Origin of the sequence: Nocardia sp. NPDC056611 (assembly GCF_042792755.1) — a bacterium.
In the GTDB taxonomy this organism is placed as follows: Bacteria; Actinomycetota; Actinomycetes; order Mycobacteriales; family Mycobacteriaceae; genus Nocardia.
This window is the reverse complement of record NZ_JBHTVV010000002.1, coordinates 1-55,310: the sequence shown is the minus strand read 5'-3', so window position 1 is coordinate 55,310 and position 55,310 is coordinate 1. Positions and strand designations below refer to the sequence as shown.

Genomic DNA, 55,310 nt, shown 5'->3' with positions numbered 1-55,310 from the left:
ATGTGTGAAACCGCGCGGCATGTGCCTAAGCTCGGTTACGTGCCCGGAAAACGAGACATCGCCACCCGCCGCGAGCTGGCCGATCCGTCCGCACCTTCCGCACCCCACGGGACCACCCTCACCGCCGCGAGCGGGGCGTCCAGCGTCGCACCGGTGCTGTCGTCGGTGGCCCAGGACTATCTGAAAGTGATCTGGACCGCGCAGGAGTGGTCGCAGGAGAAGGTGTCGACGAAGCTGCTGGCCGAGAAGATCGGCGTGTCGGCGTCGACGGTGTCCGAGGCGGTCCGCAAGCTGGCCGATCAGGGTCTGGTCGAGCACGCCCGGTACGGGGCCATCACCTTGACCGAGGACGGGCGGCGGGCCGCCATCGCCATGGTGCGGCGGCACCGGCTGATCGAGACGTTCCTGGTCAACGAGCTCGGCTACGGATGGGACGAGGTGCACGACGAGGCCGAGGTGCTCGAGCACGCGGTGTCGGAGACCTTGATGGAGCGAATCGACGCCAAACTCGGGCATCCCGACCGGGATCCGCACGGCGACCCGATCCCGTCGGTGGACGGGGCGGTGCCGACTCCCCCGGCCCGGCAGCTCAGCGATTTCGGGGCGGGTGAATCCGGGCGGGTGGCACGGATTTCCGATTCCGATCCGGCGATGCTGCGGTACTTCGATTCGCTGGGCATCGCGTTGGATACGCCGATCGCGGTGGTGGAGCGGCGCGACTTCGCGGGGACCATCGCGGTGCGGGTGCAGGAGCGGACCATCGATCTGGGCAGCATCGCCGCCGAAGCCATCTGGCTGAGCGAAGCCCACTGACGCTTCGGATCGAGGGTCAGTACTCGCCCTTGATGACGAAGAAGGACCCTCGAATGGTGCCCGCCAGCTTCGACTTCTGCCGGGCGAATTTGAACGAGTCCAGCTCCTCGGGGATTTCCATGCCGTCGGAGAGTTTGAATCCGACGGCGCGCTTGCCGGAGTCCTCGAGGGTGTACATCACGTTGATCGACAGGCCGCTCTCGTAGAAGACATAGGCCATGCGAATGCCCTCGACCTCGAATTCCGTTGCCTCGAGCGGCTTCGACTCGATGACGATCCGGCGTTCGTCGGCGAGGATCTTGCTCACCCAGGCAATGGTCTTCTTCGCCCTGCTCGCGGGCTCGACCGTGAAGACGTGGTCGTATTTGTTCTTGAAGTAGCGGGCTTCGTTGGCCCGCAGGCCCGCCAGGGCGGGTGCGACCGGGGACGACTCCAGGCCGACGGTCGAGACCGTGGTGAAATCCACCGCATAGGACATGCCGAATCTCCTGAACGTGTCGGTCGTTTCGTGCCGGACCCTGCTCTCGAATTCTGCGCAATCCTAACTTCTTCGGACGGCTGTCCCGGTTAACCCGCGCCCGAGAGGTCCGATAAGTACTCTTTGCCGCGGCATCACCCAGATGCCGGTGCAGCACAGCCATATCCGAAGGACCCGCATGAAGCGCGCATTCGTCACCGGCGCGGCCGCCGCCGCCCTCACCCTCGGCACCGTGGCCTCGGCCGCCGCCGCTCCCCTCACCCTCGAGCCCGCCGCTCCCGCCCCGGTCGCGGACAGCGGCAGCGGAGGCGGAGGCAGCGTCGGCGTCCTGGAGTACGCCTACCAGCACGGCGGCATCCCCGAACTGGCGAGCAATCTGCTCAGCTACGCCCTGCTCTCCCCCTCCGCGGTGGCGTGCGGGCTGTCGGTGGACTGCACCCACATCACCCTCTGACCAGCGCCCGGCACCGGCTCACACCAGCCGGTGCCCGCCGTCCACGTGCGCCACGGTCCCGGTGACGAACGCGCTCTTCAGCAGCGAAACCACCGCCACCGCAATATCTTCCGGCTGGCCCAGCCGCCGCGCGGGCAACTTCTCCGCCATCGCCCGCCACCGCTCCTCCTTGTCCGGCCACGGCATCGCCTCCCAGATCCCGGTCATCACCCACCCCGGCGACACCGCGTTCACCCGCACCGGCGCCAACTCCACCGCGAGCGCCCGCACCAACCCCTCCAATGCCGCGTTCACCGCCGCCACCATCGCCCCACCCGCCGCCGGCCGATACGCCGCGATCCCGGAAACGACGGTGAGCGACCCGTTCTCGCCGAGCCGCGCGTGCTTGGCCAAGAGCATCGACCCGATCAGTTTCGTCTCGATGAACCCGCGCCCTTTCTCGAAATCGAAAGTGGCGATCGGCCCATACGTCCCCGCCACATCCGCCGCGGTACTGATCACATGGTCGACGGTCCCCACCGTCTCGAACACCCGCGAAACCTGCCGCTCATCAGAGACATCCGCCGCGACGGCACTGACCTTCCCGTCCCCCAACTCCCGCACGGCGTCGGCCAGCCGTTCTTCCGACCGCCCGACGATCACCACCTCGTACCCCTCCGAAAGCAGCGAATCGGCTATGGCGAACCCCATTCCCGATCCACCCCCCACCACAACCGCACGCCCGGCTCGCTGCCCAATCCCGTTATCCGTCATGCCATTCAGCCAACCGCCGCGAATGACCCCGGTCCACGACGCAGCACCGAACCCGCGTTAGCCCCGCACTAACACCCGAGGCCACCAGGTCTCGCAGGTCCGAGCACATCACGAAAGGTGACCCGAGGCTCCCCGGCAATCCCGATCCGCCGGGCCGCCGGAATGAGCCGCTCGGCAGCGAACCGCCGAAACGCCTCCTCCGACTCCCACACCTCGGCAGCCCGAATCCCGCTCTCCGTGGCCACGACCCACCCGAACAATCCCCCATCCGGCATCGGCCCACCGGCAGGCGCCCCCACCACCCCCATCACACATTCGTACTGTTCGAGAGTCACCCCATCGAACTCGATCTCCACCCCGACCACCACGTTCGATCCCCCCTTTCACCGCTCAGAAGCCTATTGGGCCAGACCACTCCCACCGGGGCACGCCCCGAAAGTCGGGGCGCTACAAGCCGCTTCGGACCTGGGCGAACAGCCGCGCATCCGAGAAGTACGGAGCGGAAAGCCGAAAGGCCCGCGCCGACTCGGAAGTCGGCGCGGGCGGAGGGGTCGGTCATGCGACGTGAAGGGCCTCGGTGATCTTGCGGGTCATTTCGGTGACGGCGGGGTGGGGGGTGGGGGTGGTTGCGGCGGCGGCTTCGAGGGCGGTCAGGACGGTGGTGCGGAAGTTGTCGGCTTCGGCGGGGTCCTGGTGGGTGAGGAGGGTGGTGGCGGTGGCGAGGGCGGGGAGGACCTGGTCGGCGAGCTGGGCGACGGTCTTGCCGGGGAGGTGGATGTCCTTGGACTTGGCGTTCAGCAGGTGGCCGACGGGGCCGGTGGCGGACAGCAGGGCGAGGGAGCCGGCGCTGGCGGCCTTGCTGGGCTTGGCGGAGGCGGCGGCCAGCACGGAGACGGCGCCGTAGGCGGCCGAGCGGATGGTGGCCTGGTCCTGGGCGGTGAGGGTGAGGGTGGCGGACATGGTGGGCTCCTTCGAAAGTTGTTGTGGTGGCTCCCGATCCGGTCTGGTTCGGGGCCGCATCTTGCTCGATGGGAGTACCTTGTCCGGCGTCGCTGACAGCGCACTGATGGCGGGCTGACGCGGTCGCTGACACGCATGTCGGTCGGTTCCGAAATTTGTCGGCGGTGGGTGTCGAGAATGGGCGGGTGGCTCCGTCCCAGGGGTGACAGACACATTCGACCGAGCTGGTCGGAGCGAACCTAGGGAGACATCATGGCCAAGTATCTGCTGCTCAAGCACTATCGGGGCGCACCGGCGGCGGTCAATGACGTGCCGATGGACCAGTGGACGCCGGAGGAGGTGACCGCGCATGTGCAATACATGCGGGACTTCGCGGATCGGCTGGAGCGGAGCGGGGAGTTCGTGGACGGGCAGGCGCTGGCGCAGACCGGGACATGGGTGCGGTACGACGGGGAGGGGCGGCCGCCGGTGACGGACGGGCCGTTCGCGGAGACGAAGGATCTGATCGCCGGATGGATGGTGATCGACGTCGACTCCTACGAGCGGGCGATCGAGTTGGCCGGGGAGCTGTCGGCGGCGCCGGGGGCGGGCGGGAAGCCGATTCACGAGTGGCTCGAGCTGCGGCCGTTCCTGAGCGAGTCGGCGGCGGCGACCGAGTGAACGAGGCGCTGCTGCGTGAGCTGGTCCCCGCGGTGATCGGCGTGCTCGTGCGCCGCGGGGCCGAGTTCGCGGCCGCCGAGGACGCGGTGCAGGAGGCGCTGATCCGGGCGTTGGAGACGTGGGAGGCCGATCCGCCGCGGGATCCGACCGGGTGGCTGGTCGCGGTCGCGTGGCGGAAGTTCCTGGATGCCGCGCGGGCCGAGACCTCGCGGCGGGGACGGGAACTCGCCGTGGAGGAGGAGCCCGCGACGGGGCCGGTATCCGCGACCGATGACTCGCTGTGGTTGTACTTCCTGTGCGCGCATCCCTCACTGTCGCCAGGATCGGCCGTGGCGTTGACGCTGCGGGCGGTCGGCGGGTTGACGACTCGGCAGATCGCGGCGGCCTATCTGGTGCCGGAAGCGACCATGGCGCAACGGATCAGCCGGGCGAAGCGGCGGATCACGGGGCAGCCGCTGGATCGGCCCGGCGATCTGGGGACGGTGTTGCGGGTGCTGTATCTGGTGTTCAACGAGGGTTACAGCGGGGATGTCGACCTGGCGGCCGAGGCCATCCGGCTCACGCGCCAGCTGGTCGCCGCGACCGAGGAGCCCGAGGTGTCGGGGCTGCTCGCGTTGATGCTGCTGCATCACGCGCGCCGCGCGTCCCGCACCGGGGCGGACGGCCGGCTGGTGCCGCTGGCGCAGCAGGACCGATCCCATTGGGACACAGTCCTGATCGCCGAGGGCGTGGCGATACTGCAAGCCGCGCTCGCCCGCGACCGGCTGGGCGAGTACCAGGCCCAGGCCGCCATCGCCGCGCTGCACGCGGATGCCCCGAGCACCGCCGAGACGGATTGGGTGCAGATCGTCGAGTGGTACGACGAACTGCTCCAGCTCACCGACACTCCCGTGGTGCGGCTGAATCGCGCGGTGGCGGTCGGTGAGGCGGACGGGCCGCGAGCCGGGCTGGCGGAGTTGGCCGACCTGGACCCGAATCTGCCGCGCCACACCGCGGCCCGCGCCTACCTCCACGAACGGGCCGGGGACCTCGAGCAGGCCGCGGACCTCTATGCGGAGGCATCCCGCGTGGCCACCACCGTGCCCGAGCGTGACCACCTCACCCGGGAGGCCGCCCGGGTACGGCAGGCGCTCCGGTCCTGAGGCCGCGATCAGGACCGGGTGACCGCACCGAGCTGTGGCACGAGTTGTGTTGCGACAGTGGAGACATGCTGGACGAAGGCGGCCCGGTCGGTGCCGAGACTGCCTTCGGTCCACTCCACGTACAGGGAGATGATCGCCCCGAACAGCCCGGAGAACCGCATCCGGATCGCCGGGTCGTCGGGCGATCCGGCGACGAGGTCGCCGAGCGCGGCGGTGGTGATGGCCGGAATGGTGTCGCGGACGTACCGGCGCAGGCGGGCGTCGGCGACGGGTTCCATCAGCAGGATTCGGCAGATGCGCGGGTCGGACTCCAGCAGCCGGGCGGCCGCGTCGAACAGCCCGGCCAGATCGCGGGCCCCCATGGCGGGCCGGATGGCCTCCTCGAGTTGCCCGAGCGCCGCCAGGTACACCGCGTGCAGCAGGTCGTCGATGTCGGCGAAGCTCTCGTAGAAGAACTTCTGGCTCAATCCCGCCTGACGGCACACGGCCCGCATGCCCAGTGCGGCAACGCCTTCCGTTCCGACGATCGCGGTCCCGGCCTCGATGAGCCGGACGCGCCGGTCCGCCACCCGGTCGTCGGTGCTGCGCCCGCCATAGCTCCTTGACACACCGAGACGATATCAGGAAGCATCTGCTTCAGAAAGCAGTTGCTTCCCGATGGAGTCGCGATGTTCACCGACCACCAGTTCCAGCAGGCCCTCGCACAATCCCGCCTGGCCCAACCGATCCCGAAGATCCTGAGCAACCGAGCCGCCTCGGTCGAAGTCCTCGACGAGCAGGCCCTGACCGCCATGACCACCGCATGGTTCGACGAATACGAGCAGAAGATCGCGTTCTACGCCGACCACGGCCTGGACATCGCCTGGACCCTGGACTGGGCCAAGAAGTACTGGTGGAGCTGGCAAGCCCGCGACATGAGCTACAACCACGAGCTCTACACCCCCGACCTCCGCTACAAGGACGTCACCACCCTGGGCGCCACCATCGTCGGCCTCGACGAGTTCGTCGCCTACAACTTCGCCTTCTTCGACGCCATCCCCGACTGGCGCTACGACCCCATCCCGGGCCAGTCCTTCGTCGACATCACGCCCGGCGGCGAGGTGCGAATAGTGGTGCGCTACTACGGCAGCGGCCACCTCCGCGGCCCCTTGAAACTGCACCCGTACGGCGACGACGCCGTCTCCATCCCCGGTAACGGCGCCTTCGTCCAGTGCACCGCCGTGGACCGCTACCACTTCAACACCGACCGCCTCATGTACGAGGGCGAAACCCTCTACGACCTGGTCGACGCCGTACAGACGGCCGGATTGCTGCCAGGCCCGCGGACCGGCTCCTTCAAATGGATGATGCGCGGCGCGGCCCTCGCGACGCGGGCGGCAACGGCTTTCGGCCGCACCGCTCGCTGACTCTCGGCTCGACGCGTTCCCAGCGGCGGGGATTTCGAGATTGCGCACGGTGACCAGCACGATCGCGGCACCAGGTCTCCTCGGCGTGGCACAACCCACACCCGATCCCCCGCCTCGATCCTCTATAAATGTAGAGGGCACCCGATACCGATCGGGCGGGCGAAGGAGTTGAGCCGAATGTCGTTGCAACCACTGGTCACTCATGTGTCCGATACCGCGCGGTGGGTGGCCGCGCACCGCGCGATCGAATCCGCCCGGCCGGACGCGTTGTTCCGCGACCCGCTGGCCGACCGCCTGGCCGGTCCGCGCGGCCGCGAGATCGCGGCGGCCGCCGGGCAGTCGATGGCGGACGACTGGTTCCTGGTCACCCGCACCCGGCTGATCGACGACCAGATCGCCGAGGCGGTCGCGGCCGGTTGCGATCTCGTGCTGAATCTCGGCGCGGGACTGGACGCCCGGCCGTATCGAATGGATCTACCGGCCGAGCTGCGGTGGATCGAAGCCGATCTGCCCGGCCTGATCGCCGAGAAGAACGCGGTGCTCGCCGCGGAGACACCGCGGTGCCGGCTGACCAGGACCGCCCTGGATGTCACCGATTCCGTCGCTGTCACAACGTATCTCGACTCGGCGCTGACCGATGTACGCCAGGCGCTGGTGATCTCCGAAGGATTGGTGATGTACCTGCGCGAGACCGACGTGACCGCGTTGTCCGCGGCGCTGACCCGGCCCGAGATCGCCGGATGGTGTCTCGATGTCAGTTCGGCCGGTGTCGCGCACCTGATGACCGACCGCAACGAGGGCCTGCTGCGGCGAGCACCGTGGACCTTCCTGCCCGCCGAGGGTGTCGCCTACTTCGAACACCTCGGCTGGGACGCCACCTACCTCGAATCGATTGTCGTCGCCGCCGCTCGCTTCGATCGGCTCGCGCTCCCGGGCTCCCCCGAGGAACTCGAAGCCCAGCAGCCGGACCCGCGGGCGCCCGGCGACCAGCCCTACAGCGGTGTCGTCCGTCTGACCCCCACTCGATCCGGGGCCCGCGCGCGCTAGCGGCGGAACGCCCGCACGGGCGTGAATTCGGCTTCGCGGTCGCCGACTTCGTTGCGGCACCACTGTTCTCGGCGGTGGCGCGGTGGGCGGTCGGCGACCACGAATATGCCGGGCGACTGGCTCGCCGCCGAAATCCGGTCGTCCGGCACCGCTGCGGCACAGTGGATTACGTGTCGCTCAGGCCCTTGTTCAGCAGGTGCAGGGCGGCGTCGACAGTGGCTGTGATGAGGGCGTCGTCGAGCGGTCCGGTGGCCGGGAGCATGGCGTGCAGCAGCAGCGGCCCGGTCAGGATGTCGGAGACGAGGGCGGGGTGGGTGCAGGGTGGGATTTCGCCGCGGTCGACGGCGCGTTGGAACATCGCCTCGGTCGAGCGGCGGCGCGGCGCCATGAAGCCCTCGTGGAACAGTGCGCTCCACCGGGGGTCGCTGCCGAGATCGCCGAGCAGTCCGGCGATACCCGCCGCGACGACCGGGGTCTGGAAGAACTCGACCTGTCGGCGTTGCAGCTCGATCAGGTCGTCGCGCAGGTTGCCGGTGTCGGGCGCGGGGTCGGTGCCGAAGTGCGCGGCGATGGCGCTGGTGAGCAGTGCGACGCGTCCCGGGAAGCGGCGGTACAGCGCGGTGCGGGTGGTACCGGCGAGGGTGGCGACCCGGTCGACGGTCACCGCGTTGTAGCCGTCTGACAGCAGTAACTGTTCGACGGCGGCGGTGATGGCGGCATCCAGGGCCGTGTTTCGAGGGCGGCCCATGGCGGCGGACTTCTTCTTCTCAGACATACGCTACGAAGTGTAGCGAATGACCCTTGCCGTACATACGCTACAAGTTGTAGCGTATGTCCCATGGGCGAAATCTGGATCATCGGCGCGACCGGCCGCGCCGGACGCAGCATCAGTGCCGAGTTAACCGCCGGCGGCCACCAGATCGTGCTGGTCGGCCGCAATGCGGAACGGCTGGCCGCGGCCGCCGCCGCGGCCGAAACGCCGGGCGGGCCACCGCCGCGGACACTGGTCACCGACGATCCGGCGGGCCGCATCACCGCGGACAAGCCGGATGTCGTCGTCAACACGGTCGGGCCATTCGGTGCGACGACCGTCCCGACCGCGCGAGCCTGTGTGGAGGCGGGCTGTCATTACGTGGATCTGGCCAACGAATTCGAGCCCGTGCGTTCGTTGCTGGAGCTGGATTCGGCGGCCCGAGCCGCGGGGTCGACGCTGGTGACCGGTGCGGGATTCGGCGTCCTGGCCAATGAGGCGCTGGTATGCGAGCTGTGCGCGGGACGCCCGGCCCCGACCCGGGTCCGGGTCGCGGCGATGCCTGTCGTCGACGGCCTGGGACCGGCGGTCCTGGCCAGCGTCGTGGACGCCGCGGCGACCGGCGGGCTGATCTACCGCGGCGGCCGCCTCGAGCGGACGCGGCTCGGGGCGCACCTGCAACAGATCCCGTTGCCCGACGGGACGACGCGTCCCACGGTGGCGGTACCGACCGGCGAGTTGGAAGCCGCGCTCCGCGCCTCCGGCGCCGGTGACGTGATCGCGACCTCCAGCGAGGTGCCCACCGGCCGCGCGACCCGAGCCGTGCTGCCGGTCGTGGGCGCGATCCTGCGGGTCGATGCGGTGCGGCGCAGCGTGATCCGGCTCATCGACCGCTGGAAACTGACCCCGCCGAGCGCGCAGGGCGATACGTCGTGGGCGTACGCGTACGCGCAATGGGAAGGCGGGGAGACCCGCCAGGCGTGGTTGCGGACCGGTGAGGGTTACGCGTTCACCAGCCGCGTGGCGGCCCGGGTCGCGGCCCGGCTGGCCGACGGCGACGGCCGCCCCGGCGCGTTCACTCCCGGCGCCTTGTTCGGCGCCGATCTCGCCCGATCCGCGGGCGGCACCATCACTTTCGACTCGACAGCCAAGGACCTGTGATGACCAGCTTCACCCGAGAGCACGTGCGTATCCCGGCCGGCGCGGACACCGAACTGGACTGCTGGCTCTACCTACCGTCGACACCGGGACCGCACCCGGCGGTGGTGATGGCCCACGGCATCGGCGGAGTCAAAGCCGCCGGACTCGCGCCGTTCGCGGAAGTCTTCGCCGACAACGGCTTCGCCGTCCTCGTGTTCGACTACCGGCACTGGGGTCGGTCCGGCGGCACACCGCGCGAACTCCTGTCGATCCGCCGACAGCGGGAGGACTACCGCACCGCGCTGTCCTGGGCGCGCCGCCACAAGTCGATCGACAACGACCGATTGTTCATCTGGGGAACGTCTTTCGCCGGCATGCACATCCTCGATGTCGCCGCCAACGATCCCGGATTGGCGGGCGCCATCGCGCAATGCCCCCTCGTCGACGGCCCGGCCGGGATGGCGAAGGTCCCCCCGGCTCGCGCGCTGCGGCTCACCGCCACCGCGGTGGCCGACCTGTTCGCGGGCATCGCGGGCAAGCCGCCGAGGTACTTGCCGGTCAGCGTCGGACCCGGCAGCCACGGCGTGATCGCCACCAATGACGCGCTCGATGGGCTGGATCGGCTCACCCCGGCGGACGGCGAGCCGTGGCCCAATCGGATCACCGCGCGTTCGTTGCTCGACATCGCCGTGCACCGTCCGGTCCTGGCGGCCGGTCGAATCCGCTGCCCCCTGCTGATGGTCGTCGCCGAAACCGACTCGATGGCTCCGACCGGACCGGCCACCCGGGCCGCCGCCCGAGCTCCCCGGGGCGAGCTCTACCGCAGCCGCGGCGGGCACTACGACGTGTACGCGGGCGGTCTCGACCACACCGACGTGCTGCGCGTCGAAGTGGAATTCCTCAACAGACACGCCGGCGACCGCGAGCGAGCGGGCCACGCCACTGAAGCGTGAGCGGCTCGACTTCCGGTGGTGGCAGCGGGTAGCTCCGCACGCGTCATCTCCGCATCCGACAACGCCCTGACCTCGGTCGCCGACCACCGGAACGACACCTGGGCCAGATGCGCACCCGCCGGCAACGCACGGCCGGCCCCGACGGCACGGTCAGCCACATCGACACCGGCCGAGCGTGATCCGACTGTCCATGCCGGCGCAGCCCCGCGGCCGACTTCGCGCAACGCCCGGCGACGACCGCGAACGTCGTTAGGATCGCGGTATGGGGAGTCATAGTGTCGCCACCGCTGTCGCGGCGAGCCGTTCCTTTCCCGGTACCTTCCCGCCCGTCGTCGTCGCAGACCGCTACTACATCGACGGCGGGGTGTGGTCGCCCACCAACGCCGACCTCGCCGCGGACTCGGACGTCCTTCTCCTGATAGAACCGTTGGCACACCGTTTTCCACCGCAACTGGTTCAGGCCGAACTCGCGGCCACTGTGGCAGGCACCGTGGTCCGTTTCAGCCCCGACGCGGCCACACTCGACATCATCGATGGGTTCGACACCACTCCGGACGTCGTCACCAGCTGGCCGGCGGCGTTCCAGGCGGGCATCCGTCAGGCGGACGACCTGGCAAAGCAGTTGCTCGACGCGGGCTGGTCGCCACCGAAGCCCTGACGCGCGACCGGGCACGATGATCGGCGGCGGGCGAGGGGTGGCGGAGCCGGCGGGGATGTCCGAATAGCCGATCCCAGCGGCCGGGCCGGTAACCTGCCAGGCATGAGTGCAGGCCTGTTCGGACTCCTCGATGACGTGGCCGTGCTGGCCCGGCTCGCGGCTGCTTCCCTCGACGACATCGGCGCGGCCACCGGGCGGGCGACCGCCAAGGCCGCCGGTGTGGTCATCGACGACACCGCCGTGACACCGCAGTACGTGCAGGGCATCACGGCCGACCGCGAACTTCCGATGATCAAGCGGATCGCCATCGGATCGCTGCGCAACAAGCTGGTCTTCATTCTTCCGGCGGCTCTCATCCTCAGCCAGTTCGCGCCGTGGCTGCTCACGCCGATCCTGATGGTCGGCGCCGCCTACCTGTGCTTCGAAGGCGCCGAGAAGGTGCTGGGCCGGTTCCTGCACCACGACAGCCACGGCCCCGAATCCGAGGGCGTCGCCGATGAGAAGGCGATGACCGCGGGCGCCATCCGCACCGACTTCATCCTGTCCGCCGAGATCATGGTGATCGCCCTCAACGAGGTTGCCCACCAGTCGTTCTTCCCGCGGCTGATCATTCTGGCCATCGTCGCGGTGGTCATCACCGCCGCGGTGTACGGCGTCGTCGGCGTCATCGTGAAGATGGACGATGTCGGGCTGGCACTGGCCCAGCGCTCCTCGACGTCCGTGCAGGTCGTCGGCCGCGGACTGGTGACGGGAATGCCAAAACTGCTGGCGGCGCTGTCGATCATCGGCACGGTCGCGATGCTCTGGGTCGGCGGGCACATTCTGCTCAGCGGCACCGACACGCTCGGCTGGCACACACCGTACGCGTGGGTGCACCACGCCGAGGAGGCTGTCCGCGATGCCATCCCCGGCGTCGGCGGACTGATGGCGTGGCTGACGAACACGGCCGCGTCGGCGGTCATCGGATTCGTCGTCGGCACCATCGTGGTGCTGGTCGTTCAGGCGCTGCCCGTCACGAAGAAGCACTGATTCGGGAGGACCTTGACGAGTCTTCGAGGACCGGTCGGCGGTAGTCTCCAGGTATAGCCGTTTTCGCCAGAATCTTTGCGGCCGGATCGGGAAAGCAATCACCGGATCAGCACTCGCCGAGAAGGGGTTCGTTATGAAAGCCAGCGTAGGTGACCAGTTTCTGGTTCACGGCCGGACTGTCGGACAACCCGACCATACGGCCGAGGTTATCGAGGTAATGGGAGAGGAAGCCTCTCCGTTGTACCGCGTCCGATACGACGACGGGCACGAGACGATCATGAGTCCCGGACCCGACACCACCGTCCGGCACGTCGGCACCGGAGACTGAACCGAAGGAATGACGCCGACCTGGTCGAGCACCGAAGGAGCGTGTGATGGACCCGATGGCATTCCTCGAAGGCGGACCGGCCGACCTTCCCACTCGAATCGTTCCGCTCCCGTCACCGGGTGAAGAGGTGAAGATCCAGCACCGCGGTGGTTACGAGCATTTCGAGAACTCACCCGGACATATCGAGACTCCCGAAGGCCGGCTGCCCGTATACCTGTGGTGCCGGAGAACCGAGATCGCGGAGTAACGGAAAACTCCGCGACCATCGGTTCCACGAGGTATTTCCTATCGGCGGCAGTGGCTTTCACGCCCATTTGCGGGGTGATCCCGATCTGCGGGCCTTGATGCCCTCGGCCGCTTCGACATTCACCTCGCTTGGGGCAGAACAACTGTCGAGAAAAAGAGGAACCCATCGGTAGCGATGCGGTCAGCGTCGCGCCTGTTCGACGACACTGACGCACATGCGGGCGCAGGACGCGGCGAGTTGGTCGGCGGTCAGGTCCGTGGGGTGGTCGAGCCAGGTCTCGATGAGCTGGTTGACGCCGCCGGTGATGAACAGGGCTGCGCGGCGTAGCGCTTCGGGGTCGTAGTCGCCGGGCAGGGCGTCGGGGACATTCTGAACGACGAGGTCGGTGATGGTGGCCAGGACTTCGCGGCGGCGTTGAGCCAGGACCGGCACGGCATGGAAATCACTGGCGATGATGCGGTGGATGCGCCGGTCGTCGGCGATGGCTTGCAGGAACGCACCCAACGCCGCGCGGAGCTTGTCCTCGGCGGTCCCGTCGGCGGTCAGACCGGATCGCACCAGAACGGACAGCAATTCCTCGCGCAGCTGGTCGGCGACGGCGGCGAGGAGTTCGTCGCGGTTGGCGAAGTGCTCGTAGAAGTAGCGGTCGATCAGCCCGGCCTGCTTGCACACCCCGCGCACGGTCACCGCGGACAGTCCGGACTCGCCCCAGACTTCTCGCGCCGCGGCGAGCAGCCGGGTACGGCGTTCGGTGCGACGGTCCTCGGCGCTGATGCCGCCGTAGCTGCGAGCGGTTGCTGATCTGGCCATTGACAGCACTCTAACCCCTCCCTACATTGGCAGACATACGTCATCAGATGACAGTTGTCATCAGATTAGCGATTCAAAGGAGAATCCGCGATGACCGCCAGCCTCACCGCGTATCGCGCCACCACCGCCCCCCTGCTCGACGAGCACGACTACACGATCGAGCAGATCGACGGCCGGCTGCCCCGCGAGCTGACCGGCACCCTGTACCGCATCGGACCGGGCAAGTTCCAGGTCGGTAAATCCCTGCTGCACAACGTGTTCGACGGCGACGGCATGATCTCGCAGTTCGTGCTCGACGGTTCGTCGGTGCGTTTCCGCAACCGCTACGTACGCACCCGCCACTTCGAGCACGGGCAGACCAGCGACCGGGTGCGCTACCGCGGTGTCGGTGATCAGATCCCCGGCGGCCCGCTCGCCAATATCGGACGACTCCCCGCGAACGTGGCCAACACCAATATCGTCCACTACGCCGGTGGGCTACTGGCCCTGTGGGAGATGGGCAACCCGCACCGCATCGACCCCGACTCCCTGGAAACCTTGGGCCCCACCGACTTCGGCGGTCGACTCGGATTCCTCGGCGCGTTCTCCGCGCACCCGAAGTGGGATCCGGTCACCGGCGACATGTACAACTTCGGACTCGACCTGCTACCCACGCCCCGCTTGCGCACCTACCGCATCGACCGCGCGGGACGGTGCCACCGGCTGGCGACGGTCCCCCTGTGGGATCTGCCCTGGAATCACGACTTCGCGCTCACCGGGTCCTCCATGGTGTTCGTGCTCGACCCCGTGCTCCCGAACATCCCCAAGATCGCACTGGCCACCGATTCGTTCATCGATTCCCTGGAATTCAAGCCCGCCAAGGCCACTCGATTCCTACTCGTGCCCAAACACGGGGGCCGTCCACGCATCGTCGAGCACGAAGCCCTGCTGCACGTGCACCTGACCAACGCCTACGACGACGGGGACGACGTCGTCATCGAACTGGTGCGTCTGGATACCGAGTGGGAGCGCTTCCGCGCCATGACGGGCATGGTCAATCTCGACACCCCCGACGCCCCGCAATTCCCGGACTCACGGCTCATGCAGTATCGGATCACCAAGTCCGGCGCCATCATCGAACGCGAACTCTCGAACCGCGCGGGTGAATTCCCGCAGTACGACTGGCGCCGCTCCACCCGCGCACACCGCTACACCTACCTCGCCGGTGCGGGTGGCCCCGCCGGACTGTTCAACGCCATCACCAAAATCGACCACCACACCGGCGCCACCACGATGTGCGAGCTCGGTGACAGCTCGGTCGGCGAACCCCTGTTCGTCCCCCGCGCCCCCGATTCCGCGGAAGACGACGGATGGCTTCTCGCGCTCAACCACGACCTCACCGAAAACCGCTCCCAACTCCTCGTTCTCGACGCCCGCGACCCCGAACAAGGCCCCCTGGCCACCGCCTGGCTCAACCACCACATCCCGTGGGGATTCCACGGCACCTTCACCCACCGCCTCGCCCAACCGGACGCACCCGTCCACCCCTGAGCACTCCCCCGCACACGCACTCATCCGGCCGGATACCGCGGCGAGAGAACGCCGGGTCGATTCGGCCGGGGATGTAGTCCGTGTGGAGTTCACCGTCGAACAGCTTCCAGAGGAAAGCGTTCATGGTTGCGGCGGCAGGGGCGTGGCGGGACAGGATGCCGGCCACCACGGGCGGGACGTCGGACGGGATATGACCTGCGGCGCAGTGGATTACGTATTCGTTGCGGGCTACCGGGCCGCCGATGGCGGGCATGGGGATTCCGCAGACTTCGGTCACCAGCCAGTTGACCAGGCGCATGGCGACGTAGGCGGCGTCGTGGGTGGTGTGGCGTTCGACGAAGTCGCGTTCGTCGGGCGACAGGTCGAAGTGCGGTGAGGTGGCCAGGCCGAAGTCGGTGAGATAGAGCCGCTCGCCGTCGGTGCGAATGTTGCCCCAGTGGGCATCCATGTGCAGCAGCTGGTGATCTCGCAGGAAGGTCACGATCTCGGCGAGCCGGCGCTCGATCGTCGCGGCCTTGTCGACCGGGTTGTCGCGCAACATGTTCGCCGCCGCGTGAGGGATGTATTCGGAGAACAGGAGCAGCGAGGACGGGGCGGCGGCCAGCGCTTCCAGGCGGGTCCGAACCGCTCGCGACCCGCCTTGGGCGGCGACGGCCTTGTCGATATCGGCGTGCTCGGCCGCGATCGGCGGGCGGCCCGGCAGCACCCTCCAGTGGTAGAGCATGGGGAATGACTCGGTCTCGCCGGCCAGGATCGCGTTGGTGACGACGTTGTTCGCGGCGAGCTCACGCCACGTGTTGACGCTCGGCCCGCCGATTCCGTAGTGGCAGTGCAGCGGGAGGTCGAAGAGGTTCGCGGTGGAGGCCGTGTGGGCCAGCTCCCGCTCGGACAGCGGGATGCGTTTGACGAACACCGGTACGCCGTCGACGTCGAGGACCGCGGCGCTGCCGCCCACCCCCACGCTGACGGACCGGGCGTTGTCCAGGAGCTTGGTGAGCTCGTTGTCGCTGTGGTTTCCCAGCTGATCCGAGAGTCGTTGGTGCCGCTCTATTCTGGGGGCCGTCACCGGACAAGTCTGCCACCGGTCGTGGCGGGGCCGGTGAATCGCACACAGAATGGGAGGGGTGGTCGGATCCGAGTGGAAGGAATATCTGTGGTCGGCTCGGCGGCTCCGGTGCGCTTCGACACGATCGTTCCCGGTCGCGCGTTGGGGGCGCTGACCGCTCTCGTGCTGGTCCTTGCCGCGGCGCTCGTTCTGGCTCCTCCTCCACTGGCCGACACGGGGAACCGCGGCTTCGCTGATCAGGACACGCTGCGGCAGGCTTTGCGTGATGGCTTTGTGGCGTACTGGAATTCCGGTGGTTCGACTCGGCCGCCGGCGTTGACCAGCGTCATCGACTACTGGTTCCGCTTTCATGTGGTCAAGGGCGTGATCGCGGTGCTATTGCTCGTCACGCTCGTCGCTCTGGCGGCGTTGCTGTGGAAGGCGTATCTGCGTGCCGGCGGACTCGGCGCAGGGCAGCAGTCCGCGCTGGCGACCGCGGGTGCGGTGGTCAGCATGTTCGCTTTCGGGGCGCTTCTGGTGGCGATCGCGAACATCCAAGGGGCGGTGGCGCCGTTCTCCTCCTTGCTGCCGATGCTGCCGTCCGGCGCGAACGACCCCCAGCTGACCACCGCCTGCGACCAGATCCGGCAGCAGCTGACCGAATCCACCGGCGCCACACCAACCGTGGACGACATGGTCCGCGATTTCGCGCGTTACCACATCACCATGGCCGTCATCGCCGCGATTCTCGCGATCACCGCCGTCGGCCTCAGCGCGGTGTCGTGGAGCAGGTTCGTGCGGTCCGCGGACACCCGGAGCAGGCGTCTTTTGTGCGCGTCCGGGATCGTCACCGCCTTGCTGTCGCCGGCCTCGCTCGTCCTGCTGGCAGCGAACACTTCGGCGGCGATGAACTCCACGACTGCGCTGTCCGCCTTCTTCGACGGCAGCTGGTGAGCAATGCGGAGCGCTCTCAGGCTCCCGGGAATCCGGGCGGTAGCGGCTGGTAGTCGGCCTTGAAAGCCGGGCCGGGTGGCAGGCCGCGCAGGATGGCGCTGGTCCAGGCGGTGGCGGGGATCCAGCCGATGACCGCGTTGACGATGTGCTCGGGCGCCGGGACGGTGTAGAAACGCAGATCCGCGCCGCGATTCCAGTAGGAGTCGACCGTGGGCAGGATGATGCTGGGCGGGATGAGCTCGTCCCACATGCCGTGCCACCACAGCAACGGCGTATCGGGAACGTGGCGGCCGATGCTGTTCTCCGCCAGCACTTCCGCGAATTCGGGCACATCCTCGAGCTTGGTGGCGGGGTCTTTCAGATACTCGGTGACCGGGCGATAGGCGCCGGTGAGCGCGAGCGTGGCGTAGCAGCGATGCTGGACATCGGCGAGGATCTGACGGCCCTCGGGGGTCAGCAGTTCATCGATGCGCGGCGCAAGCTCAGGGTAGGCGCGTGACCACATGGCGAGGCCGATCCACGCGCCGAAGCTCACCGCCCCGGTGAGGCCGGGCTCGGGGTTGGTCGCGTAGCTCAGCAGGGACATCAGGTTCGTCGGCGCGGCACCGAAAGCTGAACCGAGCAGTCGCACATCGGGGGCATAACTCTGCCGGAGTTCAGCGGCGTGGATCGTGGCCGACCCGCCGCCGGAGTAGCCGTAGAGCGCGATCCCGGAATCGGCGAGACCGAGTCCGGTGTCGTTCTTCATCGCACGCAGGCTGTCCAAGACCATATTGCCCTCGGCATCGGTGATCCAGGTGACAGCCTTGCCGTCATAGTCCGGGATGTTGATCGCCATCCCCTGTTCGAGCCAGTACTGCAGCAGCAGAGACTCTTTCATCATCCCGACCTGCAGGGTGTGCGACGGGTTGCACGAGGAATCGGTGGAATCGATCGCCTCCTGGAACGACGCCACCGGCCGCGGGCTACCGATCCACGGGATACCCGGCACGAGCACCGTTGTGGCGGTGACGATCGGATTGTCATGGTCATCGTTGGTCCGGAACAGCAATTGCTTCGTGTACACCGGGAACGGGATTCCGAGCAGCCGAGTCTGCACCTCCCGACTCCGCACGATCTGCCCGGGCGCGTAGTCGGCGAGGTCCGAAGGCTCGTCGTACCACGGATCCTGGTCCGGCACCGGAATCGGCAGCCGCCCATACAGATCCGGCTCCGCCGGCAACCGCGGCAGCTGGTTCTGATCCGGCGGGAACGATGGCGGAAACTCCGGCTCGGCCCGCGCCGCCCCCGCAGTCATCACGAGGCACACCGACAACGCCGAGAACATCGTTCGACGAATTCCAGTCCTACGCATCCAGACCTCCTGAGCAAACCACACGACGAAACTGTCTGGGACAGCCTCTCGTACTGTAAGCAGCCCACCGATCACGATCAACGGTGAATCTTCCAGCCCGCCCCTGGTCGAACTGTGCACTGTGCCCCGCCAGCCGAACAGCGCCCCCGCGGCCACCTCGTTCATCGAAACGGCCTCGAGCCCTTCGGCATCGGCGCGAGCGACCCGGCGGCGGCGATGCCCGCGACGGCGAGTCCCGGCTTGGGTCCGCAAGTGGGCTGCGGTTGTTCACCCCAGAACAGGAGCATGCAGGTCACAGGACTTGTCGTCGCCGCGGCGAGCCACGACAGGGGTTCCTCCAGACGTCCTGTGTTGACATCTCTCAGAACTGTTTATACCTTAAACACAAATGTTTATGTCATACACAGTTTAAGGAGTCATCATGCGGATCCCGGGCTCGAAGTACGCTCAGCGACTGCGCATCACCACCGAGAACGGCATCGACGAAGCCGGGTTCGTGCGTATCGGCGGGATCGAGCAGTGGATCTCGATCCGCGGCGAGGACCGCGGCAATCCGGTGCTGCTCGAAATCCACGGCGGCCCGGGTGCTTCCAATCTCATCTACACCGGGCGCACCCGCGAGTGGGAGCGCCACTTCACTGTGGTGCGCTGGGACATGCGCGGCGCTGGAAAGACTTTCGGCCGGACCGGGCCCACCGGGCAGGGCGAGATGAGTCTGCGGCGACTGGAACTGGACACCCTCGAGGTCACCGCGCACGTGCGCTCTCGGCTCGGTGTCGACCGGGTTGTTCTGATGGGCTGTTCGTTCGGTTCGTTCATCGCGCTACGCGTCGCCCGCGAAAACCCGGAGTTGTTCTCCGCCTATGTCGGCACCGATCAGAACATCAGTGACGGCGGCCGCGACCACACCGCCTACCGAGGACTGCTGCGGCGCCTGGACGGATCCGGCAAGAACAAGGACTTCGCCGCCGTCACCGCCATGGGCGCAGACCGTTCGGCGTGGACGACCGAGCAGTGGTCGCACTACAACAAACACACCGTCGGCTCGGACCCCCTCACCTTCGACACCGTCAAGAAGGTCGTCATGGGTTCGCTGCTGACCTCACCGCTGCACTCCCTCGGCGAGGTCCGCACCTACATGAAGGCCATGAGCTTCTCCGAATGCCTTGCCCCGCAATCGGTCACGATCGACGAATGGGCCGAGGGCACCGACTTCTCGATCCCGTTCTTCCTCTTCCAAGGCGAACACGACGTCATCACCCCGGCGCAATCGGCCAAGCGGTTCTTCGACGACGTCAGCGCCCCGATCAAGGAATTCGCCCTCATCGAGAACGCGAGCCACTTCGCGGCCTTCCGCCGGCCCGACCGCTTCCTCGACCTCCTGCTCACTCACGTCCGACCCGCCCTCGACCTCGAGCCGAGCAACACCCGAAACCAATAGACCGACCCGCGTCGGCCAATAGACACACTCCGCACGACAATGACGAACGAGGATTGAGAATGTCTTTCGAGAACTTCCGCACCGCGGTCCGAGGCGGTGTGATCCTGCCCGGCGACCCCGATTTCGATCGAGTGGCGCAGCCATGGAACACCGCGGTCGCGCAGTCCGTGGCCGCCGTTGTCGAGGTGGCCGACGCGCTGGATGTGGCGACGGTGCTCGAGTACGCCAGGCAGACGGGTCGCGCGGTGGTGACCCAGCCGACCGGGCACGGCGCGACCGGCGATATCGACGGCGCGATCCTGGTCCGCACCACCCGCTTCAACACCATCGACATCGACGCCGCGCAGCGCGTGGCGCGGGTCGGTAGCGGCGTGCAGTGGGGACAGGTGCAGACCGCGGCGGCCGCGCACGGGCTCACCGGGCTGGCCGGAAGCAACCCGGTCGTGGGTGTGACCGGATACACCCTCGGCGGCGGATTCGGCTGGTTCGCAAGGAAATACGGGTGGGCGGCGGGCGGGTGATGTGGTCGGCCGACCGCACCCGCGAGGCCTTCGACCTATTCGCCGATCTCACCGCCGGCGCACCCGCCGAGCTGTCGGTGTGGCTGTAGCGCTACCAGATTCCCGGCGCGGCACCGACCGTCGCCGTCGACTTCGCCTACCTCGGCGATCCTGTCGAGGGACAGCGCCTGACCCGTCGGCTCGACACGATTGACGGCATCATCGCCGACACCCGCGGCGAACTCGGCCCGGCCGAGATCGGCAAGATCACCGCCGAACCCACCGATCCGAGCCCGTCGCTCTCGCGAGGCGAACTGCTCACCGAACTCGGCGACGCGGTGGTGAAGACCCTCATCGACGCACCCGTCGCACCGCTGCTCAACATGCAGATCCGCGGACTGGGCGGCGCGCTCGGGCCGAGCGTCACCGGCGCCAAGCCCTACACGTTCCTCGCTCCCGGGGAGTCCGCCGCCGCGGCCTTCGATACGAACGCCCTGGCGCGGTTGCGGGAAATCAAACGAAACCGGGATCCGCACAACGTCATTCGCGCCAACTTCCCGGTCCTCGGCTGACCTTGCCGAGACCTCACCGCTGTCGCCGCTGACGAGCCTGGCCAGTGTGCGACCTCGGAAGATCACCGGGCAGCTGATTCCGAGCCGCTCGCCATCCGCGACGACTGCGTCTTCTGGCCCTGACCTTTCCTTCCCGCGCCACCACGCACCTCCCCGCCACGAGGCGCCGAAACCACTTCTTGCGCTTGCCGGTACGGAAACCCCAAGTGGATCGTCTAATATCCGACACGCCATCTCCGGCTTGCACATGCGAGGGAACGTGAAGACCGACTCGAAACGCGCTACTCCGGCCGACCACGACCTGGACCCCGGATTCTTCGACAGCGACGCCCAGCAGTCCGCGGATTGGCTCGCGTGGAGCGACCAGGCCGCGATCGATGACCGGCTCGAGTCGTTGTTCGGCGAGACGTTGCCGAGACTGGAAGCGGTACGGGGCAGCGATGGGCGTCCGTCCCTGGACGACCGGTTCAGCGTCGCTGCGTTCGACTGGGTCGTTTCACTGATCGACGTCGCCGTGCAGGACGAGGATGGGCATTACGCGGCCGAAAACAGTGATCTCGCGGAGCAATTCATCACCTATGTCGGCGAGTGGATGGTGCGGCGGATCGAGGGGGTTTGGTTCAACTCGCCGGGAAACGGGGTGCCGATCCTCGACGGGTTCGGCCCGGCGATCGGCTACAGGTGGTCGCAAGAATCCGCGAACGATCTTCTGGTGCCGCTGTTCATGATGGCCGTCGAAGCCGACGATGCGCCGTACGCGTACTTCGTGGACCTGTTGTACGGGCGCGCACTGGAGTTCACCGAGGAGCGGGACCGGCCGGACCTGAAAGCGGAGCTCCTCGCCTGACGGTGGGCGGATGAATCCGAGGAACTGGATGGTGCACGCGGTCCGGTCGCGCTGACCGAACCCGCCAGCGCGGGTCGGACACCCGTCGAGACGGCCAACCACTCTCCCGCCCCAGAGTCACCGTTGCGGGCGATCACCAAGGCGGGAGGTACGTCTCCGACGTCAGTGCCGCAATGACACCAGCTTCCGCACCCACGAACGCTTCGGATCCTCATCCGACTGCTCATCCGTCGCTGCGGGTTCGGCCGATGTGTTGGGACACCGGGACCCCGCCGCCGGGGCATCCGCGTCCAGCGGCGCCCGCCGTACGAAGGCCGGCCGCAGCCGGGGGTCCGGCGGATCGTAGTACCGGTGGAAGGTCGGGGTCAGACTCGCCGACAGGGGCGGGTTGATCCAGCTCCAATCGGCCGGGCAGGCTCGGCCCGCATCCGCTTCGCGCTCGACGTGGTCGATGAACTGCTTGGCGACCGTATGGTGGTCGACCAGATGGACGCGAGACTGCTTGTAGCTGTGCAGGATCGCACGACTGAGCTCGACCAGCGCGCGGTCACGCCACAGTGTCCGCTCGCTCGAGCAGTCCATTCCCGCATGCTCGGCGATCCTCGGGAGCATGTCGTAGCGGTCGGAATCGCCGAGGTTGCGGCCGATCTCCGAGGAAACGTACCAGCCGTTGAACGGCGAACACGGATAGCTGATGCCGCCGATCTCCAGGTCCATGTTCGACACCGCGGGCACCGCATGCCATTTCAAGCGGAGGTCGCCGAACCAGGCGTGGTCGGGATGAGTCAGCGGAACCTCGAGGATGAGATCCGCGGGCACCGGGAACAAGTGCACTTGCCCATCGGGCGACTGGATGAGCAGCGGGAGCACATCGAAGCGGCCCTGGCTGCGAGGCCGCCATCCTCTGGCCATAGCGAGATCGGTGAGTTCGACATTCGCGGGATCACCGAGCAGGCCGCCGGGAACTCGATAGCCCGCATACCGGATGAGCTGGGCGTTGAGAATTCGGAATGCCCGTCCTTCGGGATCGGCGGGCGGCCCGATGGTGATGAAGCAGCGGACCGCGCCGCCATTGGTGGCTCGGCGCAGATGCTGCCAGCAGGCCTGCGCGATGTCGGCCGCGGTGCGTGCGCTACGCGCATCGAGGACTTCCAGTGCGCGCCAATGCTTTCGACCGACGCAACGATCGTGGTTGCGCCAAGCCAGCCGGGCGCCGACGCCGAGTTCGTCCACAGAGTGCCGGTAGGTGCCGGTACTCCGGAACTCGCGCAATGCGGTCTTCACCCGGTCGGAGGGCAGGTGCGCCAGTTCAGGGTGAGCGAAGAACTCCGCACACTCACGCAGCCGCTCACCATCCACGCCGGTAGCGGGTGGTGTGTCAGCGTGCCCGACCGCCGCCTCCTCGTGCTGCCGGCCGGTCGCGGGTGTGCTGCTCCGCCGTGATCCAGATACTGCGGTGGAGATCGTCATGAAGTTGTCGCCTTCGTGCTCGATTCAATCTCGCCTGATATCCAGCCTCGGCCCCTTTCTGACTTCCTTTCCCGCCGCTGAATATCGCACACTTCGCCCGTGAGTTGCCGCGGTTTGCCGCGTTGGGGGTCACCCGAGATGCCGCCGAGTACCACCCGGGCGGCGGGAAGAGATTCCCATCGTGCGGGGTTGACCACGCCCATGACCGTCACCGCGATATCCACCCTGCAAGCTCGACCCGGTAAGGAAGATCTGGTGCGGGCGCAGGCGCTGTCGCTGATCGAGCCGTCGCTGGCCGAACCCGGGTGCTCGAGTTACCAGCCCTATCAGCACCCGACCCGACCCGGGAGCTGGGTCGTGATCGAAACCTGGGACAGCCGTGCGGCTTTCGAGGCACATCTGAACAGCCCGCACCTGCGGCAAGCCTTCGCGACGGGGGCCGAGTTGTTGACCGGACCGCCCCGAGAACAGGTCTTCGAGGTGCCCGACCCGCTCTGATGTCGTGTGATGGCCGGCTTGTCGTCGGAGCGAGGCCGATCTACGCGAGGCAGATCAAGAACTCTCTGACGTTGACGGCGGGCGGGAGGATCCACGGTAGGCACGGTAGGGCGGAGAAGCCGGCCATGGCTTCGGTCCGTTGCTCCGTTCCGGGGGCAGGCGCCGGGTCGGCTGTGGCCGCGCCCGCACCGGCGGTGATGATGCACGCAATCGCCAGGGCTGTTGCCAGCGCACTCGATTTCTCGGTCATGACAACCTCGCTGTCGTAGTACCGGCCGACCTCGCCCAGCGCACTCGATTGCGCTCGGACCACTGGACAGGTCGACCCGGCGGGACCGGAATGCTTCACCATCAATTAACTCGCCAACCAGGGATGTTCCGCAACCGGACCTGCTCGGACACCGGGATTTGGCCAACCCGGGATCGACTGCGCCCACGGGCCTCACCAACACTCCGTGGTAGCGCCGCCTGAACACGACGTGCCCAAACCCAACGAAAACTAGAACATATGTTCGAAGGTGGGATACCCTGCTTCCCGTGAAGACACCTTCGACTGCACTGGCCCAGGGCGCTCCAGCACGAGGATGGTCGGAACTGGCTGATGTCGACTTGCTGCGCACCCTCGTCGAGACCGAACGCCACCGGCGTCGATTGGGTGCGGCCATGGTCGCGGCCGTCGCCGAAGCGGAGCGGCGCGGCCTCGCCGCCGATACCGGCTACCGCGACACGGCGGAGCTTTTGAGTGATCTGCTGCGGATCAGTGCCTCCGAGGCGCGGCGGCGGATCGAATACGCCGCACCGCAGGTCCGCTCACGTTCCAGAAAGGCGTGGAGGGCGTTGACGGCGGCGAGTTGAGGTCGGCATCGCCGGCCCGGAGAGCTTTGCCCCGGAGTCGGCGGCGCGGTCCGCGACGCCACCCACCGACGGTGCATCAGCACCGCGATGGCTGGACCCCATCGGCCCCGGGGTCGCTGATGTGGGTGAGTTCGCGGGTGCTCACACGGTGTTCGTGAGTAGTTTCTCGGGTATGGACAACGAGGGACCCAGCCGGACCGCGCTCGTGACTGCCTACGCCCGCGCCTACCATCAAATCGCTGACCGGCCAAGGATTCTCACCGATCCGGTGGCGGCACGGCTGCTGGGTGTCAGCGTGGACGAACTGACCGAATTCGGGCAGCCCGCGGAGGATCGTCCCGGGACTGATGCGGGCTCCGGAATTCTGCGGCTGGGGGTCAGTGATCGGCCGCGCCGCTTGTTCTTCGCTGCTCGTTCCCGTTTCGCCGAGGATCGTGTGGCCGAGGCCGTCGCTACCGGGGTGCGGCAGGTCGTGATCCTCGGCGCGGGCCTGGATACCTTCGCCTACCGCAATCCGCACCCCGGTCTGCGTGTATTCGAGGTCGACCATCCCGCCACCCAGGCCTGGAAACGCCAACGCCTCGCAGAATCCGGCATCGACCTGCCCGAGCGGTTGACGTTCGCGCCGGTCGACTTCGAAACCGACTCATTGGCAACACGATTGGAAGCCGCCGGATTCGTCCGGACCGATCCGGCCGTGTTCGTGTGGCTCGGTGTCGTCTTCTATCTGACTCCCGCCGCCGCCCGCACCACCCTCGACTACATCGCCGGCCAATCTGAGCCCGTCGAGGTGATCTTCGACTACCTGCGGGCCGCGGACACCGAGGAGGAGCGCACGAAGCTGCGGGCGCGCGAACATCGAGCGGCAGCGGTCGGCGAACCCTGGCTCAGCTATTTCACTCCCGACGGCCTCGCCGCACAGTTGCGCGCGATGGGCTTCACCGACGTCGAAGACCACTCCGCCACGGACCTCATCGCCGGATACCTCGATGGATCCGCGGAATTCGTGGGCGAACCACCCCAGGCACTGCGCCCGGTCCGCCTACTGCGGGCCAGCCGCCACCGCATCCGCGCCTGATCTCCCCGATCCGTCCGGCCGTGCCTCTAAAATAGAGGCATGACCGAAAGTCTCATGGCCGACTACCACGGCCGGGCTCGCGCGGCGCACCTGCTCGCCACGATCGCGACGGTGCTCGACTCGGTGCACCAGACCCGGCAGTGGACCGACGGCCGGGAGGGGATGTTCGCCTTCACCGCACGATTCGCCGACCAGGAACTCCAGGGAGTGCTGAGGGAAGAACTCTCCGAGGACGGCCACCTCACCCACGTGACGCTGTTCCTGCGCCCGTATCGGGCACTGCGCGCGGCCATCGCGGAAATGGCGCGGCGACTGGAGGATTCACCCGCGCCGCAGGAGATGTGAACGTGGCGGCCGGAACGCCGCGCCCGGGAAGCCCGGTCCGCGGATCGACCACCGGACGCCCGAGCATGGCCCTGTTCGACCTGATCGGGCGACGTTGGACACTGCGGGTGATCTGGGAACTCGATCGAGCGCCACACCCCCTCACGTTCCGCGACCTGCGCACCGCATGCGGCGACCTCTCCTCGAGCGTGCTGACCCGCCGGCTGGCCGAGCTCGTCGAAGCGCGGCTCGTCGAACACGAGGAGGGCTACCGGCTGACCAGCGTCGGCCGTGCACTCGTCGAGCGCCTCGCACCCCTGACCCACTGGGCGCAGGAGTGGCAAACGACGATGGACGAGTCGACACCCCACGCAGCGCGGTAGCGCAACACGCCGAACCCACACTCACCCGAACGCCGAGTGGCACACGGTGGAGGTGAAACTGGACAAAACCCCTCCAGGATGTGCCGCTCGGCGGCTGGTGGTGCGGGGTGGACTGTTTGGGGGGCTGGGGGTTTCGTTCGGCGCGTAGGCAGTCGATGGCTTTGACACCCGCCGCGTGGTTGTCGCGTTGCTCGGCGAGCGCGTATTCGTCAGCGCGGGTCGAATCCGGCGGAGGTGGGGATCGGCCAGTGCCCGGGGTGAATACTGGCCGATCCGGTTACCTCACTGCCGCTGTCCGCGCGCCGAGCTCAATCAGCTTGCGACAGTGGGGGTCTTCGGGTGGGTGCCGCCGACCGTGGGGGTCGGGCCCGGTGGTCGGCGGCGCCCGGGTGCCTCATTCGGGGTGAGGCGGTGCGAGCGGGAGTTGGGGGGTCACTCGCATGGGAAACGGTAGAGATCGGGTGGGCGGAAGGGAAACAGCTATTTGGGCGCAATTCATCAATGGCCGTTGTCAATTGCCGGTGTGCAGGGCGGCGGCGGTCGGGCCGGGCTGGATCCCACTGCCGGAGGGTCAGAACGGGACCTGGGTGCTGAGCGGGGCGGGGGTGGTTCCTCGGCCGGAGAGGGCTCGGCAGAATTCGATGGCGTCGAGTTCGAAGGCTTCGCCGTCGGGGTCGGGGGAGGTCCAGGTGCCGCCGGCGGGGCCGGTGAGGGTGAGGCGGTAGGGCTTGTCGTGGCGGGCCGCCCATTCGCGGACCACGTCGTCGATGATGCGGCCGTCATGGTCGGCGGTCAGGGCGAGGGGGCGGCCGGTGGCGCGGCTGAGGTCGATGCGGTGCATCCACGGGTCGCGGGTGAGGACGACGTCGATGAGGTAGCCGAGGGTCCATTGTTCACGCTCGCCGTTGACCAATTCCGAGCCCGCCATCGGGCGGCGGCGCAGGAATCCGGGGGTGCGGCGGCGGCCCTTGGCGGCCTTCGGGCCGATCCGGTAGAGGTCGGCCACCAGCTCGGCCGGTGTGTGCCTGCCGAATTCGCGGACCTGGAGGGCGGTGAGCGCGTCGACCATCTCCGCCTCCCCTCCGAGCCGTTTCTCCGCGATGCGCATCTGGCGGCGGCTCTCGAAGGGTGAGGAGGCCATCGTGGCCATGCCCACCACGTGCGAGACGAGTTGGTGCACCGTCCATTCCGTGCATTCGGTGGGTCGTTCCCAGTCGCCCGGGGCGAGGGCGGCGACCGCGTCGGCGACGCGGGTGTATTCGTCGGCCGCGAGGCGCATGGCGTCGGGGCGGGCGATTCCGGGCTGGAGCGGCGTCTCGATGGCGCCGCGCACTGTGGTCTGGTTGTCACGCATGGCTTCCCCTAATGCGGTTCGGGCCCCGATGTTTCGGAGTCCGGCGGCAGGCCCACGCCGTCGGCCCACATCTCCACGGCCCGATCCAGCAGGCGGCGACGGGTGTCGCCGCCGGGATCATTGGCCAGCTGCTGATCCACCAGGCCACCGATGATGGCGAAGAGGATCTCCACGTCGTCGCGGTCCGCGACCCCGGCCGAGCCCAGCAGGTCGATCGCCTGCTGGACGGTCCGCACCGAGGGCGCGAACGCCTCCTCGGACGGAACGAAGCCGGGGATCGTGCGCTGATTCATCAACTGGTAGCGGGCCAGGTCCGCCACCGAGTACTCGAAGAACGATCGCGCCATGACCCGGACCCGGCCCCGCGGGGAGTTCGGCAGGTCCCGCAGCTCCCGCCCGGACACCTGCTCGTACTCCAGCCAGGCCGAACCGAACATGGCGTCATAGATGGCGTTCTTGGAGGCGAAATGCGTGTACAGCGACGGCGCGCGCATCCCGACCCGATCGGCCACGGCCCGCAGCGTGAGCTGCGCCAGGCCGTGCTCGCGGGCCACCGACCACGCGACATCGAGAATCTCCCGCCGAGTCGCCTCACGACGTTCGGCTTTCCTATCGCGCGTAGTTTCACCTAACACAGTTAGGAGTGTGAGCCGGGTCACGCCAGAAGTCAATAGCCGGACGACATGATCGGCGGTCGGCGCGGTGTCGAGATCGGCCGGACTCAGTCCGACGCGCAGCCCGCCGAGCGCTCCGAGACGAGGCGGAGGCCGCCGGAGAGGGCGTCCGCCATGGTGTGCAGCAGGGGGTTCCGGGTGGCGGTGCGCCAGGCGGCGGCGTAGGTGATGACCAGGGGGCGCGGGTGAAGGGGACGCCACACCAGGCCGGGGACCGCGGCCGTGCGGGACGAGCCGACTCCGATCGACTGCGGCCGCAGGGGCAGCAGTTGCAGCATCTGGGCGTGGCTCATGGCGCTGTCGCTCAACACCACCGACGCGCCCCGCTCACGCAGCTGGGCCAGCACCGAATCGTGGACTTCCGGGGCCGCGTCGCGGGCGAACATGATGAGCTCCTGCTGCCCGATGCACGCCGCTTCCACCGAAACCGCCGCGGCGAGCGGGTTTTCGCGGGACATGACGATGCCGAGCTCCTCGTCGGCGACGGGGGTGCAGGTGAGGTGGTCGGCCAGGCGGACCGGCAGCCGCAGAACCGCGAGATCCACCTCGTTTCGATCGAGCAGCCGCGCCTGATCGCCGCTGGTGCCGGTGGTCAAGGCGACCCGGACGCCGGGCTGGCGAGCTTTCACCAGCGCCTCGATCCGGCCGGGCAGCCAGGGCGGCGCGCCGTTCACGATGCCGAGCCGGAACACCGCGTTGCCCGGCTGCGCCACCGCCCGCGTCTCCCGCACCGCGATCTCGGCCGCTTCCAGCACATTTCGCGCCGACTTCAGCAACACCTCCCCCGCCGCGGTCAACTCCACCCCGTGATTGCCACGGATCAGCAGCGGGCCGCCCACCTCCCGCTCGATGGCCCGGATCTGCTGGCTCAATGTCGGCGTCGAGATGAACAAGCGTTCGGCCGCCCGCCGAAAATGCAGCTCCTCGGCCACCGCCACGAAGTACCGCAACTGCCGCAATTCCACCATTGAACTGTAGGCGTCCACGCCGCCCACGGGACCGCGACGGGGCATGGGTTCGCGATATCGCGACCGGCGTGGGGCCGGACTGGACGACGCGCCGCCGTGCGCATACCGCGACTCTCACCCCCGGCGAGCGACTACGCCGACTACGCCCAGCCCGGGTGCGGTGCGGGCTGGGTGACGGTGGCCCACCGCTCGGCGATGCGACGACCTTGGAAGCGCCAGAGCACGAAGCCCTGAAAGGTCATGGGCTGACCGGTGTTCCGGTCGGTCCAGCGCCAGATATTGCGGCACATGACCTTGTCTCCCTCGGCCAGCATCTCGACCACGGTGACATGCAGACCCGGCAGCGCCTCGTACATGCCGAGCATCATCTTCTCGTCGCCGATCAGGTCGGTCGGTTTCCCACCGGGGCCGTCGTGATCGAGGAAGTCGGGGGTCATGTTGCGGTGGATGACGGCGGCATTGCGCCGGTTGACGAATTCCTCGAAATGGTCCGCCACGAACTGCTTCATGGAATCGAGGGAGAGGTCGGTGGGCATGTTCGCCTCCTCTGCACGGCCGGACGACCATTCCATGGTGCCGCCCGATCGCTCACGCGGGTAAGCGATTGGGCGGCAACAGGTCAGAGGTTGGGCAGTGTCAGAGGTTGGCCGGTCGGACGACCATCACGGACGAGGCGCGTTTGCCGGACTCCTGGAGGAGGGCGATGGCGTGGCCGGCGGGGTCCAGGGCCGCGTAAACGCCTGGGATACCGACCGGTTCGAGCCAGCGGCCGTTGCGGAGGTCGTTCGCCTGGGCGTCGGTGATGTCGCGGACCGGGAAGGCGGTGCGGACCGCGGTGTCGATGTCCAGGTTCAGGACCGCCTCACCCGCCTCGGCGGCGGCCTCGACCTGGGCCAGGCTGCGGGCGTGGTCGAGGGTGAAGGGGCCGACCGCGGTACGGCGCAGGGCCGTGAGATGACCTCCGACGCCGAGCTTGTCGCCGAGGTCGCGGGCCAGGGCGCGAATGTAGGTGCCCGAGGAGCAGTCCACCGCGACATCGAGGTCGACGAAATGGGTGTCGCCGGTGTCGATGTCGCGGCGGGCCAGGATGTCGAAGCGGCTGACTGTGACCGGGCGGGCCGCCAGTTCCACGTCCTCACCGGCGCGGGCGCGGGCGTAGGCGCGCTCGCCGTTGACCTTGATGGCGCTGACGGTGGCGGGGACCTGTTGGATGTCGCCGGTCAATTCGGCTACGCGCGAGGCGATCTCGGCGTCGGTGAGGTGTGCTGCCGCCGCGGTGGCGGTGACCTCGCCCTCGGCGTCGTCGGTGATGGTGGACTGACCCAGGCGGATGGTGGCCGTGTACGACTTGGTGGTCAGGATGAGCTGGCCGAGCAGCTTGGTGGCGCGTTCCACGCCCAGCACCAGCACGCCGGTGGCCATCGGGTCGAGGGTGCCCGCGTGGCCGACCTTCTTGGTGCGCAACAGCCTTCGGCTCTTGGCGACCACGTCGTGGCTGGTCCAGCCGCCCTCCTTGTCGACGATCAGCAGGCCGCCGAGGGCGTCCACCAGGGGCGGCAGCTTCTCCCGCTTGGGACCGGCCGGGCCGCGACGCTTCGCGCCGCTGCGCCCGGTGTCCGCCGAACCGGATTCCGTCGGTGTCGCGGCGTCCACCGCGATCGGTTCCTCGCCCATCAGGCCGTCACGATCGCGGTGAGGATGAGGCCGTCGCTGACGACCCAGCGGCCGTCGAAGGACGTCAGCGGAGTGCCGCCGTCGGTGACGGGGCCGGGGATCAGGAGGTCGCTGTGGAAGGTGCCCGCGCCGCCGTCGGCGGACTCCTCGTCCACGGTGAAGGTGATGTGGGCGTCCTCGAACCCGAGCCACAGGCCGGTGAGGGGGAACCACGCTTTGTAGGTGGCCTCCTTGGCGCAGAACAGGAGCCGGTCCAGGTGCAGGCCGGTGCCGGGGAGCACGGCGGAGAGCCACTCGCGTTCGGGCTCGAGGCTGACCGAATCCAGGACGCCGTCCGGGAGTTGACCGTGCGGTTCGGCGTCGATGCCGATCGAGCGGAAGCGGAGTTTGTGGCCCAGGGCCGCGGCGCGATAGCCGTCGCAATGGGTGAGGCTGCCGACGATGCCGCGCGGGAACACCGGTTCGCCGGTGCCGCCCTTGCCGATGGCGACCGCGGGCTCACCCAGCTGGGTCAGGGCCTGCCGGGCGCAGTAGCGGGCGCCGATGAAATCACGGCGGCGCTTCTCGACCGCGCGGGCGATCAGATGCTCCTCGCCGGGATGCGGTTTCAGATCTTCCGGGTAGGCCGTCAGCTCGGCCGCCGCGACCCCGCTCGGGAGAATTCTGCCGAGTATGCGCGCCGACTCCGTCGCCGCGACTGCCCGCTCCTCGATGACCCGCCTCCTGCTCGCTTCCACCAACTGCCGAATCGAGCCTACCGGGCAGGCCGGTCACGAACCGCTTCGCGCGGACCTGCGCGGCCCGGCCCGGCCTTGCCGCGACGGATCAGACCAGGCCGCGACGGCGTTCGGCCTGCTCCTTCATCTTCACCGCGGCCGCCTGCATCTCCGGGGTGATCTTGAAGTGGCCGCCCCACTCGTTGAGGGTGTCGCCGTAGTCGGGGACCGGCAGGATCTGGCGCAGCAGCTTGTCCGGCAGGCCGCGGCGCTGCCACTCCCGCGGATAGCCGAGCGACACCTCCTCGAAGCGGACGCCGTCGTACCAGGTGGTGCGTGGAATGTGGAGGTGGCCGTAGACGGCGCAGACCACGTTGTAGCTGGTGTGCCAGTCCGCGGTCAGGTCGGTGCCGCACCACAGGGAGAACTCCGGGTACCACATCATGTCGACCGGCTTGCGCAGCAACGGGAAGTGGTTGATCAGGACCAGCGGAGTGTCGGCGGGCAGCGCGTCGAGGCGGCGCTGGGTGTACTGGACGCGGGCGTGACACCAGGCGTCGCGAGTCAGGTACGGCTCGGCCGACAGCAGGAACTCGTCGGTCGCCACCACATTGCGGTCCCGGGCGATGGCCAGGCCCTCGGCCTTGGTCTTCGCGCCCTCCGGCAGCCACGAGTAGTCGTAGAGCATGAACAGCGGGGCCAGGGTGACCGCGCCACCGAACTCCTCCGCGCCCGCGCCCTCCCACACCGGGAACGGGTCCTCCGGCGTGACGACGTCCAGATCGCGGCACAGCGACACCAGGTAGTCGTAGCGGGCCGCGCCGTGCATCTGCACGGGATCCTTTGCGGTGGTCCACAATTCGTGATTGCCGGGCACCCAGATGACCTTGGCGAAGCGGCCGCGCAGCGTCTGCAGGGCCCAGCGGATGTCATCGGTCTTCTCGCCGACGTCCCCGGCCAGGATCAGCCAGTCCTCGGCGGAATCCGCGTGGATCGCCTCCACCACCGGCTTGTTGCCCTGATGACCGACATGGATGTCGCTCACCGCCATCAACTTCGGAATCACCCGGTTCCGCCTTCCTGTTCACGACCGTCCTGGCAGCAACCATCCCGGCCTCCACCAGATTCCCACGCGCGGGAGAAACCGGCGTCACCGCACCCAGCGAAGGCGAGCCGCGGCGCCGAATCCGGCCGCGACGGTGAGAGTTCCGGACGGCTCCCGGCGACACGACGCCACCGCCACATGGCAGGGGCGCGGGATCTCGGCGGGGATACGGACGCCGCCCTCGATCTCGTAGCGCATATTGGTGACCTTCCAGCGCCGCGCCCGAGGGTCATCGGGGTCGATCGGCGGAGCGTCGGCACGGGCCACGACCATGACCTCGGTGATGCCGGTCGGCCATTGGAAGACCAGCAGGCCATCGCGCTCGGCCAGGCCGCGCACGGTCGGCAGGCCGCTGGGCTCGGCGTCCGGTGAGGCGGACGCGCGATCCCCGGCGGAACCGGTGGCAGTCGAACTCCCCACGGATCCACCCGCCGTCGAGCTCCCTGCGGAACCCGCCACCGTCCGGCTCCCGGTGGCGGACGCATCGCCGCTGCGATGTCCGCCTGACGCCGCGGCTCCCGCACCGGCAGCAGTCCGGTCCGAGCGGGTCATGTCCGAGGCGCGGCCCGAGATCGAGGCGACCACGCCGTACACCGGCACCGGTCCGGCGGGTGCGCCGCCGTCCTCCATCGCCACGCCGCGAGTGCGGCCGACCACGCGCCAGGAACCGTCGGCGAGCAGTCGGGTGATTCGGTACTCGGCCTGGTCGGTGGTGGACGGGGTCCAGGTGATCACGACCGTGCCGTCCGGTTTGCGGCTGACGGTGACGTGCTCGGGCGCGGCGACCCGGAGTTCGGCCAGAGCCGCTCGGGCCTCGGCGTGGTCGGCGCAGACCTCGAGGACTGCGCGCACCGCCTGCATGCGCAGGCCGGGATCGGCGGGGAGGGCCTCGAACAAGCGACCCGCCTCGATCACGGCGGCCCGCGCACGCCCGATCAGCAGTTCCCGGCTCGCCCCGCGGGGGTCGGGATTCGCGACATCGGCGGCTCGTCGGTCCAGGAAGTCCAGGTGCTCGGCCAGCGCCTCCACGAATCGCCGCCCCGCACAACAGGACACGGCGGCGCGCCAGTGCACGACCGCCTCGGCGAGCACTCGCTCGACGTCCTCCCCCACCGCGCGCACCGAGCGCGCCGCCGCCGCGTCATCGCCGACCAGCCGACGGGCGTCGGCGATGAAAGCCGCCGCCTCCTTGGGCTTTCCGGCCCGCAGTGATGCCCGCGCCGCCCGCAACGCGGCCTCCCAGGGCCGCCCCGACTGGGTCGTGCCGTCGTAAGGCGTCCGCTGCCAGTGCTCCGGCTCGGGCGCACCGGGGGCATCCGCCGCGCCCTGCGGTGGCACCGCGCCTTCCGAAGACCACTGTCCACCACCGGTTCCGGCCGCACCGCCGGCGGTTCCGGCGCCGACCGGCGCGGCACCAGCACCGTCCGCCGGGGTTCGTGCCGCGCCGGTCGGGTAGTTCGACGATGGTGTGGCGGAGTCCGTGTGGGTCGAGTCGGTCGGCCGGGGCCCGGCGGCCCGGTGTTCGTGGCCCTCGACAGTCGTGCCGAGTTCATCGGCGAGGGCGATCAGGACGCGCTCGGCGTTGGCGCGGTCGAGTCCGCCGGCGATGGCCACGCCGAGCAGGTAGTCGAAATCCGGTGCCACCAGCAGGTCTTCGACGAGTACGGCCGCGCGGACCTGGGGGCGCAGCTGGTCGGTGACGGTTTCGGTGATGGTCAGCAGATAGGCGTCGACCAGCGGGCCGCCGGGCTCGAGCAGATCGCCGATGTGGATGAGGAGCTCGTCGAGGACCACGCGCAGGCGGCCGGGCGGGAGTTCGCGGGTGCGGGCGCGCAGGGCCTCGGCGCGCAGGCGGATCTCGTTGCTGCGGTGGGCCGCCGAGAAGTCCATGTCGAGCAGTGACAGCAGGGTGGGCACCGGGTCGCCGGCGATGAGCCGCTCGTATTCGGCCAGCAGCGACCGGATCTGGCGGCGGCGCTCGGTACTCAGCGCGGGCGCGGCCGGGGGCGGCGGCGCCGCCGGGGCCTCGTCGATGATGCGGTGGCGGCGCACCCGGGCGGCGACCTCGGCGACCGTCAGACCGCCCAGGCGGCCGATGTCCTCGAGGCCCGCGATCTTCCCGGCGGGAATGCCGTTGTGCCGCTGGATCAGTCGCTCGATGGCGGCATCGAGCATCTCGTAGCGTTCGGCGTCGCGACGGTCACGCAGCTGCTTGACCCGATCGGCCTCGAGCAGCCGGGAACCGGTGTGCAGCAGCGGCTCGGACAGGTCCTGATGCGCCTCGACCAGCAGCCCGGCCAGCACCCGGAACTTGGGGTGGTCGCGCAGCTTCTGCCACAGCGCCCACACCTGCTCGACCCGTGCGGCGACGTCGGCGTCACTCAGCCGGGGCGCGTCGGCGAGCGGAATGTCGTACAGCTCGAAGGCATCCGACTCCGCGAGGCCGCCGCGGCGTTCGACGGCGGCGAGGACGCGTTTGCGATAGTCATTGGGATCGAAGGCGTGCATGGCTTTTCGTCGGAGAGCGTATACCGGTCAGGAATTGCGGCGGCGGGTGCGCTGCAGCTGATCCAGCTCGCGCTCCACATCCGCCTGCGACAGGGTGGCCCCGGTCTGCACCGACAAGGTCAGCGGCAGATCGGCGTCCACATGGTAGGCCGTCACGTGCAGCACACCGTCGAATCCCATCTCGAAGGTCACCCGGACTTCACTACCCTCCGGATACCCCGGCGGAATATCACGAATCCTGCCCTCCACCAGCACCTTCGTGTCCTCGGGCCGGGTCGAGGCCGCCTGCCCCTGCTGCTCGACGATGGTCAGCTCGATCTGCTCCTGGTTCGCGCGCACCGTGCCGTAGGAGCGCCGCACCTTGATCGGCAACGTCTGATTGCGATGCACCAGCCAGCTCGCCGCCAGCCCGTTGAACGGATCCAGCGCCAGCACCCCGAATCCGCGCGACACCACGGTGTCCACCTGGATCTCGATCATGCGGCGCACCAGGCTCACCGGCTGGCCGAAGGATGCGGCCACCCGCGCCAGCGAGCCCTCCAGGTCGCCGGGGTCGGCGTCACCGAGCGCGGCGCCGTCACGCAGCCGCCCGCGGGTCACCAGGTCCGCGGCCACCAGCCGCTCCATCTCCAGCTTCTCGCCGTACAGCGCGGCGCCGCGCGCCACCGACAGGTCGGGGTCGCGGAGTTCGCCGGTGAGCCCGAATTCCTTCCGCAGCTGCTCGGCCACCATCGGCATGCGCGAGGAGCCGCCGACCAGCAGCAGCCGGTCCACCTGCCGCACTCCGCGCTTCTCGGCGGCGGCCAGCACCGCCTTGGTCAGGTCCAGGGTGCGCCGCATGAGCGAGGCGGTCAGCGATTCCAGATCGGAACGGGTCAGCGGGATCACCGCCCGCGCGCCGTCGTGCGCGATCACCACCTCGGTGTCCTCGGCGGCGGTGAGCTCCTGTTTGGCCTGTTCGGCGGCCAGCACCAGCAGCTGGGAGCCGACCGAATCGTCCAGGGGGTCTTCGGCATCGGGGTTGGCCGTGCAGAACTGCCGCGAGAGATACAGCGCCAGCCGCTCGTCCCAGTCCGCGCCGCCGAGCTGATGGTCGCCCTCCACGGCGAGCACCGAGATGCGGCGGTCGGCCAGCTCGATGACGGTGGCGTCGAAGGTGCCGCCGCCGAGGTCGTAGACCAGCACCGTCTCGCGCGCGGGTTCCTTGCCGAGTTCGATGCCGCCGTCCAGGCGCCCGAAACCGTAGGACAGCGCGGCCGCGATCGGCTCCGAGAGCACGCCCGCCACATCGAATCCGGCGTAGGTTCCTGCCTGGATGGTGGCGCGGCGCTCCTCGTCACCGAAGTAGGCGGGCACCGTGATGACCGCGCGCCGCACCGGTTCGCCACCGGAGAACTCGGCATCGGCGGCAAGGCTTTTCAGGATGAGCGCCGACACCGCGGGCGCGGACCACAGCTGCCCGTGCGCGCCGAACCGCCATTCGGCGTCGCCCATGCGGCGTTTCACCAGGGTGCACACATTGTCGGGGTCGAGCCGGGCCTGCCGGCGCGCGCCCTCGCCGACCACATGGTCGGTCGCGGAGGCGAACAGCACAACGGAGGGAACGGTCGGTTCCCCCTTCAATCCGACCAGCACCTGCGGCCGGCCATCTGCGTCGATTGCCGCAATTGCCGAATTCGTTGTGCCCAGATCGATTCCATAGACCCCCATGGACGGCGATGGTAGCAGTCACCGGCGACAGCTGGGTTTATCGTTCGTGCATGAGCGATCCAGCCCCGGCGGCCACGATTCCCCAGGCGCCCCCAGCGACCGCGGAGGAGTCCGCCCCGACTCTCGACCGCATCACCGAACGCATCGACGACCTCGCCCGGGTCATCGCCCGGCAGGCCGCCACCATCGAGCGACTAGCCGACGCCGCCAAACTGAAGATCCGCGACGAGCGCGCCGAGGCCGACGCGCCGCTGCTGCGTGATCTGTTCGCCCTGCACGGGCTGGCGCAGACGTTCGTCTCCACCTCGAATTCGGAACCGGACCGGCAGGGCTTCGAGGCCATCAACCGCCGGGTCGAGCGCATGCTGGCCGAGCGCGGCGGCGAGCTGGTGACACCGTTCCGGGGCACGGCGTTCGATCCGGAGACCATGGAGGCCGCCGAGGTCGCGGGCACCGACGACCCGGACGCCGACAAGACCGTGGAGTCGGTCATCCAGCCCGGCCTGACCATAGGGGATCGCTCCATCCGGCCCGCGAAAGTCGTTGTGCGGCGGTATCGCAGGCCGTAGTCCAGGTCTGGACCCACCCAGAAAACTGACACTTGTTGCATTAAGCGAAGTCGCTTAATCTCGGGTCCATGACCTATTTCACGGCCACCGCGATAGTCACGGGCGCCGCCTCGGGGATCGGGCGCGCGCTCGTGATCCGGCTGCTGGGCCACGGGACGCGCGTCTACGCCGTCGATCGCGATGCGGCCGGGCTGGATTCGCTGGCCGCGAGCAGTTCCGGCGAACTCACCACCCTGGTCGTCGACGTCACCACCCCCGAGGCCCTCGCCGAGGTGGTGGAGCGCGTCATCGCCGACCACGGGCGACTCGACTTCATGTTCAACAACGCGGGCATCGTGGTCGGCGGCGATTTCGCGGACATGACCGACGCGGCCTGGCGCACGATCGTCGACATCAACTTCTGGGGCGTCGTGCACGGCACCCGCCTCGCCTACGCGCGCATGCTCGAACAGGGCGGTGGGCACATCATCAATACCGCCAGCAGCGCCGGCGTCATGCCGGTAGCCCGCTCGACCGCCTACGCCGCCACCAAACACGCGGTGGTCGGCCTGAGCACCTCGCTGCGCGCGGAAGCCGCCGAACACGGAATCAAGGTCAGCGTCGTCTTGCCCGGCGTGGTCGACACCGGCATCTTCGACAATGCCGTGAACCTGCCCGGCTACAACTACCGCGCCAGCATCGACAAGCTGCCCTTCGCCAAGGTGACACCCCTCGACGCCGCCGACGCGATCCTGCACGGCGTGGCGAAGAACAAGCAGTACATCAGCTTTCCGGCCTACAACCGGATCATCATCGGGCTCAATCGACTGCTGCCCGACGTGATGGCGCCGATAATCAATCGCGGAGGACGCAAATGAAGCAGCAGTATCGCAGCATCGATATCGGCGAACCGATGACGAGGTTCGCCCGGGGGTGGCATTGCCTCGGGCTCGCCGAGACCTTCCGGGACGGACAACCACACTCGGTCAATGCCTTCGGCACCAAACTGGTGATCTGGTCCGACAGCACAGGCGATTTGCACGCCCTCGACGGCTACTGCCGGCACATGGGCGCGGACCTCGCCTACGGCAGCGTCAAGGACGACAACATCGCCTGCCCCTTCCACGATTGGCGGTGGCGCGGCGACGGCAAATGCGCCGCCATTCCCTATGCGCGGCGCGTTCCGCCGTTGGCGCGCACCAGGTCCTGGATCACCTGCGAGGAGAACGGGCAGTTCTTCGTCTGGAACGACCCCGAGGGCAATCCCCCGCCGCCCGAGGTCGCCATTCCGCACATCGAGGGCATCGACACCGACCAGTGGAGCGACTGGGACTGGAACTCAGTGCTCATCGAGGGCTCGCACTGCCGCGAGATCATCGACAACAACGTCGACATGGCGCACTTCTTCTATATTCACTTCGCCTACCCCGTGTACTTCAAGAACGTGTTCGAAGGGCATGTGGCGACCCAGTTCCTGCACTCCAAGGGCCGTCAGGACATTCACGCCAAATCCAACTACTCGCAGGAAATGTCGTTGCTGCGTTCGGAGGCCTCCTATTTCGGGCCGTCGTACATGATCAACTACCTGCACAACGACTTCGGCGACAACACCGTCGAGGTGGCGCTCATCAACTGCCACTACCCCGTCACCCACAACTCCTTCATGTTGCAGTGGGGCGTGAGCGTGCAGCGCATCGAGGGCCTGCCGCCGGAGAAATCCGAGAAACTCGCCAAGTCCTTCGGCAAGAGCTTCGGCGTCGGCTTCCTCCAGGACGTCGAGATCTGGAAACACAAGACCCGCATCGACAATCCGCTGCTCACCCAGGAAGACGGACCCGTCTACCAGCATCGCCGCTGGTACGAGCAGTTCTACGTCGACGTCGCCGATATCACGCCGGAAATGACGGCCCGGTTCGAATACGAAGTCGACACCACCCACGCCAACGAGAACTGGCAGGCCGAGGTGGCGCAGAACCTCGAGAAGCAAGCGGCCGCCCAGGCCAACGGCGCCGCCGACTAGCGACTCCGCCGGGACGGATCACGACATCCGTCCCGGCACCTCCGCACCGACGCGGGCCCAGCGGCCCGACAACGCCCGCCACGACACCGTGATCAGGCGCAGGACCAAGAAGGCGACCAGACCGGTCCAGATTCCGCCGATGCCCCAGTCGAATTCGAGCGACAGCCAGATCATCGGAAGGAATCCGAGCAGCGCCGAGCCGAGAGTGGCGTTGCGCAGGAAGGCGGCGTCCCCCGCGCCGAGCAGGACGCCGTCGAGGGCGAACACCACACCGCCGATCGGGATGATCGCGACGAAGAACCACCAAACCACATTGGTGCGGTCCAGCACCGCGGGATCATCGGTGAACAGTCGCGGGATCAGCGAGTGGCCCGCGGCGAAGAACACCGCCAGCACCGTCGCGAACACGGTCGACCAGGCCGTGACCCGCCGGGCCAAACCCTGTGCCCCACGCGCGTTTCCAGCTCCGAGCGCCGCACCGACCAGCGTCTGCGCCGCGATGGCCAGCGAATCCAGCGTCAATGCGATGAAGTTCCACAGCTGCAACACCAGCTGATGCGCCGCCACCGACGCGGCGCCGAACCGTGAAGCCACCGCCGCCGCCGACACGAACGACGCCTGGAAGGCGAGACTGCGCACGATCAAGTCGCGGCCCAGCACCAGCTGCGCCTTCATGATCTCCAGATGCGGCGCGATCGGCACATGCGCCTGCCACAACGCGCGCACGAACAATGCGCCCGACACCGCCTGCCCGGCCAGATTCGCGACCGCCGACCCCTCCAGCTCCAGCCGCGGCGCACCCAGCAGACCGTGCACCAGCGTCGGGCACAACACCCCCGAAACCACCAGCCCCGCAACCACATACATCAGCGGCCGCCGAGTCTGCTGCACCCCGCGCATCCACCCGTTCCCCGCCATCGACAACAGGATCAACGGCACCCCGAACAAGGCGATCCGCACCCACGACTCCGCCGCATCGGCGATATCGGATCCACCGGCGATGGCCCGCGTGATCGGTCCCGCGAACACCTGCACCACCAGCACGATCGCCAACCCCGCCGCCACGGCGATCCAACTGGCTTGCACGCCCTCCACGACCGCCCCGGGCTCATCACCGGCCCCGTGCCGCCGCGCCGCGCGCGCTGTCGTCCCATAACTCAGGAACGTCAGCTGCGAACTGACCTGCGCCAGAATCAAACCCCCGACCGCCAGCCCCGCCAGCGCCAAAGCCCCCAGCCGCCCCACGACGGCCATGTCGAACAGCAGATAGATCGGCTCGGCGACCAGCACACCGAGGGTCGGCACCGCGATCCCGAGAATCCGCCGCGGCCCCGCGGCCGCCGCCTCCGCCCCCCGCGCCGCCACCCGCTCGCGCCTGGCCGCCTGCTCGCCTCCGCCCGGGAGCTCCGGGCCACCGCCGGCCGCTGATTCCCCTCCGGCCATGCTCGCCGCGGCTCGGCCATTTCCGGCCACGGCCGGGGATCCCGGGTCCTCCCCGCCGTCCGCCACGATCTCCGCACCGCTCATCCGCCCACCATCCCATACATGCACGAGCCGAACCGCCCGCCGAGGGCCCTGAGCGGGCAAATATATGGTGCGAGTCCGGGCACCCGCCGACTGCCGATCCACCCCCGAGCTGTCGGCGCTGCATGGCGCACGCCGACGAGATTGTTATGGCTCGCACCGGAAGCCGCGGCCTCGATCAGCGACAGGTACCCCCGAGGTGACAGACCCGGCGTCGGGGCGGGTTGCCAGCAGCTCCGGGCGAGCAGACCGACAGCTCGGGTTCAGCCCAAGGCCGCCTCTTCGATCGAGCTCGCACGTCTATCGTCCGGGCGCGCCTGGCAAACAAAGTGAAATGCGCATGTCCGCATTTGCGCATGCGGGCTGAGCGCAGACCATCGATGCCCGCCATCCCAGTGCCGCGCGGCGAGCTCGGAACATGGATGTTCGCGGTCGGACGACCGACCTTGCCACCGATGTGGATGCCCGCCGCCGCCGGCATCCACGTATCTTGGTCCGCCCACCTGATCAGGTCCAGGTCTGCAACCACCCGAATCAGCTGACACCGTGGAGGTACCGCGCACGATCGGGATCTGCGGGCTGCCCGGCGTCAACCTCGACCCACTGTCCGGATGCGGGATTCGCCTCGCGCCGACCACGGCCGCTTCCCCGGGACAGGGCCGCAGGCAGGCGGTTTCATTCGCGGCGGGAGGCCCACCACAACGCCGCGACGGTGACAGCGGCGGCCGCGAGCGCCGGGCGGGTGTACGGGGATCGAGGGCGGGGCGATGTGGCGGCGCGGATGGCGGCCAGGCGTTGCGGGGTCGGGGTGACGGGGTGGAGTTCGAAGACGCGGAAGGTGCGGCCACCGGAGAGGTCGTGTTCCATTTCGTAGCCGGGCCAGAATTCGACGGCGGTGTCCCAGGCGCGTTTTCGCTCCACGCCGGTGATCTGGGTGACGGTGACCGGGAAACGCCGGCCGCCGACGTGGACGGTGGCGACGGTCGCGGCACGCAGGTTCGCCGACCAGGACGGGTGTTCGGGGCTGCCCCAATTGGATCCGATGAGCAGGATGCTGTCGCCATTGGGGACGTAGAGCAGTGAGGTGGTGCGCGGGACACCGGTCTTGCGGCCGATCACGGTCAGTTCGAGGGAGGGCAGGCCCGCGATGTCGAGGACGCCGTTGCGGCCCCGGGTGATTCGCCGGACCGCGCGGTCGGACGCGAGAATCGTGCCGGATGCGTGCATGACCCAGCGCTGGGTGCCGAGACGGCGGGCGACGCGGGGCAGAACTGTGGACGCCATGGGAATTCCTCACCGGTATCGGGAGTTCCACGAACGCGGTCGCGCATGCCTTCGCCCACTTCGAGAATGCTGAAACGTCCTTGTCATCAAGCGTATTCGCGCGGAAGCCCCCGGACTGTTCCCCCGGCAAGCCGTCGGCGGAGGATGGTTGTCGCATCCACTGTAATCACAAAGGCTTAATCGCGTGTGGCGAGCCGGAAATCAGCTGAGACCGGTCTCAGTCACTCAAACGGATTTTCAGCGTCTCGACCAGGTCGTCGTGCGATCCGGTGGCGCTGTACCCGGCGGCATAGCGATGCCCGCCGCCGCCCAGCGACACCGCCACCCGCGCCACGTCGACACCGGGAGTGCCGTCGGCATTGGCGTGCGAGCGCAGCGACACCGTCCACCGGTCCGGCTCGGTCCGCGATTCCTTGAACACGGCCGCGACCTGCGCCTCGGCCGCGGTGCGGATGAGGTCGATGACGCTCTCCACCTCCTCGGACCGGACCGCCTCGGTGTCCTCGCGGCGGACCACCGCGTAGACCAGGCCCGCTCCCCCGGCCACGTCCGGCAACAACTGCGCCGACCCCAGCACCCGCGACAGCATCGGCAGCCACGCGAAAGGATGGGTGTCCATGAGGGTGCGGGTGATGGCCGCGCCATCGATGCCGGTGGCCAGCAGCCGTTCGGCCAGGGCGTGCGAACCCGGCCGCACCCATTTGAAGGAGCCGGTGTCGGTGACCAGTCCGGCGTAGAGGCAGTGCGCGATATTCGCGTCCAGCGGCTCGGACCAGGCGTCCAGGATGCGGGCGATGACACCCGCGGTCGACTCGGCGGCCTCGTCGACGATGTTCACGGCGCCGAAGCGGGTGTTGGAGCGGTGATGATCGATCACCAGAGTGGTTGCGGCACCGGCCAATCGGTCCCGCAGCACACCGAGACGATCCGCGCTGCCGCAGTCCACCGCGACCAGTACATCCGTCTCGGCGGGGACCTGATCGGGCCCGACCAGCAGGTCGGTGCCGGGCAGCGACCGCATGGACACCGGCAACCGGTCCGGTTCGGCGAAGCAGACGACGACCGGGACCCCGCGCCGACGCAGGACCTGCGCCAACGCCAGCCCGCTGCCGACGGTATCGGCATCGGGCTGGATATGGCACAGGATGGTCACCGACTTCGCGGCGTCGAGAATCTCGACCGCCGGGGTGACGTCGACGGGGGTCACCGGGGGTCAGGCTTCGTCGTCTTCTTCGTCCTCTTCGCTCTTGTACGGGTCCTCGTCACCGGCGTAGGTCGCGCCGACGGCGACCTGCGCGACCCGCGCATCGCTGGCGCGGGCCTTGGCCAGCAGCTCTTCCATCTCGCGCGCCGCGTCGGGCACGGTGTCGAGCTTGAACGCGAGCGTGGGGGTGAACTTCACACCGGTGCCCGCACCCACCTTGGACCGGAGAATGCCGGCGGCGGCCTTCAGACCGGCGGCGGCTTCCGCGTAATCGGGTTCGGCGTCGATGGTTTCACCCATGACGGTGTAGAAAATGGTCGCCTCGCGTAGATCCCCCGTCACCTTCGAATCGGTGACGGTGACGAACCGCAGTCGCGGATCCTTGATCTCGTACTCGATCGCCGTGGCGACGATGGACGAGATGCGCTTCGCGAGTCGGCGTGCTCGGGCTTGGTCAGCCATGAGAGCGCTCCTCACTTCTTCAGTCTTCGGGTCCGAAGATGCGGCGGCGTACCGACAGCAACTCTAACTCCGGACGATTGGCGACGTGCCGTTCACACTTGTCCAGCACCTCGATCAGGTGATTCATGCCGTAGCTGACCATTGCCACACCGAGCAATGACCGTCGATAACGGTCATGATCTCCGCCCTCGGTGACACTCACATCGAACCGTTTCAGGTCCGCGAGGATGGGGCGGATGACAGAGCGCTTCTCTTTCAGTGAATGCACATCACCGAGCAAGATATCGAACTCGAGCGCTCCGAAGAACATCTTTTCAGTCATATGAACGCGCCCCGGGGAATGCGCGCACAGTTACCCGGAAAGGTAAGGGGCACAACCCCGCCGGACCCTGAGGTCCGGCGGGATCGCGTGTACTGCTTCGCCTAGTCGCGCGGCTTCTCCCGCAGCTCGTAGGCCTCGACGATGTCGCCTTCCTTGATGTCGTTGTACCCGACGGTCAGACCACATTCGTAGCCTTCGCGGACCTCGGTCACGTCATCCTTCTCACGACGCAGCGACTGGATGGTGGTCTCGGCGACCACGACGTTGTCGCGGATCAGGCGCGCCTTGGCGTTGCGCTTGACCGAACCCGAGAGCACCCAGCAACCCGCGATGTTGCCGAACTTGGAGGAGCGGAAGATCTGGCGGATCTCCGCCCGGCCCAGCTCGTGCTCCTCGTAGATCGGCTTGAGCAGACCCTTGAGGGCCTTCTCGATCTCGTCGATCGCCTGGTAGATGACCGAGTAGTAGCGGATGTCCACGCCTTCGCGGTTCGCCAGCTCGGTCGCCTTGCCCTCGGCGCGGACGTTGAACCCGATGATGATCGCGTTCGACGCCGACGCCAGGTTGACGTTGGTCTCGGTGACGCCACCGACACCGCGGTCGATGACGCGCAGACGCACCTCGTCGCCGACATCGATACCGAGCAGCGCCTCTTCGAGGGCCTCGACGGTACCGGAGTTGTCGCCCTTGAGGATCAGGTTCAGCTCCGAGGTCTCCTTCAGAGCGGCATCCAGATCTTCCAGGGAGATCCGCTTGCGGCTGCGCGCGGCCAGGGCGTTGCGCTTGCGAGCGTTGCGGCGGTCGGCGATCTGACGCGCGATGCGGTCTTCCTCGACCACGAGCAGGTTGTCACCCGCACCCGGCACCGAGGTGAAACCGATGACCTGGACGGGCCGCGACGGCAGGGCCGCCTCGACGTCGTCGCCGTGCTCGTCGACCATGCGGCGCACGCGACCGTAGGCGTCGCCCGCCACGATCGAGTCGCCGACCCGCAGGGTGCCGCGCTGGATGAGCACGGTCGCCACCGGGCCACGGCCGCGGTCGAGGTGGGCTTCGATGGCCACACCCTGCGCGTCCATGTTCGGGTTGGCGCGCAGATCCAGGGCGGCGTCCGCGGTCAGGACCACGGCCTCGAGCAGCGACTCGATGTTGGTGCCCTGCTTCGCCGAGATGTCCACGAACATGGTCTCGCCACCGTATTCCTCGGCGACCAGACCGTATTCGGTCAGCTGCTGGCGAATCTTCTGCGGGTTCGCGCCTTCCTTGTCGATCTTGTTGACCGCCACCACGATCGGCACGTCCGCGGCCTGCGCGTGGTTGATGGCCTCCACCGTCTGCGGCATGACGCCGTCGTCGGCCGCGACCACGAGGATCGCGATGTCGGTGGCCTTCGCACCACGGGCACGCATGGCGGTGAACGCCTCGTGACCGGGGGTGTCGATGAAGGTGATGGTGCGCTCTTCGCCGTTGACCTCGGCCTCGACCTGGTAGGCGCCGATGTGCTGGGTGATACCGCCGGCCTCGCCCTCACGGACGTTGGCCTTACGGATGGTGTCCAGCAGTCGGGTCTTACCGTGGTCGACGTGACCCATGACGGTCACGACCGGCGGACGGACCTGCAGGTCATCCTCGTCGCCGTCGTCCTCGCCGTAGGTGAGGTCGAAGTTGGCGAGCAGCTCGCGGTCCTCGTCCTCCGGGGAGACCACGTGCACGACGTAGTTCATCTCCGAACCCAGCAGCTCGAGGGTCTCCTCGTTCACCGACTGGGTCGCGGTCACCATCTCACCGAGGTTGAACAGCGCCTGGACCAGCGAGGCCGGGTTGGCGCCGATCTTCTCGGCGAAGTCCGACAGCGACGCGCCACGGGCGAGACGCACGATCTCGCCGTTGCCGCGCGGCAGCCGCACGCCACCGGCGATGGGCGCCTGCTGGTTCTCGTACTCGGCGCGCTTCGCCCGCTTCGACTTACGGCCACGACGCGGAGCTCCACCCGGACGTCCGAACGCACCCGCGGCACCGCCGCGACCGCCACCGGAACCCGGACGGCCACCGCCGCCACCACCGGGACGACCCCGGAAACCACCGGGAGCACCCGTGCCGCCACCGGCACCGGCACCGGCACCAGCGCCACCCGCACCGGGAGCGCCGCCACCGCGGTAACCGCCGCCACCGCCACCGGGACGGCCGCCGCCGGCACCCGGACCACCCGGACGCGCCGGACGGCCTGCGCCACCCGGACCGGCCGGACGCTGAGCGCGAGCGGGCATGGCACCCGGGTTCGGCCGCGGGGGCATCGAACCGGGGCTGGGACGCGGACCGCCGGGACGGGGACCGCCCTGACCGGCGGCAGCCGGACGGGGACCACCCTGGCCGGGACCGGGGCGCGGACCGCCCTGGCCGGGACCCGGACGGGGACCGCCCTGACCCGGACCCGGACGCGGGCCGCCCTGCGGCTGACCCGGACGCGGGCCACCCTGGCCCTGACCCGGACGCGGACCACCCTGGCCCTGACCCGGACGAGGGGCCGGGCGCGGCGCGGGACGCTCGGGCGCGGAAGAGAAGGGGTTGTTACCGACACGCGGCGGCTTCGGACCCGGCTTCGGGCCACCCGGACGCGGACCGGACTGCGGGGCGGGGGCGCCGCCCTGCTGCGCCGGACGCGGGGCCGGAGCGCCCGGACGCGGAGCGTCGGTACGCGGGGCCTGCGGAGCCGGAGCGGACGGCGCCGGAGACGCGGAAGCGGCTGCCGGAGCAGCGTTTTCGCGAGCCGCGGGCTTCACGCCCGCACCCTCTCCGGGCTTACCCGGAGCCGGACGCGCTGCGGGAGCGGCCGGGGTCGCGGGCGATTCGGCACGGGCGGCCGGAGCCACCGGTGCGGCGGGGGCCGGAGCCGGAGCCGCGGGGGCCGGAGCCGCCGGGGTCGGACGCGGGCCGGGACGGGGACCGGCACCCGGGGTGGCCGGCTTGGCGGCCGGACGCGGGGTGCTGTCACCACTGGGCTTGGGGGCCGCCGGCTTGGCGGCACCGGAGGGGGCGCTCTTGGGTGCGAGCGACTCCCGCAGTCGGCGCGCGACAGGTGCTTCCACCGTCGAGCTCGCCGACTTCACGAACTCGCCCTGCTCCTTGAGCCGTGCGAGTAGTTCTTTGCTCGTGACACCGAGTTCTTTTGCCAACTCGTGCACGCGGGCCTTGCCTGCCACTGCTCTCCTCACTCAGAGGCCGAGCGTGACAGCCCGCTTACAACGGGGCGTCCGCACGACCTCGACTAATTTCGAAGGCCGATCATTTCTGGGACTTCACGGTGTGCTCATGAGTGCTCGTGCCTGTTCTCTACGTAATGCTCCAGGGCTGAGATATCCAGATGTCCGGACACTCGTAGTGCTCTGCCGATTGCTCGGCGCCGAACTGCTTGACTCAGACAAACCGAAGAGGGGTGCAACCAAGCACCCCTTCCGGGAAGTCTGCGCCGCGGATCCGGAACGACCACAAGGGTTTGCCCACTCTCGGCAGACCCTTGCGCCACGACCCGCATCAGATCGGCAGCCAGCTCGCGTCTGCGACATCCGATGCAGGTCCGGACGGGTGCTGATCGTGCCGGCACCCGCTCGGCGCGCGGAGAAGTCGAAGACTCGCGCTGAGCCTGCGTCCACTCTACCGCTCTCACGTCCCGATCTCCGCATCCGTACCCCTTGGAAGTTACCAAGCTGTCATCCCAGGGGTCTGTTTCACAAATCCATTTCCGACCGGGCCGGACTCATCGAGCAAGATCAGCGCGGTGCCGGGCGGCCGCGACCGAGCTACCGTGGCGCCTCGATCCCGGCCGCACGACCCTCAGTTCCGGTGCGTGTCGGAGCCGCCGGTCGCCGCCGCGGGACGCGCGCCGCCCTGCGGGTCGGCCGCCGCGTCCGAGCGGATGTCGATCCGCCAGCCGGTGAGCCGGGCCGCCAGGCGGGCATTCTGGCCCTCCTTGCCGATGGCGAGGGAGAGCTGGAAGTCCGGGACCACCACGCGCGCGGCGCGGGCGTCGGGGTCCACGATCGTCACCGACACAACCTTGGACGGGGACAGCGCATTCCCGACGAAGGCGGCCGGGTCCTCCGCGTAGTCGATGATGTCGATCTTCTCGCCCGCCAGCTCGCTCATGACATTGCGCACACGCTGACCCATCGGGCCGATGCACGCGCCCTTGGCGTTGACGCCCGGGACGGTCGATCGGACCGCGATCTTCGAGCGGTGCCCGGCCTCGCGGGCCACCGCCACGATCTCGACCGAGCCGTCGGCGATCTCGGGGACCTCGAGCGCGAACAGCCGGCGCACCAGGTTCGGGTGGGTGCGCGAGAGGGTGATCTGCGGGCCGCGCGGACCGCGGGAGACACCGACCACGTAGCACTTGATGCGGTCGCCGTGCTCGTAGGTCTCGCCCGGCACCTGCTCCGCGGGCGGGATGACGCCCTCGGCGCCGTGGGCTTCCGAGCCGATGCGGACCACGACGGTGCCGCGGGCGTTCATACGCGCGTCGCGCTGCACCACGCCGCCGACGATGTCGCCCTCGTGGGTGGAGAACTCACCGAAGGATTTCTCGTTCTCGGCGTCGCGCAGCCGCTGCAGCACCACCTGGCGGGCGGTGGTGGCGGCGATGCGGCCGAAGCCCTCGGGGGTGTCGTCCCATTCGGAGATGACATTGCCGTCGGCGTCGATCTCGCGGGCCATCACGCGCACGACACCGGTCTTCTGGTTGATGTCGATGCGGGCGTTGGGCTGATGGCCCTCGGTATGCCTGTAAGCGGTGAGCAGCGCGGACTCGATCGCGGAGATCACCGTCTCCATCGAGATCCCCTTGTCGGCGACAATCGCGCGCAGGGCTTCGATTTCGATGTTCATTCCACGATCCCTTCGGTCAGTGAATCGGATTCTGTTGTTTCGGTTTCGTTGTCGTCCCGGGCGCCCGGTTGGGGACGGCCCGGCGATACTCCCCCCGCGAGCTCCAACTCGGCCACGCCGGGCGGATTGAACTCCACCTGCACGACGGCCGATCGGATGTCGGCGAGCGGCACCGTCACCCGGTGGGGCTTCCGCTTGCCGCCGAGGACCAGGGCGATGTCGGCACCGGTGAGGACGCCGACCCTGGCCTCGAACGTGGATTTGCCCTTCTCCTCCGGTGATTCGGCGCCGGGAGCCAGGGTGATCTTGACCTTGCGCCCCTGCGCGCGCTGCCAGTGCCGCGGGGTGGTGAGGGGCCGGTCGATGCCGGGGGTGGTGATCTCGAGCAGATACGGGGTCTCGCCGAAGTCACCGGCGTCGTCGAGGGTCTGCGAGATCTCCGAGCTCAGTTCCGCGACCGCGTCCAGGTCCGGGGATCCGTCGCTGTCGACGGTCACCTTGACCTTGCTCGCTGGACCGGCAGCCGAGATCGCGACGCCTTCGAGGTCGAATCCTCGGCGTTCGACGAGCTCAGCAACTAGCTGGCTCACCCTTTCCTCGGTCGGCATCGGCATATGGGGCGGCTCCTGGTTCAGTTGTCACGGGTTGAGTTGTCTGTTCGGCGAAATACCGGGCCGAAGGTCTAGCGTAACGCGCGGAAAGAGTGTAAAGGACCAGCCGACCCGCCCGAGTTCGGCATGGTCGGCCGTGCGGTACCGATGGCGCGTCGAGAGCGACGCGCCCAAGACGGTTGCCCGTCGTCGCTGATCACAGCCTATCCGACCGCCCTCGCGCAGCAAGCAGTCCGCGACGGCTGGCACCATGTATCCGTGCCCAGCAGTCAGAGCGGCCTCGTGGCCGATGTCGTCGGTCTCACGGTCCCGCCGGACCGAACCGGCTCCGCCCCCACCCCGACGTCGTCGCCCCGGTCCGATGCCGCGGTGAATCGGCGCTCCGCGCTGCGGCTGGCCGGGGGCGGCCTGCTGGTGGCGGCCGCCGCGGGCGCGTCGGCCGCGTGTACGAAGAACGAGCAGCCCGCCGCGCCGGATCCGCTGCTGGCGCAGGAGACCGCGGCGCTCACCGATGCCGCCGCCGCCAAGGCCGCCATCGCGACCACCCCCGATCGCGCGGGCGCGCTCCAGACCATCGCCGATCAGCGCACCGCGCACGCGCAGGCGTTGCGCACCGAAATCGACCGCGCCATCGGCGTTTACGGCGACGGCACCACCCCCAGCCGCCGCACCCCGCCGCCCACCGCGATCGCAGTCAACACCCCGTCCTCGGTGGCGGCGCTGCGCACCCAGCTGAGCGCCTCGCAACGTTCGGCCGCCGACCTGTCCACCTCCCTCTCCGGATACCGCGCCGGGCTGCTGGCCTCGATCAGCGCCTGCTGCGGCACCCACGCAGGAGTCCTTCTCGCATGACCACCCTCGATCAGCAGGCGCTCATCGATGCCCTGAGCGCCGAGTACGCGGCGGTCTACGCCTACGGCGTGATCGCCGCCTACGCCAACCACGACCGGGACAAGCTGGTGGCGGAGTTCACCGCGGCGCACCGGGCCCGGCGCGACGCCACCATCGACGCGCTGAACGCCGACGGCGCAACGGTTCCCGAACCGGCGGCCGCCTACACCGCGCCGTTCCCGGTGAACGATCCGATCCCGGCCGCGAAGCTGGCGGTGACCGTGGAATCCGACGCCGCGGCCTCCTGGCGGGCGGTGGTGGAACGCGCCACCGATCCCGGCGTACGCCGCACCGGGATCGAGGCGCTCACCGAATGCGCTGTGCGCCTTGCCACTTGGCAGTCGATCCTGGGTGCGAGCCCGGTGACCGTGCCGTTCCCCGGTAAGGCCTGATCGGATACCGGGAAACCGGTCCGCAGGGTTACCGGGAATTCGCCGCGTCCGCACTTTCCGTTTCCGTTCTCGATCATTGGGCACAACCCTGGATCGATAGGGTCTGTGCGGCGCGGCTCTTTTCGCATTTTTCCTGCCGTGCAACGAAATTCGGTGCGAGGTCGGAGGGAGATACCGTGGCGGTCGGTGCTGCGCGGGAAGAGAAAGCTGCGCGGGAGGAGAAGTCGCTACGCGAGATGACGAATCGCCTGGTCGACGACTATGGCGAGGCGCATCCGCCGGAGCGGGTCGAGGCCGTGGTGGGTGCGGTGCGCAAGCGGTTCGAGGGGCATGCGGTGCGGGATTTCGTTCCGATTCTCGTCGAACGGATTGCGCGTCGGGAGCTGGATCCCAAACGTTCCAAGAACAGCGCGGGCCAGGTCGAGCTGAGCAAGTCCGTGCCGGTCGCGGAGAATGGCGAGAGCACCTCGCCTGACGACCATGCGGCGGACACCACGAGCGTGTTCGCGGCCGTCGCCGGCCGGTTCGTTCCGGCGCGGCTGGTCGAGAACAAGGGGGTGCTGGGGGTCGCGGCGGCGGGCGTGGCGGCGGTCACCGCGCTGGGCGTGATTCTGGCTGTGCAGCAATCGGATTCGCCGTCGGACGGCGGCACCGCCGCGCCCGCGCTGACCACGGTGCGCGGGGTCGTCGGGTCGGAGAAGTCGGCGTTCTTCGACGATCCGAAGGTGGTCGACGTGTTGCGCAGGCACGGGCTCGCGGTGGACGTCGAGCCCGCGGGGTCGCGGCAGATCGCGACCTCGGTGGATCTCGGCAAATACGACTTCGCGTTCCCATCCAGTTCGGCCGCGGCCGAGCGGATCCAGCGGCAGCGCGGGGTGAGCGGCAAGTACGTGCCGTTCTCCTCCCCCATGGCCATCGCCACCTTCAAGCCGATCGCGGACCTGCTGACCCAGTCCGGGATCGTGCAGTCCGGCGCGACAACGACTTTCGACGTCGAGAAGTACCTGTCGCTGGCCGAGAAGGGGGTGCAGTGGGCGCAGCTGGACGGCAACACCACCTATTCGGTGCCCAAGAACGTGCTGGTCTCCACCACCGACCCGCGCACCTCCAACTCGGCCGCCATGTACCTGGCCGTGACCGCCTACGTGGCCAATGACAACACCATCGTGCGCGGCGCGAAGGCCGAAGACTATGCGGTATCACGGGTTTCGCGCCTGTTCACCCGCCAGGGATACACCGAGTCCTCCAGCGACGGACCCTTCAAGGACTACCTGGCCAATGGCATGGGCACCGTCCCGATGGCCTGGATCTACGAGGCCCAGTACGTCGACGCCGCGGTGCACGGCCAGCTCAAGCCCGACATGGTGCTGATGTACCCCAAGCCCACGGTGATGTCCCAGCACACCGTCGTCCCGTTCGACGACAAGGGCGACCGCCTCGGCAAACTCCTCACCACCGACCCCGACCTGCAGCGCTTGGCCGCCGACCACGGCTTCCGCCCGACCGACGTGAATCTGTTCACGAAAGCCACTGCCGCCCACCAGGTCCCGGTCGACCCGAACCTGGTGAACCAGGTCAGCCCGCCCGACTACGACACCCTCGAACACCTCCTCGACGGGGTCGCCAAGTCCTACAACTGAGCTGAGAACTACTCGTCGCCCGCGATGGTGACGGGCACCGAGCAGGAGGCCGAGCCCACCGCGAACGAGACCGCGGTGGGCTCCGGCGGTGTCTGCTCGCCGGCCGTCACCTCGACGGACAGCTCCGGCGTCCCCTCGGAGTCGATGGTGACGGCCTCGAAGGACAGCACATCGTCGCGAGCGTCCGCGCCCGCGGGATAGTCGGTGGTGTCGACCGTCAGGCTGTTGTGGGGGAACGTCAATCCCGATTCGGGGTCGACCCCGACGACAACGCGGACCTGCCCGGCCCCGGCCTTTCCCACCGGCCTCACCCGCACACCCACACGCACCGGCGCACCGCCCGGCGCGAGGGTCACCTGTTCGGGGCTGGGATCGATTGCGAAGGGAAATCCGATCTCGCCGGTGTGCCCACTCGTTCCCATCATCAGCTCCTTGTCCACGGGAGTTCGTTGCCGACATCGGTCTTCTACCCGCTCGCGGGCCGGCTAATCGCCGAACGGGGGCCGGGCGGCGCTCGAGCCGGTCGATGGCGATCGCGAATCCCGGCCAGGCGGCGAGGTCCGGACGCTACCGCGACCGATCGCCGCGGCCCGGTAGCGACAGTGCGGGGATTCGGCGTTCGACGATGTCGGCGGTGAAACGGCGGACCAGCGGGTCGGCGGGGGTGGCGATGAGAGCGACGAGGTCGCGAGACAGGACCGGGTCCAGAGTTCTGAGGGTGCCGGGCAGGTCGGGGGTGAGCGCGGTCGTGGGAACCAGGGCGATGCCGAGGCCGGAGGCGGCCAGGTGGGCGGCGGTGGAGGCGTGGCGGACGCGGACGACGGGGGTGAGCGGGGTGCCGTGGCGGGCGGCTTCGGTGTCCAGCCACGCGGATAGGCCGTTGTCGGGGTGGTAGTGGATCAGGGGTTGATCGCGTAGGTCGGCGAACTCGAGGCGGTCACGTTCGGACAGCGGGTGGTCGGTGGGGAGGACCGCGATGACCTCCTCGGCGCCGATGAGTTCCTCCGCGCCGGTCCAGCGGGTGGGGCGGGGGCCGAAAGCCAGGTCGGCCGTGCCGGATTCGATGTGCCGGACCAGGTCGTCGGCGCTGGTGGCCTCGGTGAGGTGGATGCGGACTTCGGGGTGGTGGCGGATCCAGGTGCGCAGGACCGGGGCGAGCAGGCTCGCGGTGAGGCTTTCGGCGCAGGCCAGACGCACTCGGCCCGCCTCTCCCCGGGCCACCGATCGACCGCTGTCGACGACCCGGGCCGCGGCGGTCAGGGCCGCGCGGGCATCGGATTCGATGGCGCGGCCGATGGCGGTGGCGCGCACGCCGCGCGGCAGTCGCTCGACGACCGGTGCGCCGATCTCCCGCTCGAGGGCCGCGAGTTGATGCGACAGCGCGGGCTGGGACATGTGCAGGGCCGCCGCGGCATCGGTGATCGACCCGGCCTCCAGGACCGCGATCAGACATTCCAGGGCACGCAGCGTCGGCATTCGAGAATCTTATGGCAGGGATCGAAAAGATTCAGATCGCGAAGGGATGATCCCGATCCGATACACTGCTGAACCGGGCATGACAACACTGAACGACAAGAAGATGGTCATCGTCGGCGCCGGATCGGGCATCGCCCGCCGGATCGCCGAGGACGCGACGAACCAAGGCGCCCAGGTGATTTCGGTGGGACGGCCGGAGGTGGACCTCACCGACGAGGACACCATCGCCGCCCTCGCCGAGCGCGTCGGCGACCTGGACTACCTGGTGTCGCTGGCCGCCGACCACGCCAACGGCCCGGTCACCGACCTGGACCGGGACGCCGTGCACCGCGCCTTCGACGCCAAGGTGATCGGCCCGATCCTGCTGGCCAAACACTTCGCGCCCCGCTTCCGCGAAGGCGGCGCGATCCTGCTCTTCTCCGGCGTCGCCGCCTGGCGACCGGCGCCCGGCCGCACAGTCATGGCCAGCACAAACGCGGCCGCCGCCACCCTGGCCGAAGCCCTCGCCGTGGAGTTGGCTCCCCTCCGCGTCAACGCGATCTCCCCCGGCATCATCGACTCGGGCGCCTGGGACGGCCCCGGCAAGGACGCCTTCTTCCGAACCATCGCCGACCGCAACCCCGCCCGCCGCGTCGGCACCCCCGCCGACATCTCGTCCGCCGCCCTCCTCGCCCTCACCAACCCGTTCCTGACGGGCACGACCCTCCACGTGGATGGCGGCGGCCGCCTGGCGTGAGATCGGGTCGACGCGACGCAGCCCCCGTCGGGAAAGGCGGATTCTAGGAGTCGTTGCAACACAAGTTGATCAACTGGCTTCGGCCAGGAGCTTAGCCAGACGCTGGGCTGGGGTCTCCCAATCCAGCGTT

59 protein-coding genes are annotated in these 55,310 nt (G+C 68.6%); 30 read left to right on the top strand and 29 right to left on the bottom strand.

What is annotated here, in order from left to right:
• Positions 1-39 precede the first annotated feature (39 nt).
• The gene (locus tag ACFRAQ_RS08490; RefSeq protein WP_379096099.1) at positions 40-813 is read left to right on the top strand and encodes a metal-dependent transcriptional regulator; all 774 of its coding nucleotides are present in this window, start codon (positions 40-42) and stop codon (positions 811-813) included.
• Between the two features lie 16 nt (positions 814-829).
• Here ACFRAQ_RS08490 and ACFRAQ_RS08485 read toward each other — a convergent pair whose 3' ends face one another.
• Complete coding sequence (locus tag ACFRAQ_RS08485) at positions 830-1,291, bottom strand: phage tail protein (RefSeq protein WP_379096096.1); 462 nt, start codon at positions 1,289-1,291, stop codon at positions 830-832.
• A 178-nt stretch (positions 1,292-1,469) separates the two neighbouring features.
• Here ACFRAQ_RS08485 and ACFRAQ_RS08480 point away from each other — a divergent pair, with 178 nt between their 5' ends.
• On the top strand, positions 1,470-1,745 hold the full coding sequence (locus ACFRAQ_RS08480) for a hypothetical protein (RefSeq protein ID WP_379096093.1): 276 nt from the start codon (positions 1,470-1,472) through the stop codon (positions 1,743-1,745).
• A gap of 18 nt (positions 1,746-1,763) precedes the next feature.
• Here the strand turns inward: ACFRAQ_RS08480 and ACFRAQ_RS08475 are convergent, their stop codons facing one another.
• Positions 1,764-2,498, bottom strand: a complete 735-nt coding sequence (locus ACFRAQ_RS08475) for an SDR family oxidoreductase (protein ID WP_379096090.1) — start codon at positions 2,496-2,498, stop codon at positions 1,764-1,766.
• Positions 2,499-3,053: 555 nt separating this feature from the next.
• A complete protein-coding gene (locus ACFRAQ_RS08470; protein WP_379096089.1) occupies positions 3,054-3,458 on the bottom strand; it encodes a hypothetical protein in 405 nt (134 codons plus the stop codon).
• Between the two features lie 252 nt (positions 3,459-3,710).
• Here ACFRAQ_RS08470 and ACFRAQ_RS08465 point away from each other — a divergent pair, with 252 nt between their 5' ends.
• On the top strand, positions 3,711-4,118 hold the full coding sequence (locus ACFRAQ_RS08465) for a YciI family protein (protein ID WP_379096086.1): 408 nt from the start codon (positions 3,711-3,713) through the stop codon (positions 4,116-4,118).
• Complete coding sequence (locus ACFRAQ_RS08460; RefSeq protein ID WP_379096083.1) at positions 4,115-5,260, top strand: RNA polymerase sigma factor; 1,146 nt, start codon at positions 4,115-4,117, stop codon at positions 5,258-5,260. The genes ACFRAQ_RS08465 and ACFRAQ_RS08460 overlap by 4 nt, the downstream gene beginning before the upstream one ends.
• Before the next feature lie 8 nt (positions 5,261-5,268).
• On the opposite strand, the gene ACFRAQ_RS08455 is transcribed toward ACFRAQ_RS08460, so the two are convergent.
• Positions 5,269-5,868: a TetR/AcrR family transcriptional regulator gene (locus tag ACFRAQ_RS08455; protein ID WP_379096080.1), complete on the bottom strand. Its 600-nt coding sequence runs from the start codon at positions 5,866-5,868 to the stop codon at positions 5,269-5,271.
• Between the two features lie 60 nt (positions 5,869-5,928).
• On the opposite strand from ACFRAQ_RS08455, the gene ACFRAQ_RS08450 reads away from it, so the two are divergent.
• Complete coding sequence (locus tag ACFRAQ_RS08450; protein WP_379096077.1) at positions 5,929-6,666, top strand: nuclear transport factor 2 family protein; 738 nt, start codon at positions 5,929-5,931, stop codon at positions 6,664-6,666.
• Between the two features lie 177 nt (positions 6,667-6,843).
• Positions 6,844-7,713 (top strand): class I SAM-dependent methyltransferase, encoded by an 870-nt coding sequence (locus ACFRAQ_RS08445; RefSeq protein WP_379096074.1) that lies wholly within the window; start codon positions 6,844-6,846, stop codon positions 7,711-7,713.
• 166 nt (positions 7,714-7,879) lie between these two features.
• Here the strand turns inward: ACFRAQ_RS08445 and ACFRAQ_RS08440 are convergent, their stop codons facing one another.
• Positions 7,880-8,488 (bottom strand): TetR/AcrR family transcriptional regulator, encoded by a 609-nt coding sequence (locus ACFRAQ_RS08440; protein WP_379096071.1) that lies wholly within the window; start codon positions 8,486-8,488, stop codon positions 7,880-7,882.
• Positions 8,489-8,551: 63 nt separating this feature from the next.
• On the opposite strand from ACFRAQ_RS08440, the gene ACFRAQ_RS08435 reads away from it, so the two are divergent.
• From ACFRAQ_RS08435 to ACFRAQ_RS08410, 6 genes are all read left to right on the top strand, one after another.
• Complete coding sequence (locus ACFRAQ_RS08435; RefSeq protein WP_379096068.1) at positions 8,552-9,625, top strand: saccharopine dehydrogenase NADP-binding domain-containing protein; 1,074 nt, start codon at positions 8,552-8,554, stop codon at positions 9,623-9,625.
• The gene (locus ACFRAQ_RS08430; protein WP_379096065.1) at positions 9,625-10,557 is read left to right on the top strand and encodes an alpha/beta hydrolase; all 933 of its coding nucleotides are present in this window, start codon (positions 9,625-9,627) and stop codon (positions 10,555-10,557) included. Before ACFRAQ_RS08435 ends, ACFRAQ_RS08430 begins: the two co-directional genes overlap by 1 nt.
• Positions 10,558-10,819: 262 nt before the next feature.
• On the top strand, positions 10,820-11,215 hold the full coding sequence (locus ACFRAQ_RS08425; protein WP_379096062.1) for a patatin-like phospholipase family protein: 396 nt from the start codon (positions 10,820-10,822) through the stop codon (positions 11,213-11,215).
• Positions 11,216-11,317: 102 nt separating this feature from the next.
• Complete coding sequence (locus ACFRAQ_RS08420) at positions 11,318-12,244, top strand: DUF808 domain-containing protein (RefSeq protein WP_379096059.1); 927 nt, start codon at positions 11,318-11,320, stop codon at positions 12,242-12,244.
• A gap of 133 nt (positions 12,245-12,377) precedes the next feature.
• Positions 12,378-12,572, top strand: coding sequence for a DUF1918 domain-containing protein (locus tag ACFRAQ_RS08415; protein WP_379096056.1), 195 nt, complete (start codon positions 12,378-12,380; stop codon positions 12,570-12,572).
• A 46-nt stretch (positions 12,573-12,618) separates the two neighbouring features.
• Positions 12,619-12,819 (top strand): DUF5988 family protein, encoded by a 201-nt coding sequence (locus ACFRAQ_RS08410; protein WP_357093310.1) that lies wholly within the window; start codon positions 12,619-12,621, stop codon positions 12,817-12,819.
• A gap of 180 nt (positions 12,820-12,999) precedes the next feature.
• Here the strand turns inward: ACFRAQ_RS08410 and ACFRAQ_RS08405 are convergent, their stop codons facing one another.
• Positions 13,000-13,629, bottom strand: a complete 630-nt coding sequence (locus tag ACFRAQ_RS08405) for a TetR/AcrR family transcriptional regulator (protein ID WP_379096053.1) — start codon at positions 13,627-13,629, stop codon at positions 13,000-13,002.
• Between the two features lie 90 nt (positions 13,630-13,719).
• On the opposite strand from ACFRAQ_RS08405, the gene ACFRAQ_RS08400 reads away from it, so the two are divergent.
• Positions 13,720-15,159, top strand: coding sequence for a carotenoid oxygenase family protein (locus tag ACFRAQ_RS08400; protein ID WP_379096050.1), 1,440 nt, complete (start codon positions 13,720-13,722; stop codon positions 15,157-15,159).
• Here the strand turns inward: ACFRAQ_RS08400 and ACFRAQ_RS08395 are convergent.
• On the bottom strand, positions 15,116-16,225 hold the full coding sequence (locus tag ACFRAQ_RS08395) for a serine/threonine protein phosphatase (protein WP_379096047.1): 1,110 nt from the start codon (positions 16,223-16,225) through the stop codon (positions 15,116-15,118). The two genes, ACFRAQ_RS08400 and ACFRAQ_RS08395, sit on opposite strands and share 44 nt — an antisense overlap.
• Positions 16,226-16,312: 87 nt before the next feature.
• On the opposite strand from ACFRAQ_RS08395, the gene ACFRAQ_RS08390 reads away from it, so the two are divergent.
• Entirely contained in the window at positions 16,313-17,158 is an 846-nt protein-coding gene (locus ACFRAQ_RS08390) for a hypothetical protein (protein ID WP_379096044.1), read from the top strand.
• Between the two features lie 16 nt (positions 17,159-17,174).
• Here the strand turns inward: ACFRAQ_RS08390 and ACFRAQ_RS08385 are convergent, their stop codons facing one another.
• Positions 17,175-18,455 (bottom strand): lipase family protein, encoded by a 1,281-nt coding sequence (locus ACFRAQ_RS08385; protein ID WP_379096041.1) that lies wholly within the window; start codon positions 18,453-18,455, stop codon positions 17,175-17,177.
• A 478-nt stretch (positions 18,456-18,933) separates the two neighbouring features.
• On the opposite strand from ACFRAQ_RS08385, the gene ACFRAQ_RS08380 reads away from it, so the two are divergent.
• From ACFRAQ_RS08380 to ACFRAQ_RS08365, 4 genes are all read left to right on the top strand, one after another.
• Positions 18,934-19,953, top strand: a complete 1,020-nt coding sequence (locus ACFRAQ_RS08380; RefSeq protein WP_379096038.1) for an alpha/beta fold hydrolase — start codon at positions 18,934-18,936, stop codon at positions 19,951-19,953.
• A gap of 59 nt (positions 19,954-20,012) precedes the next feature.
• Complete coding sequence (locus tag ACFRAQ_RS08375) at positions 20,013-20,474, top strand: FAD-binding oxidoreductase (protein WP_379096035.1); 462 nt, start codon at positions 20,013-20,015, stop codon at positions 20,472-20,474.
• Between the two features lie 317 nt (positions 20,475-20,791).
• On the top strand, positions 20,792-21,025 hold the full coding sequence (locus ACFRAQ_RS08370) for a hypothetical protein (RefSeq protein ID WP_379096032.1): 234 nt from the start codon (positions 20,792-20,794) through the stop codon (positions 21,023-21,025).
• Positions 21,026-21,071: 46 nt separating this feature from the next.
• On the top strand, positions 21,072-21,872 hold the full coding sequence (locus ACFRAQ_RS08365) for a hypothetical protein (protein WP_379096029.1): 801 nt from the start codon (positions 21,072-21,074) through the stop codon (positions 21,870-21,872).
• 162 nt (positions 21,873-22,034) lie between these two features.
• On the opposite strand, the gene ACFRAQ_RS08360 is transcribed toward ACFRAQ_RS08365, so the two are convergent.
• Entirely contained in the window at positions 22,035-23,231 is a 1,197-nt protein-coding gene (locus tag ACFRAQ_RS08360) for a nitric oxide synthase oxygenase (protein ID WP_379096026.1), read from the bottom strand.
• Positions 23,232-23,531: 300 nt separating this feature from the next.
• On the opposite strand from ACFRAQ_RS08360, the gene ACFRAQ_RS08355 reads away from it, so the two are divergent.
• The 5 genes from ACFRAQ_RS08355 to ACFRAQ_RS08335 all read left to right on the top strand — a co-directional run bounded on the left by ACFRAQ_RS08355 (position 23,532) and on the right by ACFRAQ_RS08335 (position 26,480).
• Complete coding sequence (locus tag ACFRAQ_RS08355; protein ID WP_379096023.1) at positions 23,532-23,840, top strand: putative quinol monooxygenase; 309 nt, start codon at positions 23,532-23,534, stop codon at positions 23,838-23,840.
• 537 nt (positions 23,841-24,377) lie between these two features.
• Positions 24,378-24,695 (top strand): DUF222 domain-containing protein, encoded by a 318-nt coding sequence (locus tag ACFRAQ_RS08350; protein ID WP_379096020.1) that lies wholly within the window; start codon positions 24,378-24,380, stop codon positions 24,693-24,695.
• 172 nt (positions 24,696-24,867) lie between these two features.
• Complete coding sequence (locus tag ACFRAQ_RS08345; RefSeq protein WP_379096017.1) at positions 24,868-25,773, top strand: class I SAM-dependent methyltransferase; 906 nt, start codon at positions 24,868-24,870, stop codon at positions 25,771-25,773.
• A gap of 39 nt (positions 25,774-25,812) precedes the next feature.
• Positions 25,813-26,118: a hypothetical protein gene (locus ACFRAQ_RS08340; protein ID WP_379096014.1), complete on the top strand. Its 306-nt coding sequence runs from the start codon at positions 25,813-25,815 to the stop codon at positions 26,116-26,118.
• A 65-nt stretch (positions 26,119-26,183) separates the two neighbouring features.
• Positions 26,184-26,480 (top strand): winged helix-turn-helix transcriptional regulator, encoded by a 297-nt coding sequence (locus ACFRAQ_RS08335; protein ID WP_379096011.1) that lies wholly within the window; start codon positions 26,184-26,186, stop codon positions 26,478-26,480.
• A 571-nt stretch (positions 26,481-27,051) separates the two neighbouring features.
• Here ACFRAQ_RS08335 and ACFRAQ_RS08330 read toward each other — a convergent pair.
• The 9 genes from ACFRAQ_RS08330 to ACFRAQ_RS08290 all read right to left on the bottom strand — a co-directional run bounded on the left by ACFRAQ_RS08330 (position 27,052) and on the right by ACFRAQ_RS08290 (position 37,189).
• Positions 27,052-27,834 (bottom strand): maleylpyruvate isomerase family mycothiol-dependent enzyme, encoded by a 783-nt coding sequence (locus ACFRAQ_RS08330; RefSeq protein ID WP_379096008.1) that lies wholly within the window; start codon positions 27,832-27,834, stop codon positions 27,052-27,054.
• 8 nt (positions 27,835-27,842) lie between these two features.
• Positions 27,843-28,469 (bottom strand): TetR/AcrR family transcriptional regulator, encoded by a 627-nt coding sequence (locus tag ACFRAQ_RS08325; protein WP_379096005.1) that lies wholly within the window; start codon positions 28,467-28,469, stop codon positions 27,843-27,845.
• A gap of 86 nt (positions 28,470-28,555) precedes the next feature.
• Complete coding sequence (locus tag ACFRAQ_RS08320) at positions 28,556-29,521, bottom strand: LysR family transcriptional regulator (protein WP_379096002.1); 966 nt, start codon at positions 29,519-29,521, stop codon at positions 28,556-28,558.
• Between the two features lie 95 nt (positions 29,522-29,616).
• Complete coding sequence (locus ACFRAQ_RS08315) at positions 29,617-30,012, bottom strand: ester cyclase (protein WP_379095999.1); 396 nt, start codon at positions 30,010-30,012, stop codon at positions 29,617-29,619.
• Between the two features lie 100 nt (positions 30,013-30,112).
• Positions 30,113-31,150 carry a tRNA pseudouridine(55) synthase TruB gene (truB, locus tag ACFRAQ_RS08310; protein ID WP_379095996.1) on the bottom strand — a complete coding sequence of 346 codons (1,038 nt, stop codon included), beginning with the start codon at positions 31,148-31,150 and terminating at the stop codon, positions 30,113-30,115.
• Positions 31,150-31,824: a 4'-phosphopantetheinyl transferase Npt gene (gene npt, locus ACFRAQ_RS08305; protein ID WP_379100154.1), complete on the bottom strand. Its 675-nt coding sequence runs from the start codon at positions 31,822-31,824 to the stop codon at positions 31,150-31,152. Before npt ends, truB begins: the two co-directional genes overlap by 1 nt.
• A 151-nt stretch (positions 31,825-31,975) precedes the next feature.
• Positions 31,976-32,917 (bottom strand): metallophosphoesterase family protein, encoded by a 942-nt coding sequence (locus ACFRAQ_RS08300; RefSeq protein ID WP_379100152.1) that lies wholly within the window; start codon positions 32,915-32,917, stop codon positions 31,976-31,978.
• Positions 32,918-33,016: 99 nt separating this feature from the next.
• The gene (locus ACFRAQ_RS08295) at positions 33,017-35,479 is read right to left on the bottom strand and encodes an Ig-like domain repeat protein (protein WP_379095993.1); all 2,463 of its coding nucleotides are present in this window, start codon (positions 35,477-35,479) and stop codon (positions 33,017-33,019) included.
• Positions 35,480-35,506: 27 nt separating this feature from the next.
• The gene (locus ACFRAQ_RS08290) at positions 35,507-37,189 is read right to left on the bottom strand and encodes an Hsp70 family protein (protein ID WP_379095990.1); all 1,683 of its coding nucleotides are present in this window, start codon (positions 37,187-37,189) and stop codon (positions 35,507-35,509) included.
• A gap of 50 nt (positions 37,190-37,239) precedes the next feature.
• On the opposite strand from ACFRAQ_RS08290, the gene ACFRAQ_RS08285 reads away from it, so the two are divergent.
• The 3 genes from ACFRAQ_RS08285 to ACFRAQ_RS08275 all read left to right on the top strand — a co-directional run bounded on the left by ACFRAQ_RS08285 (position 37,240) and on the right by ACFRAQ_RS08275 (position 39,757).
• A complete protein-coding gene (locus ACFRAQ_RS08285) occupies positions 37,240-37,758 on the top strand; it encodes a nucleotide exchange factor GrpE (protein WP_379095987.1) in 519 nt (172 codons plus the stop codon).
• A gap of 68 nt (positions 37,759-37,826) precedes the next feature.
• Positions 37,827-38,615, top strand: coding sequence for an SDR family NAD(P)-dependent oxidoreductase (locus ACFRAQ_RS08280; RefSeq protein WP_379095984.1), 789 nt, complete (start codon positions 37,827-37,829; stop codon positions 38,613-38,615).
• On the top strand, positions 38,612-39,757 hold the full coding sequence (locus ACFRAQ_RS08275; RefSeq protein ID WP_379095981.1) for a Rieske 2Fe-2S domain-containing protein: 1,146 nt from the start codon (positions 38,612-38,614) through the stop codon (positions 39,755-39,757). The genes ACFRAQ_RS08280 and ACFRAQ_RS08275 overlap by 4 nt, the downstream gene beginning before the upstream one ends.
• A gap of 18 nt (positions 39,758-39,775) precedes the next feature.
• Here ACFRAQ_RS08275 and ACFRAQ_RS08270 read toward each other — a convergent pair whose 3' ends face one another.
• From ACFRAQ_RS08270 to rimP, 9 genes are all read right to left on the bottom strand, one after another.
• The gene (locus ACFRAQ_RS08270) at positions 39,776-41,200 is read right to left on the bottom strand and encodes an MATE family efflux transporter (protein ID WP_379100150.1); all 1,425 of its coding nucleotides are present in this window, start codon (positions 41,198-41,200) and stop codon (positions 39,776-39,778) included.
• A 756-nt stretch (positions 41,201-41,956) separates the two neighbouring features.
• The gene (locus ACFRAQ_RS08265; RefSeq protein WP_379095979.1) at positions 41,957-42,565 is read right to left on the bottom strand and encodes a nitroreductase family deazaflavin-dependent oxidoreductase; all 609 of its coding nucleotides are present in this window, start codon (positions 42,563-42,565) and stop codon (positions 41,957-41,959) included.
• Positions 42,566-42,782: 217 nt separating this feature from the next.
• The gene (locus ACFRAQ_RS08260) at positions 42,783-43,772 is read right to left on the bottom strand and encodes a bifunctional oligoribonuclease/PAP phosphatase NrnA (RefSeq protein ID WP_379095976.1); all 990 of its coding nucleotides are present in this window, start codon (positions 43,770-43,772) and stop codon (positions 42,783-42,785) included.
• A gap of 6 nt (positions 43,773-43,778) precedes the next feature.
• Entirely contained in the window at positions 43,779-44,231 is a 453-nt protein-coding gene (rbfA, locus tag ACFRAQ_RS08255; RefSeq protein ID WP_357281298.1) for a 30S ribosome-binding factor RbfA, read from the bottom strand.
• Positions 44,232-44,250: 19 nt separating this feature from the next.
• Positions 44,251-44,541 (bottom strand): DUF503 domain-containing protein, encoded by a 291-nt coding sequence (locus ACFRAQ_RS08250; RefSeq protein WP_357281636.1) that lies wholly within the window; start codon positions 44,539-44,541, stop codon positions 44,251-44,253.
• Between the two features lie 113 nt (positions 44,542-44,654).
• Positions 44,655-47,753, bottom strand: coding sequence for a translation initiation factor IF-2 (gene infB, locus ACFRAQ_RS08245; protein WP_379095972.1), 3,099 nt, complete (start codon positions 47,751-47,753; stop codon positions 44,655-44,657).
• 107 nt (positions 47,754-47,860) lie between these two features.
• Positions 47,861-48,154: a YlxR family protein gene (locus tag ACFRAQ_RS08240; protein WP_357281637.1), complete on the bottom strand. Its 294-nt coding sequence runs from the start codon at positions 48,152-48,154 to the stop codon at positions 47,861-47,863.
• Positions 48,155-48,384: 230 nt separating this feature from the next.
• Positions 48,385-49,434: a transcription termination factor NusA gene (nusA, locus tag ACFRAQ_RS08235; RefSeq protein WP_357281304.1), complete on the bottom strand. Its 1,050-nt coding sequence runs from the start codon at positions 49,432-49,434 to the stop codon at positions 48,385-48,387.
• Positions 49,431-50,048, bottom strand: coding sequence for a ribosome maturation factor RimP (rimP, locus tag ACFRAQ_RS08230; RefSeq protein ID WP_379095967.1), 618 nt, complete (start codon positions 50,046-50,048; stop codon positions 49,431-49,433). The genes nusA and rimP overlap by 4 nt, the downstream gene beginning before the upstream one ends.
• Before the next feature lie 255 nt (positions 50,049-50,303).
• Between rimP and ACFRAQ_RS08225 the strand changes: the two genes are divergently transcribed.
• The 3 genes from ACFRAQ_RS08225 to ACFRAQ_RS08215 all read left to right on the top strand — a co-directional run bounded on the left by ACFRAQ_RS08225 (position 50,304) and on the right by ACFRAQ_RS08215 (position 52,968).
• Positions 50,304-50,897 (top strand): hypothetical protein, encoded by a 594-nt coding sequence (locus ACFRAQ_RS08225; protein ID WP_379095964.1) that lies wholly within the window; start codon positions 50,304-50,306, stop codon positions 50,895-50,897.
• On the top strand, positions 50,894-51,328 hold the full coding sequence (locus ACFRAQ_RS08220; protein ID WP_379095961.1) for a ferritin-like domain-containing protein: 435 nt from the start codon (positions 50,894-50,896) through the stop codon (positions 51,326-51,328). The genes ACFRAQ_RS08225 and ACFRAQ_RS08220 overlap by 4 nt, the downstream gene beginning before the upstream one ends.
• A 176-nt stretch (positions 51,329-51,504) precedes the next feature.
• Complete coding sequence (locus ACFRAQ_RS08215) at positions 51,505-52,968, top strand: three-helix bundle dimerization domain-containing protein (protein ID WP_379095959.1); 1,464 nt, start codon at positions 51,505-51,507, stop codon at positions 52,966-52,968.
• 8 nt (positions 52,969-52,976) lie between these two features.
• On the opposite strand, the gene ACFRAQ_RS08210 is transcribed toward ACFRAQ_RS08215, so the two are convergent.
• Together ACFRAQ_RS08210 and ACFRAQ_RS08205 are read right to left on the bottom strand one after the other, a co-directional pair.
• On the bottom strand, positions 52,977-53,390 hold the full coding sequence (locus tag ACFRAQ_RS08210) for a hypothetical protein (protein WP_379095956.1): 414 nt from the start codon (positions 53,388-53,390) through the stop codon (positions 52,977-52,979).
• Positions 53,391-53,535: 145 nt separating this feature from the next.
• On the bottom strand, positions 53,536-54,444 hold the full coding sequence (locus tag ACFRAQ_RS08205; protein WP_379095953.1) for a LysR family transcriptional regulator: 909 nt from the start codon (positions 54,442-54,444) through the stop codon (positions 53,536-53,538).
• A 79-nt stretch (positions 54,445-54,523) separates the two neighbouring features.
• Here ACFRAQ_RS08205 and ACFRAQ_RS08200 point away from each other — a divergent pair, with 79 nt between their 5' ends.
• Entirely contained in the window at positions 54,524-55,180 is a 657-nt protein-coding gene (locus ACFRAQ_RS08200; RefSeq protein ID WP_379095950.1) for an SDR family oxidoreductase, read from the top strand.
• Positions 55,181-55,310 lie beyond the last annotated feature (130 nt).

Coding starts and splice junctions, on each gene's coding strand:
- ACFRAQ_RS08465 (WP_379096086.1), top strand. CDS start 3,711: ATGGCCAAGTATCTGCTGCTCAAGCACTATCGGGGCGCACCGGCGGCG.
- ACFRAQ_RS08440 (WP_379096071.1), bottom strand. CDS start 8,488: ATGTCTGAGAAGAAGAAGTCCGCCGCCATGGGCCGCCCTCGAAACACG.
- ACFRAQ_RS08375 (WP_379096035.1), top strand. CDS start 20,013: ATGTCTTTCGAGAACTTCCGCACCGCGGTCCGAGGCGGTGTGATCCTG.
- ACFRAQ_RS08220 (WP_379095961.1), top strand. CDS start 50,894: ATGACCACCCTCGATCAGCAGGCGCTCATCGATGCCCTGAGCGCCGAG.
- ACFRAQ_RS08445 (WP_379096074.1), top strand. CDS start 6,844: ATGTCGTTGCAACCACTGGTCACTCATGTGTCCGATACCGCGCGGTGG.
- ACFRAQ_RS08480 (WP_379096093.1), top strand. CDS start 1,470: ATGAAGCGCGCATTCGTCACCGGCGCGGCCGCCGCCGCCCTCACCCTC.
- rimP (WP_379095967.1), bottom strand. CDS start 50,048: ATGCCGATGCCGACCGAGGAAAGGGTGAGCCAGCTAGTTGCTGAGCTC.
- ACFRAQ_RS08330 (WP_379096008.1), bottom strand. CDS start 27,834: ATGCGTGACAACCAGACCACAGTGCGCGGCGCCATCGAGACGCCGCTC.
- ACFRAQ_RS08295 (WP_379095993.1), bottom strand. CDS start 35,479: ATGCACGCCTTCGATCCCAATGACTATCGCAAACGCGTCCTCGCCGCC.
- nusA (WP_357281304.1), bottom strand. CDS start 49,434: ATGAACATCGAAATCGAAGCCCTGCGCGCGATTGTCGCCGACAAGGGG.
- ACFRAQ_RS08205 (WP_379095953.1), bottom strand. CDS start 54,444: ATGCCGACGCTGCGTGCCCTGGAATGTCTGATCGCGGTCCTGGAGGCC.
- ACFRAQ_RS08345 (WP_379096017.1), top strand. CDS start 24,868: ATGGACAACGAGGGACCCAGCCGGACCGCGCTCGTGACTGCCTACGCC.
- ACFRAQ_RS08210 (WP_379095956.1), bottom strand. CDS start 53,390: ATGGGAACGAGTGGGCACACCGGCGAGATCGGATTTCCCTTCGCAATC.
- truB (WP_379095996.1), bottom strand. CDS start 31,150: ATGGGCGAGGAACCGATCGCGGTGGACGCCGCGACACCGACGGAATCC.
- ACFRAQ_RS08275 (WP_379095981.1), top strand. CDS start 38,612: ATGAAGCAGCAGTATCGCAGCATCGATATCGGCGAACCGATGACGAGG.
- ACFRAQ_RS08385 (WP_379096041.1), bottom strand. CDS start 18,455: ATGACTGCGGGGGCGGCGCGGGCCGAGCCGGAGTTTCCGCCATCGTTC.
- ACFRAQ_RS08290 (WP_379095990.1), bottom strand. CDS start 37,189: ATGGGGGTCTATGGAATCGATCTGGGCACAACGAATTCGGCAATTGCG.
- ACFRAQ_RS08320 (WP_379096002.1), bottom strand. CDS start 29,521: ATGCCCCGTCGCGGTCCCGTGGGCGGCGTGGACGCCTACAGTTCAATG.
- ACFRAQ_RS08405 (WP_379096053.1), bottom strand. CDS start 13,629: ATGGCCAGATCAGCAACCGCTCGCAGCTACGGCGGCATCAGCGCCGAG.
- rbfA (WP_357281298.1), bottom strand. CDS start 44,231: ATGGCTGACCAAGCCCGAGCACGCCGACTCGCGAAGCGCATCTCGTCC.
- ACFRAQ_RS08415 (WP_379096056.1), top strand. CDS start 12,378: ATGAAAGCCAGCGTAGGTGACCAGTTTCTGGTTCACGGCCGGACTGTC.
- ACFRAQ_RS08400 (WP_379096050.1), top strand. CDS start 13,720: ATGACCGCCAGCCTCACCGCGTATCGCGCCACCACCGCCCCCCTGCTC.
- ACFRAQ_RS08280 (WP_379095984.1), top strand. CDS start 37,827: ATGACCTATTTCACGGCCACCGCGATAGTCACGGGCGCCGCCTCGGGG.
- ACFRAQ_RS08270 (WP_379100150.1), bottom strand. CDS start 41,200: ATGGCCGGAGGGGAATCAGCGGCCGGCGGTGGCCCGGAGCTCCCGGGC.
- ACFRAQ_RS08420 (WP_379096059.1), top strand. CDS start 11,318: ATGAGTGCAGGCCTGTTCGGACTCCTCGATGACGTGGCCGTGCTGGCC.
- ACFRAQ_RS08300 (WP_379100152.1), bottom strand. CDS start 32,917: ATGGCGGTGAGCGACATCCATGTCGGTCATCAGGGCAACAAGCCGGTG.
- ACFRAQ_RS08315 (WP_379095999.1), bottom strand. CDS start 30,012: ATGCCCACCGACCTCTCCCTCGATTCCATGAAGCAGTTCGTGGCGGAC.
- ACFRAQ_RS08340 (WP_379096014.1), top strand. CDS start 25,813: ATGACCGAAAGTCTCATGGCCGACTACCACGGCCGGGCTCGCGCGGCG.
- ACFRAQ_RS08285 (WP_379095987.1), top strand. CDS start 37,240: ATGAGCGATCCAGCCCCGGCGGCCACGATTCCCCAGGCGCCCCCAGCG.
- ACFRAQ_RS08450 (WP_379096077.1), top strand. CDS start 5,929: ATGTTCACCGACCACCAGTTCCAGCAGGCCCTCGCACAATCCCGCCTG.
- ACFRAQ_RS08380 (WP_379096038.1), top strand. CDS start 18,934: ATGCGGATCCCGGGCTCGAAGTACGCTCAGCGACTGCGCATCACCACC.
- ACFRAQ_RS08410 (WP_357093310.1), top strand. CDS start 12,619: ATGGACCCGATGGCATTCCTCGAAGGCGGACCGGCCGACCTTCCCACT.
- ACFRAQ_RS08485 (WP_379096096.1), bottom strand. CDS start 1,291: ATGTCCTATGCGGTGGATTTCACCACGGTCTCGACCGTCGGCCTGGAG.
- ACFRAQ_RS08430 (WP_379096065.1), top strand. CDS start 9,625: ATGACCAGCTTCACCCGAGAGCACGTGCGTATCCCGGCCGGCGCGGAC.
- ACFRAQ_RS08335 (WP_379096011.1), top strand. CDS start 26,184: ATGGCCCTGTTCGACCTGATCGGGCGACGTTGGACACTGCGGGTGATC.
- ACFRAQ_RS08250 (WP_357281636.1), bottom strand. CDS start 44,541: ATGTTCTTCGGAGCGCTCGAGTTCGATATCTTGCTCGGTGATGTGCAT.
- ACFRAQ_RS08425 (WP_379096062.1), top strand. CDS start 10,820: ATGGGGAGTCATAGTGTCGCCACCGCTGTCGCGGCGAGCCGTTCCTTT.
- ACFRAQ_RS08475 (WP_379096090.1), bottom strand. CDS start 2,498: ATGACGGATAACGGGATTGGGCAGCGAGCCGGGCGTGCGGTTGTGGTG.
- ACFRAQ_RS08200 (WP_379095950.1), top strand. CDS start 54,524: ATGACAACACTGAACGACAAGAAGATGGTCATCGTCGGCGCCGGATCG.
- ACFRAQ_RS08265 (WP_379095979.1), bottom strand. CDS start 42,565: ATGGCGTCCACAGTTCTGCCCCGCGTCGCCCGCCGTCTCGGCACCCAG.
- ACFRAQ_RS08470 (WP_379096089.1), bottom strand. CDS start 3,458: ATGTCCGCCACCCTCACCCTCACCGCCCAGGACCAGGCCACCATCCGC.
- ACFRAQ_RS08435 (WP_379096068.1), top strand. CDS start 8,552: ATGGGCGAAATCTGGATCATCGGCGCGACCGGCCGCGCCGGACGCAGC.